This window comes from Myxococcus sp. AB036A, assembly GCF_006547355.1.
In the GTDB taxonomy this organism is placed as follows: Bacteria; Myxococcota; Myxococcia; order Myxococcales; family Myxococcaceae; genus Myxococcus; species Myxococcus virescens.
Genome location: NZ_VHLC01000025.1, coordinates 1 through 57,434, shown reverse-complemented (window position 1 = coordinate 57,434; position 57,434 = coordinate 1). Strand labels below are relative to the sequence as shown.

The following is a 57,434-nucleotide window of genomic DNA, read 5'->3' as shown; positions in this document are numbered from 1 at the left end:
CACGCCGGATAACCGCCACAACAATGAACGCACGAATTCCATTTTCAGCTTTAAAGGCACGCATTTCGAATCCAGAACGCGTGTGCCATTGGACAGCTTTTTCTCCAGGTATCGCCGCGTCGACCGCAAGGCGACACCCACCCTGGACACGAAGGCTGCGACTCCTGTCCTAGCACGAGGCAGCCTTCTCGATTCTCGGGAGTGAAGAGAAAAGAAAGCAGCGGCGCGCCCCCTCAATCTCAGCCACGAAGTTGCACGCGCCTGCCCACGACGCCTCCGCGCCCATGCCTGTGGGGCGTTGATGGCCCGCACCATTCGCCTATCGTATACTTGGGGAAACGCATCACCCTTTCCCGAGGCCCCATGCGACTGTCACTGATGAGCCTGCTCTGCCTTCTGGTCTCCGCTGGCTGCGGAGACGATACGTCCCATCTACCGAATTCCTCGCTCGCGGCCTGCTCCTTCACCGACGCGTGCGCGAACGCCGACGAGGAGTGCTACGTCAGCCAGGTCTGTGGCCCGCCCGCCCCTGACGAAGAGCTCTACTGCCAGGCGGAGAAGGGCGACCGCCAGTGTCACCGCCGCTGCCAGGACGATGGCGCCTGCGGGCCCGGAGAGACCTGCAGGGCAGTCGAATCGGTCAAGCGAACAGACATGCTGACCACGACCACCCTGTGCTTCAAGTAGGCGGCGCAAGCACCCCAGGGCCAACGTCGGTGACGCTCCCCGCTCCCCACCGGCGTAGGGTCCGCAGCGAGCCCGGGGCTTGGGCCGCCACCTGCGCGCTCAATCCCAACCGCGAAGCTGGACGCGGACCCGCCGCACGAGCAGTTCCCACTCCTGACGCTTCAACGTCGTCAGGACGCGCCCGCCAATGAGTGTGAGCCCGGTGAGCGTCATCACCAGGAAGCCGATGCGGTGGTCCCTCAGCCCGGCGTCGAGCAGCGTGGCCGCGACGTCCAGCGTGAGGAACAGGGTCCCCAACGCCAGGTAGGCGCGAATCTGGAACACCATGCCCGCCACCACGCCGAGCAGACACACCCCGCCGAAGACGAGCGCATACGTGCCGTCGGGAGACTGGCCCACCTGGACCGCGATGCGCGCCGCCGCGGGCACATACAGCAACAAGCCCCCGAGGATTCGCACCGTGTTGCGCGCGGCGTGCGGCAGGCTCTCCGCGAAGAGCTGGCCCAGCATCAACAACAGCAAACCCATGGGCGCCAGGTAGATTTCCAAACCCTCCAGGCCAAAGGCCAGCGCGGAGATGAGCAGCGCGAAGTTGCACGCGGCCGCGGCGAACGCACCGAACAGCCGGCTGCGCTCCACCGCGCCCAGCGTCGCGTACAGGAGTCCGGAGCCCCCCGCGAGCAGCGCCGCCTCCTGCGTCGCCTCGCCTGGCAGCACCAGCGCCATGCCCACGGGCAGCAGTGCCGCGAAGCGCCGGGTGGCCGCCTCCACGGGCTGCACGCCCGCCCTCCGGGCCAGCACCGTCACGCCCACCAGGATGAAGCCCAGAGCCAGTGCGAAGAATGCGTCGTGCTCGGCGCGCAGGCCCGGTGCATACAGATTGCGCACCAGGGCGTAGACGCCGACCACCGCTGTCTGCACGAAGTAGACGTGCCGACCCGTGTGCTGGCTCCAGGCGCAGTGCAGCGCCACCAACACCAGGATGCCAATGGAGGCGATGGCCAGCGAAAGAGCGCCATCGGAGGCGGCGCCCCCCACCGCCAGGGCCGCGAGCATCAGCCCACTCACCACGAGCCCTGTGTCGCGCCCCCATGACAGGCCGCCCGCGACGTCCGGCCGGCGCCTCCGCACCCACGCCTGGGCGGCATGGAGGGCCAGCACGCCCACGGAGGCGGCCAGGGACAGGGCCGCGCCATGGAGGATGAAGAGTTCGCCGTAACGCAGCCACGGGCCGACCAGACTCGCGCGAATCGAAAGGAAGGCCATGAGTGAGGCGACGAACGTGCCCCCCACCACCCAGGCCCCCAGCGTCGCGACGAGCGAGGCGAGCGTGCCCTTCCACTGGAAAGCCGCCACGAGCACCGACGCGGCGACGAGCGCCAGTGTCACAGGCAACGCGGGAGAGACCATCCAGCTCCCGCCCATGCTCAGCAGCATCTCCCCCAGGAGGTTGAGCGCGGCGAGCGTCGACGACGGCGTTCCATTCGTCGCCAACACGTACACGAGCGCTGCCAACAGATAGATGGCGCTGGCCTGATGGATGCGCATGCGAGCGGCGCTCTCGGACAAGCCCCTGCGCCGGACGATCCACGGCCCCAGCGTCACCACCGTCAGCCCCACCAGGGCGAGCACCGGGCCGGGCCACACCTCGAAGACGTCCCCACGGTGCGCCAACGCGTGGACCAGCAGGAGGATGCTCGCGCCAAGCACACCGCGCCCCTGCGCCCTGGCCCCGCCGAGGAACAACACCAGACCGGCGATGCAGACCAGGCCTGCCGCCGTGAGCCCAGGCTGGAAGAGGGCCGCGACGAAGACCACGCCCACACTGATGACCGAATGGCGCTGCAACAGGCGCTGGAAGGAATCGGGCAGCCCCCGGAGCGAGGCAACGGCATAGACGAGCCCCACGGCGGCGATGCCCGCGAAAGCCCGCTGCCACAGCAGGAACACCGTGTCTCCTGGTGCGAGCCACGCGTCCTTATCGAGCCAGTGCAGGGACTCGGCGCCGATGCGCACCCACCTGCCCTCGGACGACCACGAGTGCGCGAGCCTGGGCCCGAGCAACGACTGCCTCGCGGCCCAGAGCGCCGCACCGGGCAGCCCGAGCCAGAGCCCCACGCTCGCGAGCCGCACCGAGGGCGCGGACACGGCGAGCAGCAACATCAACGTCGCGGGCCCCAGCAACATCAGGGGCGGAATGAGAGCCAGCGCACGGGACGGCCGGGGCAGGCCGACGAGGAGCGCGCCTTTCAGGAGCACACATGCCAGGGCCGCCACGCCGAGATGGAGAACCCAGTGGTAGAGCTTACCGTGACGAGGCTTCTCCAGAAGCCCGGCGACCCAGGGCCCGAAGCGCCGTGTCGCCAGCGCGACGCCCCAGAGCGCGATGCCGATGAGCGAGGTCCGCAGAGCCGCGACGTCCGGCGGCGACGGCCGGCCCGCGCGGTTGAGCAGAGCGGTGAGCGCGATGAGCGCGCCCAGCGACGCGAGCGTCACCACCGAGCCGCGCAGGTGCCAGGCCTCGAATCCGCGCGACACGAAGGCCACCAGCACGACCACGAGGAGCAGACCGGCCGCGAGCAGGCACGTGGCGCGCTCGGCATCCGTGGGCCTGGCCAGCCACCCAGCCAGCGTGAGCGTAGCGATGACCGTCTGCACCAGCGCCGCCGTGGCAAAGCCATCCGTGAAGAGCGGCAGCCCCCGCGCACCGAGCGGCAGCCTGAAGAGGTCGAACATCCTCCGGCCCTCGCTCCCGGTAGCGGTGTCCGCGGCACCCAGCGGAGTGCGGCCGCGCAGCGCGGAGAAGGCCGCGAAGCCGAGCGCCAATGACGCGGCGACCAGGGCAGCTCGCGGGGATGCGAAGTCGGAGACGGTGCCCATCACCTGGGAGACCGCAAGCGCGAGCCCCGAGGCCGCGAGGAACCCGACGAGCCTGCTGCCATCCCGCCGGACACGGAGCAGCAACCAGGCCGTGACCACGGCCGTGGGAAGCGCGGAGAGCACACTGGCTGACAGCCCCGTGGCTGACACGAGCAGATCCGGAGCGCTCGGAGCGGCATCCACGGCCAGGAGGACTCCCGCCGCGGCCAGGCTGAGGGCGAGGTCATCCAGGGGCAGCAGCCCGTCCCTTCGTGACGCGGGCTGCGCCCACGCCCCCTGCACGAGCCCCGCGACACCGTAGAATCCACTCACGAGCGCGAAGACCGCCAGCCGGCCCCAGCTTCCCTCCAACGCCGGGGTCCCCTCGGCGAAGGCGAGCACACCGAAGACAAGGCCCACGCCGCCCAGGTAGTGCAGGCCCCGCCAGCGCCAGCCGCCAGCAACGTGCGCGGCCCCAGCGATGACCAGCCCCGTCAGCACCTGGGGCCACGGCGAGGCGGCGCTGCCCACCTGCCGCACCAGGGGCATTGCCACCAACGACCCAAGGATGGTCCAGGCGAGCAGGCGGATACGCAGTCCCGGAAAGGCACTCCAACGCGCCAGGAGCATCAAGCCCGCGGTCGCCACCGTGCCGCCGAATACCCACCAGCCCGGCTCGGTCGGCGCCTGCGTGCGAGCGAACAAGGCTCCGGCGAGGAGCGCCGTCATCACCATGAGGTGGACCAGGGCCCGCCGCCGAGGCTCCAGCAGGAAGAAGACACCCGCCGCGATGAGTGGCGCGAGCGCCGAGGCCAAGTCGACCTGGAAGTCCCCTCCGGGCGCGCTGGAGAACGCGCCCAGCGCGCCCACGACCGCGCCACTGGCGAACACCGCGTAGGCCACAATCTCCAGCACCGGACTCACACGCGGATGGGCCTCGCGCGCGGCGTCGGTGGTCACGGCCACGGCGATGACGGTGGCCAATGCCTGAGCCCACAGCGTGAGGCCCGCGAACAGGGCGCTACCTGGCTCCAGGGCGTCGAACCCTGACGGTGAACTCACCACACAGAAGACGGCGAGCCACAGCGCGCCATAGAGCGCGGCGCTCGCGCTGACGAGCGCCGTGTTTCCCTCCGTCGCCTTCCGTGCGCGCCATACCGTGGCGGTCAGAGCCATGACACCCACGGAGGCACAGAGCGTGCGCAGCCAGGGCGCGTCCTCGAGCGCCATCAGCGGAAGCCCCGCGAACAGGGAGGGCAGGAGCGCCAATCCCAGGGCCGCGGCGGAGGTGCCATGCAGCAGACGTCCCGCCGACCTCAGCGGCACCATGCCCAGCGCGGCGGCGCCAAGCGCCACCGCGGCACCGAACCCAGGTGACAGGGCGAACAGCGACGACAGCGCGATGAAGGCGACGGGGAGCAACGCGAGGCCAATGCCCGAGAGCACGCGCCCCACCGGCATGGAGCGCCGGGACAGGAACACACCGAGCCCGATGAAGCCCGCGTGGTATCCCCACAGAGCGCCCGTGACGAGGAGCTGACGTGGAACGCCGCCGAGTGCCTGCCAGGCCTCGCGCACGCCCATGAGCGAGCCGCCCAGCACCAGCATCGCGCCAAGGAACCACCAGATGAACTCCTGGAACCGGGGCGCGCTCTCCGGCCGTGCATCGAGCGCCACGACGGCCTCGAGTCCTCCGCTGAGCGGACCTGATGCACCCCGGTCGAAGAACGTCTGCCCGGAATCCAGCGCCGCGCCCAGGTCGTCATCCCCCGTCTCCGAGTCAGGCCGGAGCCCTCGACGCTTGCGCGCGCTCTGCTCCCGCTCCGCCTTCGCGGCTTCGTCCAACGAGCGCGCCAGCGCGGCGCCCCAGCCCCAGAGCCGCCATTCTCCCCCGTCGCGAAGCGAGGTCGCGACACCATCGGCCCAGGCTTCCGCGCGGGTCGCTGCATCCGCGGGAGGGACAGCGACCGCTTCGAAGAGGTCCTGGGCGGGGGCCTGCGCACCCTCCTCTGCCTTCGGCGTTTCGGGGTGACGCTCGTCCGCGCCAGGCGCGAGGGACTCGGCGAGCCGGGTCGCGGTGACGACGTCGATGAGCGCGCTGGCCTGCCAGCCTTCGATGTGACGGCGCAGTGTCTCCCTGACGAGTGCGTCGAGATTCGGCTCGGTGGCGGGCACGAGCGGGGCACCGCACTCCTGACACATGGCCCCCAAGGCCACGTCACGGAGCCGAGCGCAGGCTTGGCAGATCATGATGCGGCAGCATAGCCCCAGTCCCGCGAGGCCTGCTTGACGCACGTCGATACCGTGGCTGTCTCACTTCCGCGGAAAGTAACCCATCACCTCGTCCCTCGCGGCGACAGGTGGTGCCGCGAGGGACGAGGTCCCATCAGCACATGACGCCCTCTACGGACCACCGGGGTACGTGAAGGACACGACGTGCGTCGGGTGCTCCGGGGAGCATTCGGCCCCCAGGTCGGCGCTGGTGGCGGCGCTCCAGACAATCAGGTCCGGCCGCCCGAGCCACCTCACCGTGACGGTGTACGAGACGGGATTCTCAGCGCTGGGCGGCGGAGAAAAACCCGCCGCCTTGAAGCAGACGTCGTACTGGCCAGCCGGCGGGGGCGCACCAGCGTTCCAGATGACCCGCTCCGGCCCCCACCCGGCTGACGCAATCCGGTCCAGCGTCCCATAGTCCGTTTCAATGCCGGGCCCCCGGTTGCCGCCGTAGATGAGCTTCCCCGAGGGAGTCCGGACGACGAGGTCTCCATCACCCGCGCGCGCCCACGACGTGGCGATTTGCAGCTTGATGCCATCCGCCACACAAGCGCTTTCCAAGCAGGTCTGCCCAGCGTCACAAACATTTCCACAGGCGCCGCAGTTGGACGCATCCGACGACACATCCACACACTGCGAGCCGCACTGCACCGTGGGCGACTGACAGGCACCAGCCACGCAGGTGTAGGCACCGGGCGTGTTCACGCACAGCTCGCCCACCTGGCACACGGCCGTCCCATTCGCGCACTCGTCGATGTCGTCGCACGTCCAGCCATTGCCCGAGTAGCCCGGCTTGCACGTGCAGTTGTAGCTCCCCGGCGTGTTCGTACAGGTTGCATTCACCGAGCACTGGGAGGTGCCATTCGTACATTCGTTGACGTCGGTGCAGACACTGGGCTGCGTGCCGGAGCAGGAGTAGCCCGGCGCCACCTGGCAACCAGCACCGCAGCCATCTCCCGATACCAGATTGCCATCATCACACTGCTCCTCCGTATCCACCTGGCCATTGCCGCAGAAGACACCCCCTCCAAAGCCCATGTCCTCCACGGCATCCACGCTGTACAGGGCGGCCAGCCCACCGCGCAGCCGCACGTACCGGTAGGGCGTCGCGCTGCTGAAAGGCACCAGCGCGGAGTGCGTCCCAATGCCCAGGTCCACGAGGGCCGCCTGCCCCGTGCTGATGAGGCTCAGGTCCTCCCGAAGGAAGTCCACCTGGGCAATCACCGACAGCGACAGCCCCCGGTAGTAGATGCGCAGGGGGCCCGTGCCCGCCTCCCCCTCGCCCATGTCCAGCAGCAGTGAGCCCCCCAGAAGGCCCAAGAAGCTGGCGACATTCCCATCAGGCGCACCCACCGCATTTCCTGGATTGATGACGGCGATGACACCACTCTGGACGACCAGGTTGGCGTAGGGGTCAGGCGCCAACGCCGACACCTTCGAGGACGAGCCGACCTCCGTCAAAGCCTCTCCGGCAACAAGGGACTCCTCCTCCACCTGAGGCCCACAGGCGGCCAACATTCCGAACGCCAAGGCCATGCGCATCCATCGCCACTCGCGGGCCAGTCGACGAACATCCATTATCTGCTCCATTCCACGTGAATTGGGGGATGGCGGCACGGCACGAGGACAATCACAACGAAGCGCCGCCAATCCATAGCTAGGTACGAAGCGCCGGCGTGGCCTCAAACACATGCGCGCTGACCTTGAGACACGCATTCCATTGGACAGCATTTTCGCCCGACGGCTCCGCGGCGAACACCATGCGACATCCCCCCTGGACATGGGGGCCGGCACCTTCATGCCAGCGGGAGAGAATCCTCTCAATTCTCGAAAGTGAAGAAGCCAATCCATGGAGCGATTCCATGGATGCCATCCTTGATGAACACACCGCGACGATGCGTGTTTCAATGCGTGTCCGTCATGAGCAACCTCACCCGTCGTTCACGCTGACACATGCCTCGAGAACCTCCCGTCGTCCTACCCGTCTCTCTGTCGTTGCTCCGGCATGCGAACCCGTGGGCGCTGCTTCTCGTGAAGGAGGAAGGCTATCCGCTCGCCACCGCCGCCCTCCTCTCCGAACGCTACGCCTTGAAGAGCGATGAGAAGCCCTTCGTGCGAAAGCTCCTCGGCCGCAAACGGAACCTGTGGATCTTCCGCTGTGACCAGCGTCGCTTCGCGGGAGACTTCGTCATCGTGGACATGGCGGAGCCCCGGCCCGCTCGACGCCGGGTAGTGGTGCTCGACCTGAAAATGGGGGCGCCCCTCGTCCTCGGCGAAGGAGGAGCCGGCATGCAGCTCACCCACGCGCAGGACGCGGTGGACGGTGTCGCGGCGCGCAAGGGGCTCATCGCACCAGGCACGCCCTACGTACTGGCCACGGGCGGAAAGGACGCCATGCTCGCGTACCTGGGCGCGTAAGAATTTCAGACGCGACTGAGAGTCGCCGCTTCCATAGGCGGACCCGAGCCCGAAACAAGTGTGCTATGTCGAGCTTTTCAACGGACTCAAGGCGCCATGCAGTGACGCTTCGGGACAGGGCCTCAAGTGAACGCCTCCAGCGAGAGACGGTTCGTGCTGGTGAGCCGCGAATCCCAGATGGCCTTGTTGGCGGAAGAGCGTCTTGCTCGACTCAAGCAGTGGCTCCCTGGCCACCTTCGTCAGCACTTCGAGGAGAAGCTCGCTGGCAAGGATGCGCGCGCTCTTCGGGGACGGCTTCGAAGCGCTGCTTCCCTGGACGCGTGACGCCCATGTCGCTCCCGCTTGCGTCGAGGTCTGTAAAGCGAGTCGACCAGCCAACCGCCCTACCGAGGAAGAGGACAGCTGGAGTTCTCTGCGTCATTCCGCTGGCCTCGAACGCTTTCGCGACGCGCACCCACTCCGGCTTCTCCACCTGCATCGACATGCACAGCAGCGCCCCCTGTGCTCCGCTACCTCGACAATCCTTCACGGCATGTCGTTGGCCGGACGGTTACGGCGCGACGGCACACCCTCAAAAATGAACAAGCCAGGGGCGAAGGTTTGTAGAACAGTCCCGAGGAGAAGAAGCGCGTCGTCCTCAACACATCGGCGAATCTTGAATTTTCGCCACCTGCTGACGGCAATCCTCGGCGGGGGCGTATGGGTCATAGTCTGACATGACTCGTGCCCGCTCCGGAAACAAGAGCTGGAGATTCTGAAACCCAATGCACCTGCGGGAGACCGAATCAGACCGCATCATCTGAAACACTTCCCCTTCCAGCGACGCCCAATCCTCCCCCCGCCTGTTCAACTCATCCAGGATTATGCCCGAAATATAGTATTCATCGACCAGCCGCTGCTTCAAGGCGACCGAATCGGCCCCGCTGAGGTCTTTCCTCAAGGCTCGCAGGGAGAGAGTGTACGGGAGAACGCCCAGCCACCATCCAAGCGCCATCCCCGCCAATGCCCCTCCCACTCCACCTCCCATGCCTGCGAGATGGAAACCGGCCAGCCCGACCAGCAGGGCACCAGCGACTAATGACACCCACCGTATCAGTCCAAAGAGGGTGAACACCTGCGGTCTCCTTCCTGAAACACACCGACATGAGTGCCGCCCAACGAACTCGCATTGAGCAGCACTCAAAACACCTCAAGGACGCTGCTGATTCGGCACGGGAGCAGTTTCCCTTCCCAACAAGGAGCCTGCCAAACCGCCTCCTCCCAGGGCAAGGCCATGGTGGATGACATGCCGATTCCGCAGGCGCGAAGCACATGCCGCCGCAGTGGAGTACGTAAGGGCGTTGCTGGGTCGCGCGCAGCGGAAGAATGCGTGGGGCCTTTCAGAGGACGCGGAGCACCCCACCCCGTATGCCTTCCAGCACCTGCTGCTACGCGCGAAGTGGGACGCGGACTCGGTGCGCGACGTCTTGGAGTACGCCCGAAGGAGCCTGGGGAAGGCGGCGTGTTGGCGGTGGACGAGACGGGCTTCTTGAAGAAGGGAGACAAGTCCGTCGGAGTCGCGCGCCAGTACACCGCCACGGCGGGCAAAATCGAGAATGCACGGGGAGGCGTCTTTCTCTCGTATGCCACGCCCCGCGGGCACGCGCTGGTGGACAGGGAGTTGTGCCTGCCAGTAGCCTGGACACAGGACGCGGCGCACCGTGACGCAGGCGGCATCCCAGACGATGCCGACTTCGAGTCCAAGCCAGCCCTTGCTCAAGGCCTGCTGCAACGGGCATTGGCCTCAGGACTGAAGCAGGCATGGGTGGTGGGCGACGAAGTCTACAGGCGTGACAGCACGTTGCGACACTTCCTGGAGGGATTGCGCCAACGCAGCGTCCTCAGACGGAACATCGGCGTCTGCTGCTGCGGCGTCCCTCGCATCGCATCCTCCGATGCGATTGATGCCTGGTGCGCGCCCAGTCCCGGTTTCCTCGCGCCATTGTAACGGCCAGGCGCGAAGCAAATCTGGCACTCACCTGAAGGGCTGGGTCAGCTCTCGCCGCCATCGCAACGCGTCATCCAACGATGCAATCCGTTTCACCCCACCGGGTGTCAAAAACACACCATTTACATTAAGTGAAAACCCCCATACACACCGCGCGTTCCCAATTCGGGAACAACTCGCAATGAGGGGGAAGTCATGAAGAAGTTCAATACGCTGGGAGTTGTGAGTCTGCTGTCTCTGGCTGCCGTTGGCTGCGGTGGGGAGTACACGCCGGAGGAAGAGCAGGCCATGCAGCAGCCTGAGCTGAGCGAAGTGGAGCAGGCCATGGAGTCCGCGTGGATTGACGCTGGTCAGACGCGCGATTTCTCGACCTGGCTGTTCGGCGTGACGCCGTTCTCCATCCAGAACGTCGGTACCGCCCCCACGTCGTATTACGCGTACTGCGGGAGCAACAACATCTCCGGTACCGTCAACGTCGGCCAGACGCACAGCAACCTGAACCTCAACTGCGCGTGGCCCGGGGCGCGGCTCTACGTGAGCAACACGAGCGGCACCGTCGGCACCCACAAGCTCTACGTCTGGACCTGGTAGCGCGCTGTTTCAGCAGCCCACCATCCGGATGGCGCACTGGGGGAACTCTCTGCAGGGGGTTCCCTCTTTTCAGGGTCGCTCGCCCCTTGACTGAACGTGCTTTCAGGCCCACGGTGGGCGCATGAAGGCGCGTCCCATCGACAATCCGCCCAACCCCTGGGCGAGCACCGCGGTGGAGTACCTGGACGAAATCCCGCCGTCCAAGCTGGAGGTCTTCGAGGACCACAGCCGGCAGGTGCTGTCGCACAACGACAGCCCGGACGTGGGGTTCAGCTGGAGCGTCAACCCGTACCGGGGCTGCCTCCACGCCTGCGCGTACTGCTACGCGCGGCCCACGCACCAGTACCTGGACATGGGCGCGGGCACCGACTTCGAGACGAAGCTGGTGGTGAAGCCCCGGGCGCCGGAGCTGCTCCGCGAGTCCTTCGAGAAACCCTCCTGGAAGGGTGAGACCGTCGTCTTCAGCGGCGTCACCGACTGCTACCAGCCGCTGGAGGCCTCCTTACGGCTGACGCGACGCTGCCTGGAGGTCTGCGCCGAGTACCGCAACCCGGTGGGCATCATCACCAAGGGCGTGCTCGTCGAACGGGACTTGGACGTCCTCCAACGGCTGGCCCGGGACGCCCGCCTGTGGGTCAGCATCAGCCTCCCCTTCCACAACGCGGAGCTGGCCCGGGCCATGGAGCCCTATGCCGCCTCCCCCATGCGCCGGCTGCTGACCATCCGCCGGCTCACCGAGGCGGGCATCGACGTGGCGGTGTCGGTGGCACCCATCATCCCGGGCCTCAATGACGAGGACATCCACCGCGTGCTGGCCGCGGCACGTGAAGCTGGCGCCACCCGCGCGCACCACATCCTGGTGCGGCTGCCCGGCCCGGTGAAGGACGTCTTCGCGGAGCGGCTGCGCGCGAAGCTGCCCCTGCGCGCGGAACGAGTGCTCCACCGCATCCGGGAAACCCGCGGCGGGGAGCTCAACGACAGCCGCTTCAAGCACCGCATGCGCGGTGACGGCCTCTACGCGGAGACCATCCACCGCCTCTTCCACACGGCGGCGCGCAAGGTGGGCATCCGCGCCTCTTACATCACCGAGGACGCCCCGGACACCTTCCGGCGCCCGGAGCGCAAGCCGCCGCCCACGCCGCAGCTCAGTCTCTTCTGAGCGCGCACGCGGGCGGCGGGCGTCATTTCCGGATGGCTTGGACGATGGTGATGAGGATGACGGAGCCCACCGTCGCCACCAGCAGTGACCAGAGGTTGAAGCCCGTCACCCCGGTGCCGCCCATCAGACTGAAAATCCAGCCGCCAATCATGGCCCCGACGATGCCGGTGGCGATGTTGGCGAACATGCCCATGCGGGCGTTGGTGCCCTTGATGATGCTGGCCAGCCAGCCCGCGATGCCACCCAGCACCAACCACGTACAGATTCCCATGACGACCTCCTTCGTGCCCTCCGGTTGCTATCAGACCTCCCGCCCTCGCGCAGCGGCCGGCCGTCCTCATCTTGTACGCGCGGGCCACGGAGGCATTGCATCCGGCCCCTGAAACGACGACGCCCCGTGCCTCGCTCGGAGACACGGGGCATCCACGCCGCACGTGGCGCGCACCGGAGTCACTCAGTCCTTGCCGAGCATCCCGTCACGCAGGCTGCCATCCACCGGGCTCTTGCCCACGAAGACGGAGAAGAGCGCGTCGGAGAAGTCCTTGCCCTCGACGGAGATCTCCTTGCCCGTCTTGCTGGACACCTGCGTGCCCTGGCCGGGGATGTACGTGAGGATGAGCTCGTCACCCTTCTTCACGTCCGGGATGGCCGCGTTGAAGGTGTCCAGCTTGGGCTGGAGCTCCGGCAGCTTGGAGCCCGCGTTCTTCTTGAAGCCGTCGCCAATGGCATCGACGATGGTCTTCTTGTCCAGGTCCCGCAGCATGTACATGCGCACGCGCTTGATCTGGTCCGAGCTGATGATGGCGGCGCCATCCTTGGACGGCGTCTCCAGGTAGAGCCCCGCCGTGTAGACCTTGAACACCAGCTTGCTGCGCAGGCCCACGCCGTTGAGCTTCAGCTCCTTGCCGGCAACGGACGCGGTCTCCGGGTACTTCACCCCCGCGACCTCCTTGGCGAAGGCCGGAGCGGCGAACATCAGGGACAGCACGACGGCGGTCAGCGTGGCTTTCATGAATCCTCCGGGTGTGGGTAATCCGTGCGGTTGGACGCAGCCTACCCGCGCGTCTTCACGAAGTGGTCCATGAAGGCGGCCAGCGTGCGCACATTCTCCACGCTCACCGCGTTGTACATCGAAACGCGGATTCCTCCGGCCGTCCGGTGCCCCTTGAGGCCCACCATTCCTTGCTGCTTCGCGTCAGCGACGAAGGCCGCCTCCAACGCTTCCGTGGGCAACTGGAAGACAGCGTTCATCACTGAACGGGACTCGCGCTCCACCGGCGCGAGGTAGAATTCCGGGTGCCGGTCCACGGCCCCGTAGAGCAACGCCGCTTTCTCCCGGTTCCACTGCTCCAGTTGCACGAGCCCCCCCACCGACTGAATCCAGGCCAGGACGTTGCGCACCAGGTAGATGGCCAGGGTAGGCGGCGTGTTGTAGAGCGAGTTGTTCTCCGCGTGGGTGGTGTAGCGGAAGATCTTCGGAATGTCCGTCCGCCCCCGCGCGATGAACGCCTTGTCGGCCACCACCAGCGTCACGCCGGAGGGCCCCAGGTTCTTCTGCGCGCCCGCGTAGATGAGGCCGAAGCGGCTGACATCGAAGCCCTTCCACAGGAAGTCCGAGCTCATGTCCGCCACCAAGGGCACGTTCCCCACGTCCGGGAAGGTGTGCCACTGGGTGCCGAAGATGGTGTTGTTGCTCGTCAGGTGGACATACGCCGCGTTCGACTCGAAGCGCAGCTCATCCTGGCGGGGCACCCGCGTGTAGCGCTTGTCCGGCTGCGCCGTGCTCACCGCGACGCGCGGCGTGCCGTAGTACTTCGCCTCGTCGAAGGCCTTCTCGCTCCACACGCCCGTCATGAGGTAGTCCGCGCTGGCGCCGGGCCGCAGGAAGTTCATCGGCACCTGGGCGAACTGCTGCGAGGCGCCGCCGGTGAGGAACAGGACCTGGTGGGTGTCGGGAATCCCCAGCAGCCGGGTCAACAGGGAGATGGCTTCGTCGTGGACCCCCTCGTATTCCCGCCCCCGGTGGCTGTGCTCCATCACCGACATGCCGGAGCCCTGGAAGTCAATCAGTTCGTCCCGAGCCCGCTCGAGGGCCGGTAGTGGCAATCCGGCCGGGCCGGCATTGAAGTTGATGACGCGCATGTCAGTGTCCCTTCTTGAAATGAACGGCCGCGGCGACATTCTTCCCCCCAGCGCCCCCCCGGGTGCCAGCGAGAAGAAGGTTGCCCGCTTGCTTCCATGGAGACGGTAGCGTCCACCGGCCCTGTGGCCGGCGGGCCTTTAAGAGGGTCTGGAGGACAGGTGGGTGCGTCGGAGGGACTGACGGATTGGGTGCGGCGGGCAGCGCATGGGGAGGCGTCTGCCTATAGCGAAATCTACCGGCGCACACGCCCCCTGGTGGCGCGGCTGGTGGGAGGCTTCGCCCAACTGGACTCGGATGAGGTGGAGGACGTCATCCAGGAGACCTTCGTCCGGGCGTTCCGGGCGCTCCCGCGGCTGAAGGAGCCCGGGGCCTTCGAGTCATGGCTGCTGTCCATTGCCCGAAACCGGGCCCGGACGCGGCTGGAGCGGAAGTCCAGTACCCGGCGGCTGGAGGAGGACGTGGCGGACCCGGAACCGGAACCGGTCCCCCACATTCCCGAGGCGCTGCAACTGGAGCGTGACATCGAGGTGGTGCGGCGACTCATCGCGGAGCTGCCCGAGGGCGAGGAGAAACGGACGGTGCACCTCTTCTACGTGGAGGGTGAGCTGTCCGCGCGGGAGATTGCGGAGAAGCTGGGCGTGGGAAAAAGCGCGGTGACGATGCGGCTGGAGCGGTTCCGGTCTCGAATCAAGCGCGAGCTGCTGCGGCGAGTCCTCGCCGGCCGGTGGGAGTGAGTGTTCATGAAACACCTGAACGATGGCGCACTGGGCGCCCTTTCCCGCCGAGAGCCCGAGGCCGTGGCCTACTTCGCCACGCACCTGGCGCACCCGTGTGAGACGTGCGAGGCGTTCCTCGCCACGCACCCGGGCCCGGGCCTGCTCGACGGCCAGGTGGACTCGCTGCTGCTGGGGCTCGCTCCGACGGGCGCGTCCGCCCCGCCCCTGGATGACGTGGGTCTGGCGCGCGTGCGGCGCGCGCTGCGAGCCCATCGGCCCGCGGCCGGGCACTGGGGCCTGGTCGCCGGAGGACTTGCCGCGTGCCTGCTGGCGGTGGTGTTGCTGCCCCGCATGCGGGCGGCGAACCCGGCCGGCCAGGAAGGCTCCGCGGTGGAATGGACGGGTGAGAAGGGACGCCTGGCACGCATCGCCCTGGAGCTGTCGGTGGTGGCACGCGACAGCGCGGGAGTCCTGCGGCGTCTGGACCCGGGCAGCCTGGTGGAGGATTCGGATGTGTTGCTCCTGCGCTACCACGCCACCGAGGCGGGCACCGCCCTGCTCTTCGAGCAACGGCAGGGCGCGGCGCCGGAGCTGCTGGGCCACTTTCCCCTGGTCGCGGGCACCCACGACCTGCAGGGGCCGCAGGGGCTCGCGGGCGTGAGCCTCGCGGGAGAGGAAGGCCCGGTGACGCTGTGGCTGGTGGGCTCCACCGGTGAGCCGCCTGAGGCCGAGACGGTCAGTGAAATGTTGGAGGGACGAAACGGGGCAGGCCCCGAGGGTCAGGACCCACTGGCCATCATCCGGTTCGACGTGAGCGTGCGAAGCAGCCAGAATCGTCCTTGAACGGTTCCACGTGAGGCGACTCCTTCCCATCCTGCTGGCCTGCCTGGCCGCGTGCGCGACGCCCTCCTCCTCCGGGGAGAAGGGCGGACTCGTCCCGCTGAAGCTCGATGAAGCGTCGCTGTCCAGCGCCTACAAGCCGCGCCGGATGGCCCTGCTGGTGGGCATCGCCTCGTTCGACGACCCGCGCTGGAAGGGGCTGCGCTACACCGTCAAGGATGCCCATGACCTGGGCGCCGCGCTGAAGGACCCCGCGCGCGGCGGGTTCGACCAGGTGCGCATGCTCACCCGCCGCGAGGAGACGACGCGCGAGGCCATCCTCGCGGCGCTCCGGCAGCTCAAAAAGGAGGCGAGCCGGCCCGACGACGTGGTGGTCGTCTACTTCTCCGCGCACGGCACGCTGGCGCGCGACGCGAAGGGCGAGCTGCGGCGCTACCTCGTCACCCGCGACGCGGCCTACCGGGACATTCCCCAGACGGCGCTGAGCATGGACACGCTGAAGGAGGAGTTCGACGGGCTGGCCAGCCGGCGCCGCATGCTGGTGCTGGCCACCTGCCACAGCGGCAGCGGCAAGTCGTTGCTGCCCAAGGAATTGAAGGCGGAGCTGGAGGGCATCAAGTCCGGCTTCTACGCCCGGCCGCTGGAGGAGTCGTCGCGCGCGTCCATGGTCTTCGCCGCCTGCGACTGGGGCGAGACGGCGCGCGAGGACGAGAGCCTGCGCAACGACATCTACACCCACTTCCTCATCGACGGCTTGAGCGGCGCGGCGGACCGCAATGGTGATGGCGCCGTCACTGCCACTGAAGCCCACGACCACGCACGCCGCCGCACCTTCGCCTTCACCGAGGGGCGGCAGCGGCCGTCGGCGGAAATCATGGAAGTGGGCGCGGACCCCGTGGTGCTCTCCGGCAGCATCACCCGGACGGGCCGCCCCGAGCTGTTCTCCTACAACCCGCGCCTGGACGGCTTCACGCTCAAGGTGGACGGCGAGGAGCGCACGGACCTGCCCGGCGGCGCGGCGGTGGCGCCCGGCAAGCGGACGGTGGAGCTGACCAAGGGCGACGCCGTCCTCATGCGCCGCGACGTGGAGGTGGGCCAGGGGGACCGTCTCCCCCTGGAGCGACTGATGGCGGAGGCCTTCCCGCGGCGCTCGCTGTCGCTGCTGGGCGGCCTGTTCAGCTTCGCGGATGCCCGCAGCCGCGCGGAGCTGCTGCCCATGTCCCCCGAAGTCGCCCTGTCATTGCGGCTGGAGGACCAGCCGCTTCAGGATTTCGGACTGCTCTTCGACGTGGCCTTCAGCACCGGCGACCGGGCCCTGCAGCTGACGCCGGGCAGCGAGGTGCCCTTCCGCTACACCACCATCTCCGCGGGCGTGGCCCTTCCCTACCTGTGGCGCTGGGAGCGGCTGACGTTGTTCGCGGGGCCGCGTGTGGCCGGCCTGCACCTCAGGCGGTCCTTTGACGTAGAGGCCGCCGTCAACGGGCAGCGGTTCTTTACCGTCAGCCCCGGCGTCGTGGGCGGCATCGTGTGGCGGGTGGGTGAGCGGCTGGAGCTGATGACACAGGCCCAGTTCATGCTGACGTATGTCGTTGTGGATGGGCAGGGGCAGGCCGTGGGTTTCACGGGTGGCTGGGCCGGCGCGGGATATCGATTCTGATGCGCTCGACGATTCACATCGCGGTAGCCACCCTCGTGGCCTGCTGCGCCGCGGGCTGCGGCAACCTGGAGAACGCCCCCTTCCGGGTGGGCACCGTGCATGGGCAGCTCACGGAGAGCGACCCCGCGGTGGCCATGGTGTCGCTGGTGGGCCAACCCGGCGTGAGCAGCCCTGTCGACGCGGACGGGCGCTTCACCCTGGAAGACGTGCCCACGGGGATGGCGGAGCTCTTCATCATCGCCACGACCGAAAAGGCCGCCCGCGTCCAGGTGAGGGTATTGGGAGGCCAGTCCGTCCAGGTGCAACCGGTGGCGCCCACGCCCGCGGGCTTCCTCGACTTGCACGTGAAGACGACCAACGGCTTCCGGCTGTCCGCGGCGGAGGCGTCCGTGGAGGGCACGCCCTTCCAGCGGCTGCTGCTGGACGCGAGGGGGCGGCTGCGCGTGGGGCCCCTTCCGGACGGCTGCTACACGGTGACGGTGACGGCCCTGGGATTTCCAGCCACCCAGGCCCAGGACTGCGCGGGCCCGGGAGAGAAGAAGGAGCTCAAGGTCGACCTGGTGGTGGACGAGTCGCTCCTCGACCTGGGCTGCCAGGAGATTGGCTGCGAGGACGGCCTGGTGTGCGCGCCGAACAAGAAGTGCCTGGAGTGCTTCGGCAACTCGCACTGCGGCGAGGGATTGACCTGCAAGGGCAACCGCTGCGAGGGCCCGGGTCCCCTGTGCGCGCCCTGCACGGGTGACTGGCAATGCGCCGCAGGGGCGCACTGCGAGGCGCTGCCCGAAGGAAGCGCCGCGTGCGCCACCCGGTGTGGCGGCGACGATGACGTCCCCCCCTCCGTCGAGGCCCCGCCGGACGACGTTGGGTCGGCACAGTGCGCGCCGGGCTTCACCTGCCAGTCCGGGCGGTGCCTGCCGGATGCCGCGAACTTCGCGGGCTGCCATGCCCTGCGGCGCATGGACGCGCCCTGCACCGACGACGCGAGCTGCCACGAGCTGGGACTGCTCGAAGGGCGCTGTGTCAGCGGGGCCTGCACGGCGCCCTGCGCAACGGACCTCGATTGCCCGGGCAGCCGGCGGTGCGTGGATTCATCGGCGGGCCGCGTCTGCCAGGCCGGGACGTGACCCCGTGGCGAGCCAAGGCCCTCCTCGGCTCCGCCTCGTGCTGGTCCCGCTGTACGCCGCCACGTTGTGGGGCTGTGGGCCAGTCCCCCGCCCTCCGTCAACGCCGGACAACACGCCTCCCCGGCTCGAAGTCAGCCCCACCCTGGACATCATCCCGGTGCGCGTGGGCCAGGCCGTGGAGTTCGCGGCCACCGTCGAGGATGCGGAGGAAGGCGCAGCGTTGGGCGCCAACGTGCTGTGGGTGTCCTCCGTCGAAGGGCAACTGGCCCGCGGCGAGCGCGCCACCCTCGCCTTCCGCGAACCCGGAGCGCAGCGGCTGACCGCCTCGGTGGTGGACGCCGGTGGACTGGCCGCGAGCGCGTCACTCCACCTGAACGTCCTCGCGCGGGGGGCTCCCGTGGCCACCGTGCTGCACCCCGCGCCGGGCAGCACCTTCAACCTCGGCGAGGTGCTGGGCCTGGAGTGCATGGCGATGACGGAGCGTGGCGTGCGGCTCCAGGGGCGCGCGGTGCAGTGGACGTCCGCGCTGTCCGGACCGCTGCCTGCCGGCGACGTGGTGCGGGCGACCTTGTCCGTGGCCGGCGAGGACACCCTCCGCTGCACCGCGGTGGACTCCGCCACGAAGGTCTCCGCCACCGCCGAAGTGCGCGTCACCGTCCGCGCCACGCGCGCCCCCAGCGTGCGCATCCTCCGGCCCGAGCCCACGGAAATCTTCGTGAAGCAAGGCGAGGCCCCGCCCCACGGCGCCTCCGTCCGCTTCGCGGCCACCGCCCAGGACTTCCACGCCGAGGGAGGCGCGGGCAACCTGGACGGCGCGGTGGAGTGGAGCCTCGCGCCCTCGGGGCAACCGCTGGGCCGAGGCCCGGCCCTGACACACGCCTTCACCACGCCCGGCGTCTACACGGTGAGGGCGCGAGTGGTGGATGGGCGCGGCAACACCGCCTCGGACAGCGTGCGGGTGCGGCTGGTCACCAACCTCCCGCCCCGGTGCGAGCTGGAGCTCCCCACGACCGAGAATCCACGCGTGCTCGTGGGCGTCCCCAGCCGGCTGCGGGCCCACTGCGTGGACCCGGAGACGGAGCAACCGGTGGAGCCCATCTGGACCACCAGCGCCGAGCCCACGCCCCTGGGCACGGGTGAAGCCGTGAGCGCCGTGCTGTCCCTGGCCGGTGCGCAGGTGTTGTCCGCGTGCGCCGTGGACCCGGAGGACACCGCGTTGCGCGGCTGCGTGGAACGGCCGGTGCGCGCCATCATCAACACGCCGCCCACGGGCTGCTCCATCCAGGCACCGCTTCCGAACGCGGTGGTGAACGCGGGTGTGCCGCTGACGCTCACGGGTTCGGCGTCGGACGCGGAGGATGCGCGGACCGGCCTGCGCTACACGTGGGTGTCCTCGCGGGACGGAGCACTGGCCCAGGGTCCGAGCACGCACACCGTCCGCCTGTCCACGCCCGGCCACCACGTGCTGACGCTCACCGCGACGGACCCGTGGGGACTGGCCTGCGCGGCGGCCGTGGCCGTCACCGTGAACGGCGCGCCCGACGTGCGGGTGGAGAGCGTGATGCAAGGACTGCTGGATTGCAGCAGAGGCCCATGCATGGAGGGGCAACCCGTGGTCCTCACCGGCTTCGCGAGGCCCGCCGCCCCCCAGGGCCACATCGCGGAGCTGGCGTGGCTGGACAACCTGGCGGGGAGCCTCTTGCCGGTCGCGCAGCCGGTGCCCACCGCCACCCTCACCTTCCCCCTCGCCGGTCGCCATACGACGGTGCTGGCGGCCACCGACCACGACGGCGCGATGAGCCGCGCGGCGACGTCCTTCACGGTGCTGCCGCTGGGACGCGCGCGGTTGATGGAGGACGTCCCGGACGCGCAGCGGCCCGTGGTGGCTCTGGCACTCACCCCGGACGGGCTCCGCTACGCGGATGGCACTTCTTCCCGCGTGTATGCGGAGCGTGCGTCCACGACGGTGCTGGACGTGAATGCCCCGGCCCTGTCGCTCCATGCGTTTCAAGGTGGCAACGTGCTCTTCGTGGGCACCGACGGCGGCGGCGTGCTCCGGTGCGTCCAGCGCACCTGCACCCGGCACGCGGGCGCCATGCTGGGGGCCACGGGCGCGGCGGTGACCGCGGTGGCCGCATGGGAATCCCCGGACGTGCTGCTGCTGGGCACCCGCCGGGGCCTGGTCCTCACACGCGCGAGCGACCCCGCATCCGGAGGACGCGCGGGCACCGTGGGAGGCCGCCGCCTGCTGGAGGGACGCGAGGTGCGCCAGCTCGCCATCTCCCCGGACTCCAGCCCGGAACGCGTGACGGCCTGGGCGGCCACGTCGGACGGCCTGGCGGAAATCACCATCTGGGCGGACGACGACTTCGAGCCCGGGCTCGCCGACGTCTCGGTGCGGCTTCACGCTCCGCCCGCCATCCCCGATGACGACGTCCTCTCCGTGGCCGTGGGGCCGGAGGGCCAGGTGTTCGCCGGCACGAGGAAGGGCTTCAGCGCGCTGGGGCAACCCGGTCCCGCGCTGCGCGACGCCCCCTGGAGACTGCAGGACGAGGAGATTCGCACGCTCCACTTCGAACGGCAGGCCGTGGACGCGCGCACCCGGGACATCCTCTGGGCCGGCACGAAGAACGGGCTGGTGCGTTATGACGTGTCAGCAGACATCGCCACCCACTTCGGAACGGAAGAGGGCTTGCCGGACCCGGACGTGAGCGCCCTGCTGGTGGCTCCGGGAGGACCGCGCTACGTGGGCACGGCGAGAGGTCTGGTGACGTACCCGTGGCACTGAGCGCCCAGACAGCGCGGGCCCTTCATTCCCCGTCGCTGTCGTCCGGGAGGAACACCAGTCCGTCGCGGCCGAAGCGCGCCACCGTCGCGCGCAGGTCGGCTTCCGCCATGCCCGTGGCCGCCACCACGTCCGCCAGGGCCAGCCCTTCCACCGCCATCTTCAACACCAGCAGCGCCGGTGGCGTGGCGGCCATGTAGAGCGTCTTCAACTGCTCCGGGTGGCGCCACAGCAGCGCCAGCTCCGCGCCTGCCTTCGGTGACGTCGCGGCGCCTCGGGCCCGCACGTACGCGCAGAGGTGGAAGTCGTGCTCCAGCACCACCAGGGTGGGATTGGCCGTCAGCCGCGCCACGCGCTCGGGCGAAGGCTCCAGGGACGCGAACACCGCGAAGTCGGTCCACTCGAAGCGGGCCAGTGCGGGCACGAAGGGCGCCAACCCCCGCGAGGCCGCCGCGTCCGCGAGGAACGCGGGAAAGCCTTCGCACAGGTGGTTGAGCTCATGGTGCCGAGAGGGCCGCGTCCGCGTGAAGGCCACCACCAGGTCGTCCCAGGCGTCCTGCCCCAGGGCCTGGCGCGTCAGCGGAAAGACCTTGTCCAGCGCGGAGCGCACATGGCCGAGCACGAAGCCGCCGTAGAGCGACACCCGCTCGCGCGGCGCCTCCCACCCCGGGTGCCTCGCGTACAGCGCGGCCAGCGACTCCGGGCCGGGCTCGGCGAGGTAGTCCCCCATGCTGTCGAAGAAGTCGCGCAGGGACGGCTTCATGGGCCGGCGACCTCCCGCAGCGATGCTCGCGCAATGTCCGCCTCGTCCAGCACCGCGTCCAGGGAAGGAAGGTCCTGGTCCCACTCGATGAGCGTCGCCACCGGCCCGGTGCGCGCCAGCACGTAGCGGTAGAGCGACCACACGTCGTCACAGACGCGGTCGCCATGCGTGTCGACGATGACGTCCGGGTAGCAGGTGTGGCCGGCCAGGTGAATCTGCACCACGCGCTCCAGCGGCAGGGCATCCACGAAGGCCCGCGCGTCGTAGCCATGGTTGCGCGCGTTGACGTAGACGTTGTTCACGTCCAGCAGCAGCCCACAGTCCGCCTGCTCCACGACGCGGCGGAGGAAGTCCGCTTCCCGCAACGTGCCTCCGGGCATCCGCGCGTAGTAGCTGGGATTCTCCAGCAGGAAGGGACGGCCCACCCGGTCCATCACCTCGCGCACGCGAGGCACCACGTGCTCGACAGCGGCCTCGCTGAACGGCAGCGGCAGCAAGTCGTGCAGGTACACACCGTCCAACCGCGAAAAGCAGAGGTGGTCGGAGAAGAAGGGCGCGTCCACCCGCTTCACCAGTGTCGCCAGTCCCCGGACATAGTCGTCGTCCAGCGCGTCCGGGCCGCCGATGTTCAACCCCACGCCGTGGGCCAACACGGGCCACCGCTCCGCGCATGCGTCCAGCGCGCGCTGCGAGCGCCCACCCAGCGACAGGAAGTTCTCCGGGATGATCTCCACCCAGTCGAGCGTCCGTTCGGTGCGCGGCAGCTCCGCATAGAAGCTCCTGCGCAGCCCGATGCCCGCGCCCAGCGGCTTCAGCCCATGTCGCTGTGCGTACGTCACCACGGCAGAAGCCCTCTCGAAACATGGGAAACAACCCGGGCGGCGGTGGCGCTGCTCAACCGCCCGGCAACGAGGGCCCGGCCTTCACCAGGCCCTCGGAACTTCCGTCCGGCGGAACTACTCCTTCTTCTGGCCGCTGCAGGAGCCGGAGCCGCACGAGCCGGCGCCACAGCTACCCTCGGCGCCCTTCTCCTCGGTCGCGGCCGGAGCGGCCTCCTGCGACTCCGTGGCGCCGCTGCTCTCCGCGCCAGTCTCCTCGGCCGTGGCGGGCTCCATCTCCGCCGACTTCTTGGTCGCACAACCCGTGGCCAGCGCGGCCAGGGACAGGGTGCCGACAACCGCTGCAAGCGCCTTGACGTTCATGGATGAGACTTCCTTTCGGTACTGCGTGGGGGGTGTTGTGTGGAGGTCGCGGTTGCATTCAGGGTGTTTCGCCGTGGCTGCGCCGACCGACCACCGAATCACGCAACAGACTGTCTCGAGCAGGTACCAGCGAGACGCCGTTGGGTCCTTCCTGGACACCCAGCGCTTCTAGCAGACCGGCCTGCTCCGCAAAAGCAGGCTGCGGCAAGTGCCGCTCCAGCAGAGCATTGAACAGCGGCTGTCCCGCGACGGCATCCACCGCGGCACCGAATGCCCCGAAGGTCGAGGAACTGCCGCGAGCCGCGAGCAACTCCAGCACGTCATCCAGCCCGCGCGTGTTTCCAGTGATACGGCGCAATTCCACATCCAGATGCAACGCGAAGAGCGCTCCCGTCCAATAGACAGCGAGCGAAAAGCTGTCTTGAGACACGGCCTCCTGCATGGTTCGCGTGTCATTGCCCTCGAGCCCCCGAGCGAAGCCGCCCAGCAGCTCCTCCCAGGCGCGCCGCGAGTCCTGCCGTCCGGAGCGCGCACGCGCGACCTCCGTGTAGTAGGTGGCCAGCCCCTCCGACAGCCACGGCACGCGGGGCACGAAGACAGGATGGGTCAGGTGCAGCATCTCGTGGACGGCCACCCAGTCCCGCGCGAAGTCCTCCGGCCGCGCCTCCTGCCCCACGCTGATGGAGATGCTGGGCGGCGAACTCCAGCGCACCATGCCGAAGACGCTGGGCCCGTCGTGCCCGGGCGCGGGGATGACCCGCACGGTGATGCGCGGATGCGGGAAGGCGCGCCGCACGGTGCGGACCTCCTCCGCGGCCTTGCCCAACCAGGTGCAGACGGCCGTGTCGCTCAGGTGCGTGAAGTGTCCCAGGATGGCCACGTCCAGCACCGCGTCCGGCAGGCGCACCTGGCACCGGCGGCCGCCGAAGCCGTGGAAGCCCGAGTCCACCAGGTCCTCGCCGCGCAGCCGGTACACGCCATTCTCCCCGGGCTGCCACGGCAGCAATGCGTCGGTGCCCACCAGCGACAGCTCCACGCGAAGGCCCGGCTTCACCACCCGCGGCCGGATGAGGTACGCGCGGCCCGCGACGTGGCGCGCATCGCCGTCTCCGGAGCCCTGGAAGAAGTCCGGGCCGCGCTCGCGAATGGAGGCGTCCAGCGCGTAGCGGTAGCGCAAGAAGCGCGTCCCCCGTGGCAGCAAGACGCGGCCCTCCTGGACGGGCAACGTCTGGACGCCCCCATCCTCCCGGTGCGCGGACACCGTCGTCACGGCGCCCGGCTGGCTGAAGAGGAACTCGCGTGGCGTGCCTCGCACCAGCACCACCTCCACGTCCACCGCGTGCTCCGGCTCGCGCACGTAGGTGAGGTTGTAGCGCAGCGCCGCCGCATCCTCCCTGGGGTGGTGGCGCAGCGGCGCCTGACACGACATCAGCGACAGGCCGAGCAGGATGACGGCGGCGGCTCGGCCACGCATGCGCAGCGGTGCCCTGCTCCACCTTCGCGGCCCTCCATGCCCACCGTCCATAAGCGGCGAAGGTTCGCCCATGACACGCCGAAGGTGAATCGTCCCCTGGCAGCGTGCGCCCCGCTCAGCCCCCACCTTCGATCGCACCCGAGCCCCGGACTGTTCTTGTAAACCGGCGTTTTTCCCTTTACCGAAACGCGTTTCGCCTATGCCGCAGTGCAGCAGTAAATTCTTGACAAGGCGCTGTAGCGAGCGTGACGACAGGTTCCCCACACGCCCCAAAGGGCAGTGATTTCAAGAGGTTCAATGTAGCAGGCACCCCGGCTCCGACCGCGGTCCAGCCGGTCCGTCGCAGGGCCGACAGGGGTCCTCGTGGATGAAAAGGATCATTGCAAATCGGTAAATCGATTTGCAGAGTGGGTAAAGAGCCCGAGGCGCGCGCGGCCATTCGCGATCGCCGAAGGCGTCAACGCACCCGGCCATGAACGACAACGCACTGAACGCCAACGTGGGCCTGAAGCTTCGGGGACTGCGCCTTGCACGGAACATCAAGCAGGCGGACGCAGCCAAGGACCTGGGCGTTTCCCCCGCGTACCTGAACCTCATCGAGAAGGGGAAGCGGGTGATGCCCTTCCCCCTGCTCTGGAAGGCCCTGCGCTATTTCGACCAGGACCCCGAGCAGTTCATGTCCACGCTGGGCGAAGGCCGCGTGGACGAAGCGCTCGCGAAGCTGCTGGACGAGCCGCTCCTCAAGAGCCTCGACATCGACCCGGAGTCGCTCCAGTCCCTCTCCGCGGAGCCGAAGCTCGCGGGCACGGTGGCGGCGCTCTTCAACCTCTACAAGAACACCCGCACGCAGCTGGAGAACGTGCTCGCACAGCTCAACGTCGAGGAGCGCACGCGCGCCCAGGGCGGCCCGGGCAACGGCACCTCGCCCGGCGTGCGCTTCGACTACTCGCCCTTCGACGAGGTCAGCGACTTCCTGGAGAAGCACCGCAACTACTTCCCGGAGCTGGAAGAGCAGGCGGACGCGCTGCGCCGCGACGTGCGGCTGGAGCGGCAGATCACCAGCGGCCAGCTCATCCGGCTCCTGGAGGAGCGCTTCGGCTACCGCGTCCTCTTCGACGACCCATCCCCCTCCGGCTCATCCGTGGTGCGGCGGTTGGACCCGGAGGAGCGGACGCTGACGCTGTCGCCCTTCCTCACCGAACAGCCGCTGAAGTTCCAGATTGCCGCGTCCATTGGCCTGCTGGTGATGGACCGCGAGAAGCTGCTGGAGCGCGTGCTGGACTCGGGCCGCATGCGCCACGGCGAGACGCAGCGGCTCATCAAGGTGAACCTGGCCAACTACTTCGCCGGCGCGCTGATGCTGCCCTACGGGGACTTCTTCAAGGAGGTCCAGCGCACCCGCTACGACGTGGAGCTGCTGTCGAGCATCTTCGGCTCCACCTACGAGACGGTGGCCCACCGCCTGTGCAACCTGTCGGACCCGAAGCGCCCCGGGCTTCCGTTCCACTTCCTGCGCGCGGACATCGCCGGCAACATCTCCAAGCGCTACAGCGGCACCGGCATCCGCTTCGCCTCCGGCGGCGGCAGCTGCGCCAAGTGGGCCGTGCACCTGGCCTTCCTCAACCCGTCCCAACTGACGCGGCAGTACTCCATCATGCCGGACGGCACCGCCTATTTCTGCTTCGCCAAGGTGCAGCTCCAGCCGATTGAGGGCTCCATCGTCAAGGGCACCGCGTACTCCATCGGCCTGGGCACCCACGCGGAGAACGCCAAGTACCTGGCATACGGCCTGCCCACGACGGACCTGCGCAAGGACGCCATTCCGTCCGGCATCTCCTGCCGCTTCTGCGAGCGCACCGACTGCAACCAGCGCGCGGCGGCCAGCTACCGTTTCGCCTTCGCCTTCGACGAGTACACGAAGAAGGACTGCTTCTTCTCCCCCATCCTCGTCCACGAAAAGGCCGACAAGGTGGAGAAGGACCGGCACCCCAGCGCCCATTCCCTGGCCGTGGCCGCCAACGGGACTCACGGGAGCGAGAAGGACGATTCGTTGGACAAGACCTCCCGCCGCCGCAAGGGTGGCGACGCCTGAGGCCCCCATGCACCACCCGCCCGAAGACACCCAACGCACCCACATCCTCGACGCCATCCAGAAGCAGAAGAACGCGCTGGCGCCGCTGCGCATCACCGGCTCGCCCACCGAGGTGGGACAGGGGCTGGTGAACCTGGCCGAGCTGCACGGTCTGCTGGAGGACCACGCCGCCAGCCGGCAATTCTACGAAGAGGCGCTCGAGAAGTTCCAAGAGGCCCAGTACAAGCCCGGCCAGGCGCAGGCCCTGATGGGACTGGGCGTGGTGAAGGCGAACTTCGAGGATCACCGCGGCGCCATCGAGCAGATTGCCCGCGCCGCCATGCTCTTCAACGAGTCCAAGGACCGTGAGGGCGAGGCCCTGGCCCGCGCCTGCATCGGCGAGTCCCTGCGCTCGCTGGGCCAGCCAGAGGCCGCCGAGGAGAAATACCAGGAGGCGCTCATCCTCCTGCGCCAGACGCGAAACACGGAGCGGGTGGCGCGGCTGCTCATCGACATCGGCGACATCCGCATGGAGAAGGGCGACTACGAGCCCGCGCGCAAGCGCTTCCTGGAGGCGGTGCCCCTGCTGGAGCAGGGCGAGGACCCGGAGGCGCTCGCGCTGGGCCACCTGCTGCTGGGCGAGTCCGAGGGGCTCCTCGGCAACCACGAAGGTGCGCGCCCGCACCTGCTCCGCGCGGTGGAGCTGTACCAGGAGGTGCACGACCACGCGTACGAGGCCCGCGCCCGCTGGGACTTGGGCCTGTCCTGCTACTACCAGCAGGACTTCGCGGCGGCCCGCAAGCAGTTCGAGACGCTGATTCCCCTCTACGGGGATCTGGGTCAGACGGGCGAAGTGGCCAAGGTCCAAAACATCCTGGCCCACTTCACCGCGCGCGGCGTGTGAGCGCTCCTCCCTGACACCGGGGAGAGCGCCGTCACACGCGCTCTTCCTAGGCTTGGATGCCGGTGCCCACCGCGATGGCGAGCAGCCCCAGCACGCCCGCGGCCATCACCATGTAGCGCCACTCCCCGCGCAGGCCCAGCAACGTGCCCGCCACCGCGAGCCGCGCCACGGGCGTCACCAATAGCAGGGACGCGGCGCCCTTTCGCAATAAGTCGATGGCGACATGCACGCGCTCGGATTGGGGCATGGCCTCCAGCCCCAGCGACAGGACGAACATTCCGCCGCTGACCACCGCGCCGACGCGCAGCACCCGTGCGATCCACCGGTCCCCCACCACCGCGCGCTCACGGTGATGATGCCGCACCTGCTCCGCCGCCCCCGCGTCCGGTTGCGCCATGGGCGCCCCGTCCATGGGGGGCGTCAGCGACGCGGCCCCTCCCGTCACTGCCACGTTGCGCGCGACGGCGGGATGCTCCGCTGTCACCGCCGACACGGAAGCACATGCCGCGCGTGCCTCCTCGGGTTCACTCACTTCAGGATGCTCGGCCACAATCCCTCCCCTCCCTTCCACAGCATCTGTCCCGCGACCACCAGCAACACCACCGCGAACAAACGCTTGAGCACCGCCGTGGGCACCCTCGGCATCAGCCGACTGCCCACATATGCGCCTCCCAGGACACCCACCACCAACGGTGACACCAGCGCCAGTTTCAGATGGCCCCTCAACGCGTATGCGGCAACGCTCGCGGCGCCCGTGACGCCAATCATCAGGTTGCTCGTCGCGCTGGCCACCTTGAACGGCACGTGCATGCCGTACGCCATCAGCGGCACCTTGAGCGGTCCTCCGCCCACCCCCAACAGCGAGGACAGGCCACCGGCCACGAAGGAACCGGAGATGCCCAGCGGGTAGTTGGCGGGCACGTAGTCGTCCATCGCGGCGGGCTCCTGGCGCGGCGAACGCAGCAGCAACATCTGCAGCGACACGTAGAGCGTGAAGAGCCCGAACACCACCGCCACCATCGCCGGCGCCACCATGGCGGCCACCATGCCACCAGCGATGGCGCCCAGCACCGTCGCCAGTTCCAGCGACAGGCCCAGGCGGATGTCACTCAGGTGTTTGTGCACATAGCCCGCGGCGGCGGAGCACGAGCTGGCCACCACGCACATGAGGCTCGCGGGGATGGCCTGCTCCAAGGGAATGTCGAACCCCAGCACCAGCGCGGGCACCAGGACGATTCCGCCTCCGATGCCGAGCATCGCACCCAAGGTACCCGCGAGTGCACCGACCGCGATGAGGAGTAGGACCGTCATTCCTCTTCGAGGATAGGAGCGGCCTCGTGCTTCGGACAGCGCCATTCCCCGAGGGGAATCGGGCTCGCCAGGACGCCTGCTCTGCAGGTGTCACGCCGCCCGTGCGCCCAGCGTCCCTTCGGGGAAGGCCTCCAGGAAGCGGGCTCGCGTACGGGGCGTGAAGGTGCCCCTCGCCATGTAGCCGTGCAACCGACGCAGGACGCCACGCGCCGTCTCCAGCGTGCCTTCCACCTCCGCGGCGAAGTCGAACGTGTCGTTGCGGTAGAGCTCCTGGAACGACAGCCGCGCATAGGCCGGCAACGCGCGCGCGCGGCCCATGGGACTTGAAAGGAAGAGACCGGAGACGTACAGGCCGCGCACCCAGCCATCGACCTCCGACTTGCTGGGCGCCTGGCCCACACGCTCCTGTGAGGACAAACGGACCAGCTCGTAGAGGCCGCCGCCAATGCCCCGCCATGGGAAGCCCAGGCTCTTCACCACCTGACACTTCTCCCGCACCCGCGGCGTGCCGAGCAGCTCCATGCCGTGCAGCTCACGCAGATAGAAGAGCGTCTGCGCCCATTCGATGTCGCGGTGCGCCTCCAGGGCACGCTCACCGCGGCGGCGGTGTCGCACCACCAACCTGTCCACCACCGGATACAGACGGCGGTCCAGGCACAGGTGCGTAAAGTACCCCGCGAGCACCGCGAGGCCAGGCTCGGTGCCCACCAACGCGCCGGAGGCCACCAGCTCCGCCATCTTCAGCCCGAAGCCCACCGGGGCGCGCTCATGGTACAGCCGCGCGAAGTGCGGCAGCTCCCGTTCGGGCAGGAAGGCGGCGAGCCCGCCCCGGATGCCTTCACACAACGGGAGGTCTGGCAGCGCGGCGCCGAAGCGCGCATACGGCAGGTCCTCCGACAGCGCACGCACCCAATCCGCCGGCAGCTCGCCCGGGTTGGCGGCCATCCGTTCAATGGCGGTCAGATGCATCAGCAGCGTGGGCATTCCCCACACTGCTACCCAGTGCAACGAAGCAATGCAATGCTCGAATGAAATCCAACGCTTTGCGTGTAACAGGGCGGGCGTTACAGTCCGCGCCCTTTCCACCAGCCCAAGCCTTTTCACTGTTCAGGAGTTCCACGGCCCATGAACTTCAGCTTCGTCTCCGGCGATGCCACACGGACGAGCGGCGACCTGCTCGTCATTCCCCTCTTCGAGGGCGAGCTGGGAGACAGCGCCCCGTCCTCCCTCTCCTCGGCGGACGGCGCCCTGGAAGGACGCCTGCGCGGCGCCGCCACCCAGGAGGGCTTCAAGGGACGCGCGGACCAGAGCCTGGTGATGCACACCCTGGGGCGCACGTCTCCCGAGCGCGTGCTGCTGCTGGGCCTGGGAAACCGCGCCCGCTTCCACCCGGAAGTGCTGCGGCTGGCCGCCGGCCGCGCCGCGAAGACGGCGCAGCGGCTCAAGGTCACCTCGGTGGCGTTCGCCCTGCCGGCCACCGAGTCCGCGCAGGACGCGGTGCGCGCCGTGGTGGAAGGCGTGGCGCTGGGCGTCTACCGCTTCGACAAGTACAAGTCCTCCGCGCGCGAGGAGAAGAAGGGCGCCGCGAAGCTGGGCAAGGTGTTCCTGGTGCTCCCCGAGGCCACGGAGCGCACGCGCGAGCTCGATGACGCGCTGACGCTGGCGCAGCGCGTCGCGGAGGCGACCAACTGGGCCCGCGACCTCGTCAACGAGCCGCCCAACGCGGTGACGCCCACGGTGCTGGCCGAGGCCGCGCGTCAGGCCGCGAAGGAAGGCGGGCTGAAGGCCACCATCGGCGGCCGCCGCGACATCGAGAAGCTCGACATGGGCATGTTCCTCGGCGTCACCGCGGGGAGCACCGAGGAGCCTCGCCTCATCCACCTGACGTACACGCCCAAGAACGCGCGCGACGCCAAGCAGCCGCCGCTGGCGCTGGTGGGCAAGGCCGTCACCTTCGACTCGGGCGGCCTGTCGCTCAAGCCGACGGACGGCATGGTGGACATGAAGACGGACATGGCGGGCTCGGCCGCGGTGCTGGGCGCCATGAAGGTCATCGCCGCGCTCAAGCCGCCCTTCCCCGTGCACGCCTTCATCGGCGCGTGCGAGAACATGCCGGCCGGCAATGCCTACAAGCCGGGTGACATCCTCACCTCGCGCCTGGGCAAGACGGTGGAGATCACCAACACGGACGCGGAAGGCCGCCTGGTGCTGGGCGACATCCTGACGTGGGCCACCGAGCACAAGCCGGCCGCCATCATCGACCTGGCCACGCTCACGGGCGCCTGCGTCGTCGCGCTGGGCAACTACATCGTCGGCGCCTTCGGCGACCACGAGGAGACGGTGACGCAGGTGCTCCAGGCCGCGCGCACCGCGGGCGAGGAGATGTGGCGCATGCCCATCAGCGACATGCAGAAGGACGCCCTGCGCTCCGAGGTCGCCGACATGAAGAACTCCGGCGAGCGCTGGGGTGGCTCCATCAACGCCGCCATCTTCCTCCGCGAGTTCGTGGGCGAGACGCCGTGGGTGCACCTGGACATCGCGGGTCCGGCGAGCAGCCCCAAGGAGCGTGGCTACCTGGGCAAGGGCGGCACCGGCGTGGGCGTGCGCACCCTGGTGGAGTACGTCCGCATGCGCGCGCAGACGCAGGACACCGCGCCCGTAGAAGCGGCGCCCGAGCCCAAGGCCAGCAAGGCCAGGCCGGCCCGGAAGCGCGCGAAGTAGCGCGGCCTTCCAGCCAGAGGGCGTCCCGGATGAAGGGGCGCCCTCAGCGCTGGGGCACCTTCCACGCCGTCACTGGCCCCGCGAGCGGGCGGACGCCCTGGATGAGCGCATCCACGCTCTGGGGCACGTCCGCCGCGGCCTGCGCCGGCCAGGTGGCCAGCATCATCAACACGCGCCCGGGGATGCCTTCACGCACGGCCACCTTGCCGTGCACGCCATCCCCCACCTGGAAATCGAAGCCCACCGCGGTGTCCGACAGCGGAATGGGCGCCGGGTCCGTGGTGGTGAAGCCCGGGTGCTGGCGGAGCCCTTCGGTGAGCCGCTCCGCGAACTGCGTGGGAGAGGCCACCGCGGGCGCCACCTGCAACACCACCTGCGCCCCGGAGACGTTGTGACGGAGGATGACGGGAATGGCGAGCCCCTCCGGCGTGCGCTCATTCGTCTCGTCCAGCTGCCAGTCCGCCGTGGGCCGGATGATTTCGAAGCCCAGGTCCTCGTCCACGTAGCGGCGCGTCGTCGAGCGGCTGTCCTCACTCGCGGCCTCCGCTGATGGGGCGGCCCCGGAGCCGCCGGTCCCGCCGTGCTTCATCGCCTGGCGAGCGCCACCGCAAGCCGTCGTCAGCGCCAGGAGTCCCCACACCCACTTCCGCATCGCGACCATGCCCGCTCCCCGCCCCGAACGCCGTGACGGCGAACGTGGGCACGGGCGAACCCCTAGGCCAGTCCTCCTTGGAGGGTGCGGTAGGTGTTGGACAGCCGCTCCGCCACGTCTACGGGCAGGACGTTGCGCGCTGAAAACAGCGCATAGGACACGATGGCGTCCAGGGCCTCCAACGTGAGGGCCCGGCCCACCGCCTCGCCTCCCGTGGAGAGGTTGGCCCTCAGCCGCGCCACGTCCACGCGCCCGTCCGCCGCCAGCGTCACCCCGGCGTACGCGTCCTCCAGGCCCTGCGGCGGCGCGTCGAGGAAGCCGCGCAGCAGGTCCGTGTCCTTTCCGGCCTCGCGCAGGGCCCGGTGCACCAGGGACAACAGCAGGTTGTAGCGCTCCTCCGCGGACAGCAGCTCCCAGGCCATGCCCTCCACGGCGGGCGCCTGCGCCGGAGGCGGCGCTGCGGGGTGGACGGCCACGTTGCCGCCGCGCACGGCTTCCTCCAGCCACGTGTAGAAGGCGTGCGGGCCGCCTTCATAGGACGCGCGCAGGCTGGCCAGCGGCAGCCCGTCCGCCAGCCTGGCGAACAACCGCGACTCACCAGGCAGCGGTCCTTCAGGCCCCAGCGTGACGCGCGTGTCGTCCGGGAAGCGCCGACGCAGGCGCGACACCAGCTCCGCCCGTTTGATGCCGGTGAGGACCAGGTCCCGCGTGCGCTCGGGCAGCTTCACCACGTCCGCCATCGGCGCGGGGCCTTCGACGAAGACGAAGCTGCCGTCCTCCAGTTCGAAGAGGCTGAGCACCACCTCACGCACCACGTACGTCATGGCGCTGTACAGGTTGGCCTCGGAGACGAGCCCTTCCGACGTCAGCACCTGGCCAATGCGGCGCGACGGCGTCACGCGCGACAGGGCCTGCGTCAGCTGCGCCTGCGTCAGCAAGCCCAGGCGGAGCAGCGCCGCGCCCAGCCGCTCCCAGCGCTCCGTGGAGGTGGCGAACACCACCTGCCCGTCCCGGAAGGACACCGTGCGGCGCCCCGTGGCGTGCTGCACCGCCAGCAGGCCGCTGCGGATGCCGGACAGGACGTGGGCGAAGACTTCCTCCACCGACAGGGTGCGCAGGCTGCCGGCGAGGAAGCCAGCGAAGCCGGGCGGCTCCTGGAGGAGGACCATCCCCTCCGGCCCGTGGAACCAGGCCTGGAGGGGACGGGAGGGGGACAACCCCTGGGAGAGCGGCCGCTCCAGGTCGAGCGATGCCGCATCACCCATGAGGCGGGGCGTGGCTTTGGGTCGTGTCGCCACTGCCCACCTCTCCAACTGCCGGGGACTACTTCTTCGGCGCGTTCAGCTCCGCGTCGATGATGCTCTTGAACTCTTCGAAGGGCTGCGCGCCGGACAGCAGGATGCCGTTGATGAAGAAGGCCGGGGTGCCAGACACGCCCGCCTGCTTGCCCTCGGCCAGGTCCTTCTGAACGATGGCACCCTTCTCACCCGAGTCCAGGCAGGCGTTGAACTTCGCCGTGTCCAGCTTGAGGTCAGCGGCGTACTTCTTCAGGGAGTCCACGCCCAGCGCCTGCTGGTTGGCGAAGAGCAGGTCGTGCATCTCCCAGAACTTGCCCTGATCGCCCGCGCACAGCGAGGCCTCGGAGGCCTTCGGCGCCTCCTTGTGGAAGTCGAGCGGGAAGTGGCGGAACACGATGCGGACCTTGTCGCCGTACTCCTGCTGCACCTGCGCCAGCGCCGGGTTGGCGCGGCTGCAGAACGGGCACTGGAAGTCGCTGAACTCGACGATGGTGACGGGCGCGCCCTCAGGTCCACCCTTGGCGGCGCCCGTGGCGGCCACCTGCTTGCGGACGACCGGGGGACGCGGCGGCTCCGGCAGCGTCAGCTTGACATTGGCGGACTTGCGCAGCTCCTCGAAGAGGGCCTGCGCGCGCTCCTGCTTCGGCTGCTGCGTCAGGAACTCCACGATCTGCGGCTTCATCTGCTCGTAGGTGGAACCCTCGGGCAGTTGGCCAGCGGCACCGTCGTAGACTTCCTTGATGCGCTCCTCGGTGGGCGCGGGGACCTTGTCGTCGATCTCCGCCTTCAGGTACGCCTCTTGGGAGAGGCCACGCTTCTTGGCCTCGGCATCCACGAGCTTCTCCGTCACCATGCCGTCCAGGCCACGCTTCAGGAGCTGCGACTTCTGCTTCTCCAGGTTGGCCAGCGGCTCCTGGAGGCGCTCGTTGAGTTCCTTGTAGGTGATCTTCTGCCCGTCGCCGAACGTCGCGACGACAGTGTCCGGCGAGGGCTCACCTGCGGCCTGCTGCGCCGCGGGAGCGGTGGCCGGCGCCTTCTCCTTGTTACAGCCGGCGGTGAAGGTGGCCGCCAGGAGCGCGGCGAGGATGACGCGGGTGGGACGGTTGAGCATATCCCGCCCACTTAGCCGAGCCTTACCGGACCTGCAAGTTAATGACGTCAGGCGACAAGCGGCTCGAAGTCCAGCGCGCCGGCGAGTCCAGAGAAGCCCAATCCCATGCCCTCCAGCTCGCGGCGGCGGGCGGGAACGATTTCGTAGCAGCTCGGGTCGGACATCACCTTGCGCACCAACTTGTGATTGAGCGCGTGGCCCGTCTTGTACGCCGTCATGTGGCCAATGACGGGCCGGCCGAACAGCGACACGTCGCCGATGGCGTCCAGGATCTTGTGGCGAACGAACTCGTCCGGGAAGCGCAGCCCGTCCGGGTTGAGGATGGAGACCTCGTCCACGACGATGGCGTTCTCCAGCGAACCGCCCCGGGCCAGGCCCATCTGCTTCAGCTTCTCCACGTCCCGCAGGAAGCCGAAGGTGCGCGCGCGGGAAATCTCACGGGCGAAGTCCCGGTCACCGAAGTCCAGGTCGAAGGACTGGCCCTGGATGACGGGGTGCTCGAAGTCGATGGTGCAGCTGATGCGGAAGTGCCGGGCCGGCGTGAGCGAGGCCTGCTTGTCGCCGTCCACCACCGACACCGCCTTGCGGATGACCAGCAGCTCCTTGGGCGCCTCCTGCTCCCGCACGCCCGCGCTCTGGATGAGCGCCGCGAAGGGCGCCGCGCTGCCGTCCATGATGGGGACTTCCGGACCGTCCAGCTCCACCCGGAGGTTGTCGATGCCCATGCCGGCCAGCGCCGCCATCAGGTGCTCCACCGTGCCCACGCGGACACCGTCACGGCCCAGCGTCGTGGCCAGCGACGTGTCCACCACGTACTCCGCCAGCGCGGGGATGCTCACCGGGCGGGCGAGGTCCGTGCGCACGAAGACGATGCCATGCCCCGGGGGCGCCGGGCGCAGGGTGAGGGTCACCCGGGCACCCGAGTGGAGTCCCACGCCCTGCAGGGAGGCGATCTTCGAGAGAGTGCGCTGGTTGTAGGAGGACGGTCGCATTGTGGGTGTCGCCTCGTGGCTTCTCGGTGCTGCGGAGCTTCCGCTCCAGACCCGCCGGAGGGCTGGAAACGTTCATCAGTGGTCTGATGTGACGCGCGAGTCCAGCAATCAGCATGCCACTTCCCTGTGACATGCCTGGCAGCGCCACGGGTTTGAAATTCAGCTCCAACCCCTTGGAGTTGCTTGGCTTTTTCGTGCGTCATCAGGGGCACCGGTTCCGGCCTGGCGCCCCTCCCCCCGTGGCGGATTGCTGATTCCCTCCTGAACCGCGACACCGATGTCGGGGATTTGTCATCCCCGTCCTTGGCATCCCCTCGCCCTCCCCCTCCTCACCAACCCCTGTCTTCCATGCAACACGGGCGCGTCCATAGCGCAAGGAACTCAACGACGCAAACACCCGCCGTGACAACACCTCCCACACAGGGGCTGTCATGCGGGGTGGGCAGTAGCACCGCGACGGGGCTGTATCAGCGTGCGGGGGTGGTGAGGAACCTGTCCCGCAGGGCTTCTGCGTCCTGGCGATCAAAGCCACGGCCCTGGAGGTGCGTGCGGCGGCTGACGGAGTGGAAGGTGGACTCCAGCGTCTGGATGAAGCGCCGCAGGTCCTCGCCAAGGCGGGCGCGGATGCCAGGCCCTTCTGGAGGCCAGGGCAGCTCCACCAGCAGCGAGGTGAAGCGGTCGAAGGCGTCGTAGTCGCCGTAGCGCAGCAGCTGGTAGCTGCCGTCGTGGAAGTAGCCCAGGAAGCCCTTGAGGGCGTCCAGCGCGCGCTCGGCGGCGGGGACGTCCTCGGCGCGCAAGTGGGACTCCGCGGCCCGACACAGCTGGGCGTATACCCACAGGTCCTTGCGCAGGCGCAGCGCCGCCTCCTGCGGGCTCATCAGTTCGTCGAAGACGCCGTCGGCCAGCCCCCCGTTGGGCGCCAGCGCCTCCACCAGCGCCACCACCTGCGTGCGCAGCACCGCCGTGAAGGCGGACGCGGCGCGCAGGGGGGCTTCCGCGTCGCGGTCCAGGTTGACCAGCACCTCGCGGGCCACGCGCTCCGTCTCCCGGGCGATGTCGCGCGCGGCGCGCAGCGTGGCGGCCTGCAGGGACTTGGAGCCGGCCTTCGGAGACAGCTCCGAGTGCATCCACGACGCCAGCGCGGTGGCCTCACTGCGCACCAGCGCCAGCAGCACGCGCACACGGCGGGAGAAGGGCGGCTGCTCCTCTGCGTCCACGTAGGCCAGGTAATGCAGCAGCCGGAAGAGGCCCAGGAAGGCGGTGGTGAAGGCGGTGCGCTGCTCCTCCTGGAGGGTGACCAGCGTGTCCAGCAGCCGCACTGAACGGAGCCGGTCGTATTCGACGCGGAACTCCAACGGGCGGAAGGGACGGAAGTAGCGGTTGAGGACGATTTCCCGCAGGGACAGCTTGCCCACGTCCTGGAACAGGCCGAGGTTCGCCGCCGGCAGCTTGAGCAAGTGGTCCAGCAGGTTCTTCAGCGCGTCGAAGGCCTCGCGCAGCACGAAGAGGCTTTCGGGCGGCGTCTCCTGATCCAGTTGCTCTTCGATGAGCGCGCGCCGGACGCGGTCGTCCGCGAGCTGGGTCTCCACGTACTTGCGGAAGACCATCTTCTGGTCGCTGTCCGGGTCCTGCAGGTGGCGCGCGACGCGGATGGCGCGGTCCATGGCGTCGCGCACGTCCGCCAGTTCCTCGCGGAAGTCACGCGTGACGAGCGGCCTGTCGCGCGCGTCCACCACCGTGTTGAGGTTGAGGTAGCGCTCCACCGCGCGCAGCAGCATCTCGAACTCGAACAGCAGCTCCTCCCGCCCCTCCACGGGCACGCCGCGCAGCCAGCGCTCGCGTTCGGCGAGGAAGCCGGCGCGCGACGTCTGGGAAGCGCGCATCAGGTCGGCGTAGAAGTCGCGGGGGACGCGGGGCGGTGAGGAAGGCGTGTCCTGGCTCATGGCATCTCAGAAGAGGCTGCCCTGGGGCGTGGGCGGTGGTTGCTTCTTGAAATATTGGTACGTGCGGTGCGTGGCCATCCGGCCCCGCGGCGTACGCTGGAGGAAACCTTCCTGCATCAGGAAGGGCTCGTACACGTCCTCGATGGTATCGCGCTGCTCGCCCACGCTGGCGGCGATGGTCTCCACGCCCACCGGGCCGCCGCCGAACTTGTCGAGGATGGTCAGCAGAATCTTGCGGTCCATGGAGTCCAGGCCGCTGGCGTCCACCCCGAGCCTGTCCAGCGACTTCTGCGCCAGCTCCAGGGTGATTCTGCCATTGCCTTCCACCTCCGCGAAATCACGCAGCCGGCGCAGCAGCCGGTTGGTGATGCGCGGCGTGCCTCGCGAGCGGCTGGCCACCTCGCGCGCGGCGTCCTTGTCCAGGGGAATGCCCAGGATGCGCGCGGAGCGGTGGAGGATGCTCTCCAGGGCCTTGGCGTCGTAGTACTCCAGCCGTTCCTGAATCTGGAACCGGTCGCGCAGCGGCGAGGTGAGCAGGCCGGTGCGCGTGGTGGCGCCAATCAACGTGAAGGGCGGCAAATCAATCTTCATCGCCCGGGCGGCGGGCCCGGTGTCGATGGTAATGTCCAGCCGGAAGTCCTCCATGGCCGGGTAGAGGTATTCCTCCACGGCGGCGTTGAGGCGGTGGATTTCGTCGATGAAGAGCACGTCGCGCGCGTCGAGGTTGGTGAGCAGGCCCGCGAGGTCCCCCTTGCGCTCCAGGGCCGGGCCGCTCGTGACGTGGATTCCCACGCCCAGCTCGTTCGCGATGATGTGCGCCAGCGACGTCTTGCCCAGGCCCGGCGGGCCGGAGAACAGGCAGTGGTCCAGGGCTTCGCCCCGGCTGCGCGCGGCCTGCACGTAGACCTTGAGCTTTTCGACGACGGGCCCCTGGCCCACGTACTCGTCGAACGAGCGCGGACGCAGGGAAGCCTCGAGCCGGACGTCCTCGGGCAGGACCTCTTCCGAGAGTGTGTCGGACTTCCTCGCCATGACCATCCGGACCCTATACAGGAAGGCCGCGCGTGTCGCCGCACATCTGGCGGCGATACATTCAGTGGGCCGCCGGGCCCGCCAGCCAGGCGGGCGCAGGCAGGGGAAGGTGGGGCCCTCTCCCAGCGTTCCAGGCACAGCCCCCCGCCGATACTCCGAGGCGATTGAAGTGCGCCTGCCGTGTGCGAAAGTCGAGCCTGGAGACCGCATGAACACGAGCCCTGCGTTTCGTCCCCTCCCCTCCCTGGCCGGCGCGCGCGCCGAACCCGTGCCCGGGCTCCGGCTCCAGAAGCTCCGCCGGGCCGCGTTGGATGCGAGGGAGGCCTTTGTGAGGGAAGGCCCGGTGGCGGCGGTGGCCACCTGCGACCTCGTCACCTTCCCCTACCCCGCCCAGTTCGCCTTCAGCGGCGCGGCGTTGTCTCCGGCGCCCTACGTCATGCTGACGAACCGGATGCAGGTGGTGCAGTTCGTGGACCGGGAGGGCGCGCGGCGCACGCTGCTGTTCAACCCCTCCGACTACGAGCGCGGCGTCTCCGCCCCCTTCTACCGCGCGCTGCGCGAGCGCTACGGCGCCTTCGTCTCGGACAAGGTGATGTCCACGCGACACGGCTCGGTGCAGAGCCACCTGGCCGCGCTGGGCCTCATCCCGGCGGATGTGGACTACCTGGCCTTCGACCACCTCCACATCCAGGACCTGCGCGGCTGGCTGGGCGGTGACGGCATGCCCGCGTACTTCCCTCGGGCCCGGCTGCTGGTGCAGCGCGCCGAATGGGAAGTGGCCCTGGAGCCACACCCCATGCAGGCGGTGTGGCTCGTCCCGGGCGGCGCCGACATCCCCCGTGAGCGCGTGGTGCTGCTGGACGGTGACGTGTGGCTGGGCCAGGGCGCGGCGCTGCTGAGCACGCCCGGCCACACGCGCGGCAACATGTCGCTGGCGGTGGCCACCTCGCGCGAGGTGTTCGTCACCAGCGAGAATGGCGTGGCCACGGAGAGCTACACGCCGCTCCAGTCCGCCATCCCCGGCGTGCGCCGCTTCGCCGAGCACATGGGCTGGGAGGTCGTCCTCAACGGCAACACACGCGAGGACTCCCTGGACCAGTACTCCTCCATGGTGGTGGAGAAGCTGTTCGCGGGCACATCCTCCGTGGACGGCGCGTTCATCAACTTCCACCCGTCCTCGCAGCTCACCGCGCACGTCATGGCGCCCGGGTTGACGCCCACCATCGTCCTGCCCGCGCCCAACTTCGGCGACGTGCGGCCCACCCCCGCGTCACGGCGGGCCGCCTAGCGCTCAGCAGTCCCGGCTGAAGCAGAGCCACCAGGGGCGGAAGGGCACCGCGTACAGCTCCTGGTCCCTGTCTCCGTCCGACGCGGCGAAGAAGATGTTGAAGCCGGCGCGCACGAAGTTGAACGGGTTCGACGACGCGGCCCCCGGCGCGATGTCCAGCAGCCGGCTCGTCACCCAGGGGCGGCCGGCGCTGTACCAGACCTCGCGCCCGTGCCCCGCCGTCTCCGCCGAGAAGAACAACCAGCCGGACTCGGCCTTGAGCCCCGTGGGCACGCTGCCCACCGGCCCTGGCGCGATGTCGCGCACCATCATCGTGCCCTGCGCCGTGCCGTCGGTGCGCCACAGCTCGCGGCCGTGCACGCCGTCGTCCGCAGTGAAGTACAGCTCGCCGCCCAGCGCGACCAGCTCCTTGGGCATCGAACCCTGGGGGCCTGGCCAGAGGTCCCCGACGAGCCCCGTGCCCTCCGCCGAGCCATCACTGCGCCACAGCTCGCCGCCATGCACCGCGTCGCCTGGGTTGCCGTACCAGTCGCTCGCGCCCGCCAGGAAGTACAGCGTGTCATCCAGCGCGGCGAGGTACGCCGGGTAGTCACCTGGAAAGGTCCGCACCCGCTCAGCGGACGGCGGCGCCGTGCGCGCCACCCACAGTTCGCCCTGCTCCGTGCCCGGGTCCAACAGGAAGAACAGGTGCCGGCCCGCCGGCGTCAGCCCGAAAATCACCCCGGCGCCCTGCTGGGAGAACAGCCGCGTCGGCCGGCCCTGGCGGTCCACCCACCAGAGCACCGTCTCCGCGGCGTTGGCGGACACCAGCGCCAGGCCCTTGCCCCATGCCGTCAACTGGCTCAGGGCGAGCGAACCCGCGCCGGGCAGGAAATCGTGCACCCGCTCCGTGCCCTTTTCCGTGCCGTCGGTGCGCCACAGCTCGCGGCCGGACAACCCGTCATCCGCCGTGAAGTAGAGGGCGCCGTCCACCTCGGTGAGGAACTCCGGCGCCGCGCCCACCGTCCCACGCCGCACGTCCCGCACCAGCACCGTGCCGTCCGCCGTGCCGTCCGTGCGCCACAGCTCCGCGCCATGCACGCCGTCGTCCGCGACGAAGAAGACCCAGGGCCCCACCCGCGTCAGGTTCCGAGGCTGCGAACCCGCCGGCCCCGGCCGCAGGTCCTTCAGCCGGAGCGTCTGCCGCGCCCCGTCGATGCTGGCCCACAGCTCGCGGCCACTCACGCCGTCATCCGCGCTGAAGACGAGCACCTCGCCCGCCCGCGCCAGCTCCTGCGGCTGCGAACCTGTCAGTCCCGGTCGGATGTCACGCAGCCGCTGGGCCGTGTCGCTGCACACCGCCCAAGGCTGCGGAAACAGGACGGGCGCCTTGCGCCCCGACGACTCCGTCGACATGTCGACAGGTGCCTGCGACCCGGGAACGGCCCGCGCCCATTCCTCCCCCGCATCACCTTCCACCAGCGGCTCACACCCTGCAGTTCCCCCGCAAAGCAGCAACAGCCCCACAGGAATGGCACGCCATGACGTCATGTATGCAACCCTCATCCTCGGCGCCGTGCCGGCCCTCGCCGCTGGAACTGGAAAGTGTCACCCATGTCGGATGCTCCTACTCGGACTCGGGTAGGAAATCGCGTCTGCTGTCCGTCATCACGCGACGCCGGACGACTTCTGAAGACAGGGCAACACTGGGGCGTTCTGGCCCCAGCATCTTTCAAGCTCTCAACGGGAGAGAGGACGGTACGGCCCAGCCGTTCTCCCGGATTTGCCGTCACAGCGCCGTCACACCCGATGTGTCGTAGCGATCAGCCGCCGGAGCGGAGCGCCTTGAGGGCCTCGCGGAACAGCGCCTGGAAGGTGGCCTCTGCCCCCAGCCGTTCGCTGGCCAGGTCTGCGGCCTTCTCCGCCTGGGGCTGCTTGTAGCCAAGGTTGAGCAGCGCGGAGACCAGGTCCGCGTGGGCTCCGCTGACGGCGGCCGGCGCGGTCCCACGCGACACCGCTTCCAGGTGAATCGTCTTCACCTTGTCCTTGAGCTCCAGCACCAGCCGCTCGGCGGTCTTCTTGCCCACGCCGTGAATCTTCGCCAGCCGCGCCACCTCGCCCCGCGACAGCGCCGCCACCAGCTCCGGCACTTCCATGCCGGACAGCACCATCAACGACAGCCGGGGTCCCACCCGCGACACGCTGTTGAGCAGCAGGAACACCTCTTCCTCGCTCTTCGTCAGGAAGCCAAAGAGGTCGAAGGCGTCCTCGCGCACCACGGTGCGCACGCGCACGTCCACCGGCTGTCCCTCCGCCGGCAGCTTCCCCAGCGCCAGTGAGGAGAAGTTCACCCGGTAGCCCACGCCGCCCACGTCGATGGTGGCGTCCTCCAGGTCCTTCTCCAACACCGTCCCACGCAACCGCGAAATCATCTCGCCTCCGGACGCCGGTACGCGGGCGCCAGCCGGTCCGCCAGCAGCGCCGCCGCGCCCTTGCGCTTCTTGCCCGACGCGGACGCCGCCGGTACCGCGGCCCGCCCATGGTTGAGGTGGCACAGCGCCACCGCCAGCGCATCACTCGCGTCCGCGCGCTCCAGCACCGACGCATCCAGCTCCAGGAAGGTCCGCACCATCCGCGCCACCGCGTCCTTCCCGTCCGCGCCGCCCGCCCCCACCGCCTTCTTCACCTTCGCCGGCGCGTATTCGAAGACGGGCAGCCCCGCCTGCGCCGCCGCCAGCAGTGCGACACCGCGCGCATGCCCCAGCACCAGCGCGCTGCGTGCGTTGCGGAAGGTGAACACGCCTTCCACCGCCACCGCGGCCGGGCGGTATTTCACCAGGGCCGCCGTCAGCGCGCCGTGCAAGTCCCGCAGGCGGTCCGACAGCGGCAGCGCCGGATCGCCCTTGATGACGCCGTGGCCCACGTGCACCAGCCGGCCCCGCTTCTCCTCCACCACCCCGAAGCCCATGAACCGGCTTCCCGGGTCAACGCCTAGCACGCGCACGTTCCACTCCGTTCCAGCACTCCGCTACTGCAACAACGAATCCAGCATCGCGTCTTCGATTTCGTAGTTCCCGTGCACGTTCTGCACGTCGTCGTTCTCCTCGAGCGCGTCCAGCAGCTTCAGGAGCTTCTTCGCCGTGTCCACGTCCAGCGCGACGGTGTTCTGGGGGAGGAACACCCACCGCTGCTGCCCCAGCGGCAGGCCCGACTCCTGGAGCCGTCCCGCCACCGTGTGCAGGTCCGCCGCCGCGGTGCGCACCTCGGCGCCTTCGTCCCCCAGCATGATGACGTCCTCGGCGCCCGCGTCGATGGCCTGCTCCATCAACTGGTCCTCGGAGGGGCCGTACTTCACGCTGATGACGCCCTTCTTCTGGAACATCCAGGCCACCGCGCCCTCGGCGCCCAGGTTGCCCCCATACGCGCTGAAGGTGGAGCGCATGTCGGCCGCGGTCCGGTTGCGGTTGTCGGTGAGGCATTCCACCAGGATGGCGACACCGCCGGGGCCGTAGCCCTCGTACGTCACCTCCTCGTAGTTCTCGCCCTCCAGTTCGCCCGTGCCCTTCTTGATGGCGCGCTCGATGGTGTCCTTCGGGATGTTGGCCTCGCGGGCCGCGGCCAGCGCGACGCGCAGGCGGGCATTGCCGGAGGGCTCACCGCCACCGAGCCGCGCCGCGACGGTGATTTCCTTGACGACCTTGGAGTACAGCTTCCCCTTGGTCGCGCCCATCGCGGCCTTCTGGCGCTTGATCTTCGACCACCGATTGTGACCGGACATGGTGGGTGTGCCTCAACGGGCGCCCAGCGGATGGAGCACCCCGCGCCGGGCCTTGTCCCCTACCGAGGGCCGCCGAGTCAAACCCTTCAAACGCCCGCGTCGTCGGACCGGACAGCCCCCTCCAGGCCCTCCGCGCCACTCGGCGCGCCGGGGACCTTCTTGGGGAAGTCCAGGATGACGGGAGGCTGCGAGCCTCCGACCAGGGTGAAGGGCGCGGAGGCCCCGTCCCCACCGCAGGCAGCGGGGGCCGGCTCCCGCGCATCCACCGGCACGGCGTCCACGGAGGGCTCGGGCTCGAAGAAGCCGGGCACCGTGGCGCCACAGCGCGCCCGCTCGCGTTCCTCCAGCAGGCACGCGGGCACCAGGATGCCCAGCGCGAACAGCCGCGTGGACGCCTCGTACGCCACCGCCTCCGGGAACTGGCATTCCAGCAACATGGCGCGCAGCGTGCGGCGCCCGTCGAAGAGGCGCACCACTTCGCCCACGTCCTCCGGCAACGACGCCAGCATCTCCGCCAGCCGGGCGAAGTCCACCGTCAGCCGCGATGCCAGCGGCAGGCCCCGGGCACGCAGCGCGTCGAAGCGCTCCAGGCCCTGCAGCACCGTCTCGCACAGATACGGGCGGTCCATGGTGAACGAGCCCTTGTGCAGCTCGGGCCCCAGCGTCACCGCGTAGTCCCCCGCGCCAAAGCAGAGCATCCGCCGGAAGGCCAGGCTGCCGCGCTCGCCATTGAAGACGGCGTCCACCACCAGTCCGTGCCGGAAGGCGAACCAGCCCTGGCCCTCCGCCAACACCACGCGGCCAGAGCGGACGCCCGCCAGCAGCGCTCGCGCCACGTCCGTCAGCGGCAGGCGCTGCGTGTCCGACGCGAAGGCCGCGTCACCGCTGCACTGGCCCGCCTTGAGCCGGGCCAGCGCCACCACGTCTCGTGCGTCCACGGGATGGGCCAGATAGTCGTCCGCGCCCACGCCGCCCGCCAGGTCCCGGTGGAACTCCTCTTCACGCCGAGCCAGCAGCAACACCGGCAGGTGCGCCGTGCGCGCGTCCGCGCGAACCTGACCACACAGGCTGAAGCCGTCTCCGTCCTGGAGCTCCACCTCGGTGACGACCAACTGCGGCGCCGTGCCGCCTTCCGCCAACGACGCCAACGCGGCCTGCGCGCCCGCGACCAGCAGGACTTCGAAGCCCGCTTCCGCCAGCGCAGCAGCCAGCACGGCCTGCGCGCCCGGCGCCGAATCCACCAGCAACACCCGGGGCCGGCCTCGTGACGCATGGCGACGCGCCCCCGCCTCGGCCAGGGCTTCCGGTCCGGCATACGTGGAAGGTTGTGGGAGCGCGGTAGCCATGAATTACTAAATCTTCGCGCCAAGCCGGACAAATACGCAAGGTGCCGACAAGCCCCTGGAATCGTTGGGGTTTCCGCCCGCCGCTCTGCGGGGTAGGGTGCATGCATGATGCGTCCTGGCTGCTTCGGCCCACTCGTGTCCGCGCTGTTGCTCGTTTCCCTGGAGTCCGCCGCTCAGGCGCCAGCCCCTGCTCCGGCCGACGAAACGCCGCGCGTCACGACGTCTGACACGGCGCTCCTTCGCGGCACGAGCGAGGACCCGCTGGGCGCGGTGCTGGCGCCCGTGACGCTGCCGGACGGAGCCACGGCGCTCTATGGCTTCGTGGGCGCACCGGAGCTCGGCGTGGGCTTCCGGCAAGGCATCTCTGGCTTCGAGCTGGAGGCACGCGCGCGGCTCCAGTGGTTCCAGCTCTCCGCCGCGCTGGAGCTCGCGGTGCGGCGCAAGGTGCTGGAGCAAGGCATCCTGTCCCTGGCGCCCACGGTGGGCCTGGGCGTGGTGCTCAACTCGGGCGCCACGTACATGGATGACCGGAACTACTCCGGCGTGCTGTTCCGCGTATCGCCCGGGCTGGTGGCGGGCTGGCGCGTCGCGGACACGGTGTCCGTGCTGGGGCTGTTGGACGTGCCGGTGGACATCGGCCTGTCCAATGGCCAGTCGCGGCGCATCCAGGCGCTCGGCGGAGGCGGCGTGGAGGTGTACCTGGGCAGCAACCTGTCGGCGCTGGCGGCGGGCCAGCTCGGCGTGGAGTCCTTCCAGGAGCGCTCGGGCGAAAGCCACACGCGCCTGGGCTACAGCGTACGACTGGGCCTGGGCGCCCGGCTCTTCTGACTCACGTCAGTCCAAAGCGCTCCAGCTTCTTGAGCAGTCCCTGGCGCGACAGGCCCAGCGCCTCCGCCGTGTGCGTGCGGTTGCCATTCAGGCGCCGCAGGGCCTCCTCGATTTCGCGCCGCTCCAACGCTTCCACCTTCTGAGCCAGCGTCGTGGAGCCCGGCGCGCGGGTGGCGTGCAGCCGCTCGCTGCCGGTGAAGGACAAATCCTCGGGCTGGATTTCACGCCGCTCCCCCGCCAGCACGGTGGCGCGCTGCATCTCATGGCGCAGCTCGCGCAGATTCCCCGGCCATGCGTGGGCCAGCAGGGCCTCCGCCGCGGCGTCCGACAACAGCCGGGCGCGCCCGTCCGGGCACAGGTGGGCGCACTGATTGAGGAAGTGCTTGGCCAGCAGCGGCAGGTCCGCGGGGCGCTCGCGCAGCGGCGGCAGGCGGATTTCAACGCCCTTCACGCGCCAGTAGAGGTCCTCGCGGAAGGCGCCTTCCTGAAGCATGCGCCCCAGGTCCTGGTGGGTGGCGGAGATGAGCCGCACGTCCACCTGGACGGGCCGGTCCGCGCCCACCGGAAGGATGTCACCCGTCTCCAACGCACGGAGCACCTTCACCTGGAGGGACGGCGACATGTCGCCCAGTTCGTCCAGGAAGAGCGTGCCTCCGTCCGCCTCCGCGAAGAGGCCACGGTGGTCCTTGGTCGCCCCGGTGAAGCTGCCCTTCACGTGGCCGAACAGGGCGCTCTCCAGCAGCGACTCCGGCAGTGCGCCACAGTTGATGGGGACGAAGGGCCCGTCGTGGCGGCGGCTCTTGAGGTGGACGGTGCGCGCGAGCAGCTCCTTCCCCGTCCCATTCTCGCCCGTGACGAGCACCGGCAGCTCACTGGCCGCCACGCGCTCCGCCAGGGACGTGGCCGCCAGGAAGGACGCGCTCTGCCCCACCAGGGAGACACCGCCCGCCGCGCGCGTGAGCGAGCTGCGCAGCGCCTCCACCTGCCGCTCCAGCGTCACCCGCGCGAGCGCCCGTTGCACCACCACCAGCAGCACGTCCGGGTCCACTGGCTTGGTGAGGAAGTCGTACGCGCCCAGGCGCACCGCTTCCAGCGTGTGCCGCGTGTCCCCTGCCCCGGACACGACGATGACCTTCGTCCCGGGCTTCGCGCTCAGCAACGCCGCGAGCCCCTCCAGCCCCGCGGAGACACTCCCGTCGGGAGGCAGCATCAGGTCGAGCAGCACCAGGGGGAAGTCGCGTGCGTCGAAGGCCGCGCGAGCGGAAGGCCGGTCCGCGGCTTCCACGACCTCGTAACCCGCATCGCGCAGCAGCCCGCCATAGACTTTGCGGAACGCGGCGTCGTCATCCACGAGCAGCAACGGGTGTGGTGCGGACATACGTGTCGCCTCCGCCTCAGTCCGGAAGCGGCGCCTGGCGTGGCGTCCCCATCAACTCCAGGGTGCGCAGGGCCACCTGGATGAGCGTCTGAGCGCACGGCTCACACCCGCCGCCACAGCACCGCGGCCAACGGCCTTCCGGGTTGCGCAGCAACGGGCGCACACAGGACTGGTAGTAGCTGGGGAAGCCGAGCTCCTCGCTGGCGCGGACCAGCGCGGCTTCGAACGGAGGTGGCGCGGGGGGAGTGACGTCGGACACGGGGCTGTCATAACAGCCACCGTGTCCGCTGCCCACTCGCCCGCGCCCCCTCTGAATCAGGGTGTCACGACCATCCGGGCGCCCACTTGAGCATTGTTGGCGGGCACCAGGTCCGGGAGGCTGCCCATACTCACGTCCGCGGCCACGTACCAAACGTCCCCGCTGCTGACGGTGGCCCGCGACGACACCGACACTGTCCGGCACTGCCCCCGGGCAAGCGTCACGCTCATCTGCCCGACCCGCACATCCACCGCCGGGTCCAGGTGCTCGTCACGAGACAAGTAGGCCCTCACGGAGGCCGACCCCTGACCAAAGCCTCGATTGCAGACGGAGACCTCCGTCGGATACGCGTCACCTGCTTGGACGCCCACCGGGGCACTCACGGCCGTCACGGCGAAATCGCTCCGGCCCCCCACGGCGATGGGCACGGAGAACAAGAGGGCGCGCCACTGCTCGGGGGCATACACGTCCCATGGGTCCCCGAGATAGGCCACCAGCCTGTAGGCGCCCTCCTGCGGCACGTTGGACCAGCCCCGCAGCGTCGCCTGCGCGCACGCGCCCGGAACGAGCGCCGGAACCACGACATACTCGGAGAGCGCGGAGACGGGAAAGTCATCCTCCGTGCGCAGCGCGAGCCCGACCGCAGTGCCAGGCTGAGCCACCGGGCTCCGGTTGCACACCGTCGCGGTAGCATTGATGGTGGCGTTCGTGTCGATCGCCGTCGGCGCTTGAAGGTCCGTGACGACCAATCCACTGAGCTGGGTCACCTGGATGATATCCCCCACGGCGCCGTTGTTGGACTCCACCAACTCCGTGATGGCGTTGTCGAAGTCGACCCGCGCCGCCAATCGAAACGCCCCCGTGTAGTAGGGCGCCATCGCCTCCGCGTCCAACGTGATGCAGGCCCCTGGCGCCAACGACTCGACAGACAGCTTCGCCCCCTGGATGCCCGCCGAGATCTCCGGGAGCACCTCCGGCACGAAGAGCGTCTGGACGGCCGCTCGCGGCGTCCGCACATTGCCCTGATTACAGACCGTCACCGAGACAGGCAGCTTCCCTTCGGGCCACGCCGCCCGCCCCTGGGCGGCGATCCGCGTCACGACCAGGTCAGGCCCGGTCCCCAGCCCCACCACGGGGCCTGTCAGCGCGTTGTTCTCCAGATGTGCCTCTCCCCCGACAGGCGCAACGAGTTCCACCGAGGCCTTCACATGGACAGTGGCGGGCAACCCCTGCGTGGGAACCGTCCCCACCACGGGAAGCACCGCGCAACCCTTGCCTAGCGCTCCAAAGGCCCGGGTCCCCACGCGAATGCCCGCCCGAGGGTCCGGGCCGTCCGACAGCGCCACATGAACCGCCAGCGCCGACGCGGAGAGCGTTCCCGTATTGCAGACCGTGACTTCCGTGGTGAAGGAGGCCCCCGGAACGAGCGCGTGCGTCAGCGGCTCGATGCGTGTGACGGAGAGGTCCGCCGAGGAGCCCAGCAGGACGTCCACGGACCTGTCGTTGTTGCCTAAATGAGCCTCTGTCTGCGCGCCAACCGGATTCACCGTGGCCACCAGCCGCCAGCTTCGCGCCGCGTTCGCCATGGAGCCCAGCGACTCCTCCCACTCGATGCACTGGTTGGCCTCCAAGGCCGGGATGTTCCGCGATGAGACACGCAACACGCCTTCAGCGGAGGGCTCACTGGCACGAAGCTGGAATTGCACCTGCGTGGCGAACGCGGGAGCCGTGCCCTGGTTGCACACCGTCGCGCGCACAGGAAGGCTCCCGTTGCTCGACTCCATGGCCGGTGCCCTCAGCGCCGCGACGACGTAGTCGGGAATCGAGCCCACCTCGAGAGGACTGACGACACTGAGGTTGTTGGTCTCGTCATCCTCGGGCCGCTCATTCAGCGGATCCACCATGAACGCGAGGTACGAAGTGCCCGGTTCGCTGAGCGCCCCGACGAACACGACGCGTTCGCATCGTCCGGCATCGAGAAAGAGCCACGACTGGTCGCGCATGACGACGTCGTCGGTGTCGATATGTGCGTCGGACGACCGATAGAGATATACCGTCGCCCACTCATACCCCTGGCCTCTGTTGCACACACGGGCAGCCACATGAAAAGGCCACTCCGGGCGAACGACCGAGGGCACCGCCACCGACTCCACGGTGAAGTCGGGAAGCGCGTCGAACGTCACGGAGTCGCCAGCGTGCGCGTTGTTCTCCTCCGAGACCTCGTCTACACGCGCGTGCGGATCCACCAAGGCCCCGACGAACCACATCCCCGACTGGGACGCCTCCTTGTTGGCGACGATTGAACGTGACGCGCACTTCCCGGCCCCCACCCATCCCGAGGAGACGGCCCCGAGCAACGCGTCCTCCTTGGCGATGCACACGTCCCGGGACACGTACACCTCGACGTCCGCGCTCCCCGCGCCGCGGCCGATGTTGCAGACCGTGACGACAACCTCGAAGGGGTCCCGCCCGTAGACGCGCGATGGCGCACGAACATCGGTGATGACGAAGTCGGGCAGCTCATCCCCACGCACCGCACGCGTCGTCGTTCGCGCCGCCGGAGGCGGACCCTTGCAGTCTTCGAATCTCACGGGAAGGTCGTGGGTGGCATCCCCGGAAACGCGCGGCGACGCGGCGAGCGCCATCGGCATTCCCAACACACACGGCGCCAGTTGCAACACAAGCCCTAGAAGCCCACCTGCAATTCTTGACGGCATCGTTCCCCCTCATGCTCCGGGGCTGGCCTTGAGTTCAGGCGGCAGCAACCCGGGGCATCGGGACGTGATCTAACATGCGGGCCTGACCGGAACGAATGCACGGGCGCGAGGAAGCCTCGCGGGGATCCTGGCATCAACGGGTCCACGCGACGCGATTCAGAGCAGCGAGGATTGCGCGGGGACTTCGGGCGCGCTCGCCAGGGGCTGGCACGAGGAACACCAGTACGTGTTCCGCCCACCGATGCGTTGATGGGAGACCGGCGTGGCACAGCGAGGACACGGCGCCCCGGCGCGGCCAAACACGTTGCGCCGGTGCTTCGCCTGGCCTTGAACGCCGAAGAGGTCTCGCTGGGTTCCCCGCATACGGAGCCCTTCATCGAGAACCGCCTGGATGGCGCCGTCCAGCCGCACCACCTCATCGGTCGTGAGAGACGACGCCAGCCTGCGTGGGTCAATCCCTGCCTGCCACAGGCTCTCGTCCGCGTCCCGGTTGCCGAGCCCCGCCACCACCCGCTGGTTGAGGAGCACCGTCTTGAGGGGACTCTTCCGGCGCCGGAGCTGCCTTGCCAGCACTTCCGGAGTGAAGCCCTCGCCCAGCGCCTCCGGCCCGAGTTCATCCAACTTCAGGCGCGCGGCCAGCTCAGCGGAAGGCGCCAGGGCGATGCGCGCGTAGCCCAGCGAGTCCGTGAACTGCAACTCCTCGCCCCCCTCCAGCTCGAGCACCACCAGTGTCGAAGACGGGCGCTCACTCCCCTTGGGGCGCAGCGCCAACTCTCCGAAGAGCATGAAGTGCAGCGCGAGCGTCGTCCTGTCATCGAGCGCGAGCAAGATGAACTTGGCCCTTCGGTTCGCGGCGGTGACCTGCCGCCCCTTCAAGGCCTCGATGAAGTCTGGCGGCGACGGGAAGCGAACGACAGAGGGAACCAGGACCTCTGCCCCCGCGAAGCGGCGGCCCACGACGGCATGCCGCAAGTCCCGGGTGATGATTTCGACTTCAGGCACCTCTGCCACGCGGACGTCTCCTCCGCACATGCATGGTGCCGGCGCCTGACCGCGCGCCACGAAGATGCCCACCCGCCATGGGGCCTGGCCGCCCTCCGAGCGGAGCGCGCGACGCTCAGCCCCAGGGCCGCCCGCAAGCGGACGCGCCCCTGGGACTCAGGCGCGGACCTCCACCTCGCGAACCTCGCGAGACACCTCCCGCACCTCGACCTTCACATCCAGGAACTGGGCGATGGTTTGAAGCTGCGTCTCGGCATGCCCATCCAACGGCAGCGTGCGGAACACGCCACCCTTCGCCAGCGCCACGAGGAGCAGCAGTTGGTCACACAGGTGCTCGCCCACCGGCACATCCGCGTCGAGGTAGCGCTTCACCTCTTCAGCGACCTGTCCGGCCACGGCCTCCGCCCGCTTCCCCCGCTCACCAAAGCCGGTGAAGACCTCTGTCACGTGCTCGCTCTCCACTTCGGCGACCAGCACGTTGCCGGGCCCCAGCGGACGCTTCAGCTCCTCCGTCCGGAGTTCATCGGGCCGCCACTTCAACATCGCCCCCGCCGTGCCCAGCTCGCGCTGCGCCACGTCGAACGGAATCATCGCAATCACGGCCTTCAGGTCGCGACGGACCACGCGCCCCCGCTCCAGCAGGTGCAGTGGCTTCAGCGGCGCGGGTCGCACGTCGACCCGGAACCGCCCGCCTCCCGCCGGGAAGAAACCGGCACGCTCCAGGGTCGCCTCCACGGACGGCCCCATGCGACGGACCAGCGGCAGATACGCCCGCTGGAGGAAGTCGAACGGTGGCGCCATGGGGTTGTGCGTTCCCCCCTCCAACATCAGCGTGGAAGGCCCCTCCGCCAGGAGCAGCGCCGGAAGCACCGTCTGGAGCACCAGCGTCGCGCTGCCCGCGGTACCCACCGCGAAGTGATAGTTCCCCGCGGCCAGGGCACTCGGCCGGAAGGTCAGCTCTCGCGAGCCGAGCTCCGCGCCCGACACCTCCGCGGCCCCCACGGCTTCTGCGGCCTTCACCGACGTCAGGTGCTGGCGCAGCAGGCCCGGCTTCTTCCGGCCCGCGCGGATATTCTGGATGGTGAAGGGCTTGCCCGTCACCAGCGACAGCGCCAGCGAGGTGCGCAGCACCTGCCCCCCGCCCTCCCCCTGTGAACCATCGATGCGCACCATGACGACTTCCTCCTTGCTGCTCGCGACTCACGAACCACCCGGCACGCACTGACACCCCCGTGAAAATAGCGGCGCCCACGCCCCCATCCTGGCGGCCTTTCGGCCTCTTGGGGAGCGCGGGCGCCTCGGTGTCTTCATCCCGGCATGTTCACCTCTCGGTTTCTAGCCCTTCACGCACACGACCTGCTTCAGGGTGTGGACCACTTCCACCAGGTCCGCCTGCGCCGCCATCACCGCATCGATGGGCTTGTACGCAGCCGGCGTCTCGTCGATGACGTCCACGTCCTTGCGGCACTCCACGCCGGCGGTCGCCTTCACGTGGTCCTCCACCGTGAAGCGCCGCTTCGCCGCCTCACGCGACATCACCCGGCCCGCGCCGTGGCTGCAGGAATGGAAGCTGTCCGCGTTCCCCTTCCCGCGGACGATGAACGAACGCGCCCCCATGCTTCCGGGGATGATGCCGAGGTCGCCCTCGCGCGCCCGCACCGCGCCCTTGCGGGTCACGAAGCAGTTCTTTCCGAAGTGGTGCTCACGGGCGATGTAGTTGTGGTGGCAGTTCACCGCCGCGTCCTTCAGCTCGAACGGAGGCAGCTCACCGCTCAACTGCAGCGCCTCCACCGCCTCATGCAGCATCAGGGCCCGGTTCGTCGCGGCGAAGTCCTGCGCCCAGCTCACCGCGAAGACGTAGTCCTCGAAGTGCTCCGTCCCTTCCGCCAGGTACGCCAGGTCCCCATCCGGCAGGTTGATGAACCAGCGGCGCATGTCCTGCTTCGCCAGTTCGATGAAGTAGCTCCCGATGCGGTTCCCCACGCCGCGCGAACCGGAGTGCAACATCAGCCACACGCCATCCGACTCATCGAGGCACAGCTCGATGAAGTGGTTCCCCGTTCCCAGCGTCCCCAGGTGCGACAGCTCCGGCCCACGGCCGATGCGCGGATGCTTCCCGACGATGCGGTCGTACCCCTCCACCAACCGCGCCCACTCCTTCTGGTGCCGTGCGGGCGCCACACGCCACGCCCCCACGTCGTTGCGGCCACCGTTGTCGGAGCGGCCATGCGGCACCGCGCGCTCAATCGCCGAGCGAACCCCACGCAGCGAGTCCGGGAGCTGGTCCGCCCGCAGCGTCGTGCGAACGGCGATCATCCCGCAACCGATGTCCACCCCCACCGCCGCCGGCACCACCGCCCCCACCGTGGGGACCACGCTTCCCACCGTCGCGCCGTAGCCGCGGTGCACGTCCGGCATCACCGAGACCCACTTGTGGATGAAGGGGAGGCCACGCAGGTTGCGGAGCTGCTTCTTCGCCTCGTCCTCGAACGGAACCCCCACCGTCCACGCCTTGATGGGGCGGCCCGCCTCGTCCGACAGCACCTCGTAGTTCCCGTTGATGCGGCTCATCGTCTCCACCTTTCAGTCGTCCGCCGGGCGCTGTGTCCCGGTCACGGAGGAGGCCTAGAGCAGCCGGCGTGCCAACACCGCTTCCGAGGGGAGCCCTCCAAGCGATCTGGCATTCTCTATCTCCGCAGATAAAGTCCTATCTCGATGGCGAAATCGCGCGCGCGCAAGACGGTGGTCCTGGGGATGCTCGGGACGACGCTGGACAACGGGCAGGGGCCGCAGCGCTGGGCGCGGTGGCGGCCCACGGTGGCGCTGTGCCAGCAGGAGGACCTGTTGGTGCACCGGCTGGAGCTGTTGCATCCGCCGAACGCGACCTCGCTCGCGGCCACACTGGCGGGGGACATCCGCCAGGTGTCTCCGGAGACGGAGGTGCGGGGCAGGCCCCTGGACATCCAGAACCCGTGGGACCTGGAGGAGACCTACGGCGCGCTGCTCGACTACGTGCGCGGCTATGCCTTCAACCCCGAGGCGGAGGACTACCTGGTCCACATCACCACGGGCACGCACATCGCGCAGATCTGCATGTTCCTTCTGGTGGAGAGCCGGCTCATCCCCGGCAAGCTGGTCCAGGTGTCACCCGACCCCAGGGACCGCGCGGGCGCGGGTACACACACCCTCATCGACCTGGACCTGTCCCAGTACGACACCCTGGCCGCGCGCTTCCGGCAGGAGCAGCGAGAAGGCCTGGCCTTCCTCAAGTCCGGCATCGACACCCGCAACGCGGCGTTCAACCGCCTCATCGAGCGCATCGAACAGGTGGCCGTCCAGTCCCGCGCGCCCCTACTCATCACGGGCCCCACCGGCGCGGGCAAGTCGCAGCTCGCGCGGCGCATCTACGCGCTGAAGAAGGCGCGGCGCGGCGTGGCAGGCCCCTTCGTGGACCTCAACTGCGCCACGCTCCGGGGCGACGGCGCCATGTCCGCGCTCTTCGGGCACGTGAAGGGCGCCTTCACGGGCGCGCTGAGCGACAGGCCCGGTCTGCTGCGGCAGGCAAACGGCGGCGTGCTCTTCCTGGACGAAATCGGCGAGCTGGGCGCGGACGAGCAGGCCATGTTGCTCCGCGCGCTGGAAGACAAGCGCTTCTTGCCCGTGGGCGCGGACCGCGAGGTGGAGAGCGACTTCCAGCTCATCGCCGGCACCAACCGGGACCTCCAAGTCGAGGTCGAGCGCGGGCGCTTCCGGGAGGACCTGCTCGCGCGCATCAACCTGTGGACGTTCCGGCTGCCCGCGCTGCGCGAGCGCCCGGAGGACATCCCTCCCAATCTGCTCTTCGAACTGGACCAGTCCTCCGAGGCCGTGGGCACGCGCGTCACCATGAACAAGGAGGCGCAGAAGCGCTTTCTGGACTTCGCCACGTCCACCGAGGCGAGGTGGGCAGGCAACTTCCGGGACCTCAACGCGGCGGTGCTGCGCATGGCCACGCTGGCGGCGGGTGGACGGATTACTCGGGACGTGGTGGACGAGGAGCTCGAACGGCTGCGCGAGCAGTGGCGGCCCTCCGGAGAGAAGGCTGCGGTCGTCGCTGGGGACCTGGTCGCGGAGGTGCTGGGGGAGAACCTCGCCAGCGAGCTGGACCGCTTCGACCGGGTCCAGCTCGCGGACGTACTCAGCGTCTGCCGGGCATCGCGCTCGTTGTCGGACGCAGGGCGCGTGCTGTTCGCTCAGTCACGCGCCCAGAAGAAGAGCGTCAACGACGCGGACCGGTTGAAGAAGTACCTGGCCCGCTTCGGGCTCACGTGGGCGGACGTCAGCGGGCGAGGCGCGTAGGCCGGGCTCAGAGCATGGGCATGCCACGCGTCGTCACGCCCTTGCCTCCCTTGGCGCCCTGACTTCGCTGCCCGCCCTGCCCATCGCGGCCCAGGAGGTAGAACGACTCCTGTCTGGACACGAAGAACTTCCATCCCTCCTCGGTGAGGTAGGCCGGGTCCTCCTGCATCACGAAGACCTTCTGCCCATCCCACTCCGGCACCGAGGTGGCGGTGTTCAGCTCGATGGCGATGTACGAGCCCAGGCGCAACGTCTTGGACTCCTCCTGCCGGCTGGCCGAACGGAAGTCGATGCTCGCGCCCAGCGCGTGGCCCTGGTTGCCCAGCGGGTGGCTGTACACCATGGCCTCGATGCCCTTCTCCTTCATCTCCGCCATCGTCTGCGTGTACACCTGCGCGGACGTGCGGCCCGGACGGGAGGCGCGCAGCATCAGCGCGTCCTGGAGTTCGATGGTGTTGGCCAGCGCCCGCTTGAGGCCCTCCGGCGCGTCCGTCTCTCCCTCGTTCAGCACGTAGGCCATCTTCTGCCAGTCGGAGTTCAGCCCCATGTAGGTGATGCCGAAGTCCACGTGCAGCAGGTCGCCGCGGAGGATGACGACGTCCTCCTTCGCGGGCGCCAGGAAGCCTCGCGAGCTGGCGCCGTCCGCGCCCTTGCGCTGCACGCGCAAGTCCGGCTGGAACCAGGTGTCCACGCCCAGCGCCCAGAGCCTGTCATAGAGGAAGCGGCGCACGTCACCGACGGTCGTCTTCCCCGGCACCACCACCTCCGGAGAGAAGGCCTCCTTCACCACGGCCTCCGTCAGCATCACCAGCCGCTGGTAGTGCAGCCACTCCTCGGGGATGCGCGTGTCCAGGTACTCCTCGATGAGCGGCGCGGCGCTCACGAAGCGGGCCTCCGCCTCCGCGCCCAGTGCCTCCACCAGGAAGGCGTAGCTGTCCTTCGTCAGGCTGCGCGTCACCCCGCGCTTGCCGCCAATGCCCAGGGCAATCGTCCGGGGCTGATAGCGCGTGTTCAGGTCCGCCAGGATCTCCTGCGGCTTGCGCCCTTCCTCGGGCAGCTCGAAGAAGCGCGCGAGCGTGGCCTCCGAGTAGCCGGAGAGCGCGACGCGCTTGAGCCCCTCGGGCCCGGCGTCGACGAACACGAAGATGTCCCGGTTGCCCGCATAGGGCCGCGGCGGCGCGATGAACTGGGTGAGCGGGTCGTCGTGGAACTCCTCGTTGACGACCACCCACATGCCCACGCCATGGCGGCGCATCATGTCCAGCAGCATGCCGTGGCGCTTCTCCAGCCAGGCTTCGCGCTCGGCGATCTGCTCCGACCAGGACATGAGGCGCGGCGGCGAGTCGTCAGCAGCGCCCTGGCGCCCCGTGGTGGCACAGGCGGCCAGCAGCAACAGCGGCAGGGCCGCCCACTTCGCGGACTTCATGTGAGGACTCCCATCGAGAAGGAGCCCGCACCGTATCGCATGAAAGCCAGGGGGCCTCCGCCTCCAGAGCCCTTGGATTCTCTGGAGACGGAGGGCCTGGGGTGCGCCCCCTCCCTCACTCCCTGGAAGTCCGCACTCCAGCGCCTCTCCGGATGAGCGCGTCCTCGACGCCCGCATCATGTGGTCGTCGGCCCCCCGGTCCCGACGCGACCACCCTTCGAGATGACGGCTGTCCCCCGACGCCGTCTGCTGGAGCGGGGCCTCATCCCCCGCGCGCCGAACTCAGAAGCTGGCGATCCGGAACTCGAAGTCGCTCTCGTCGAACGACTCCAGTTCCTGCCCCCCCAGGTCCTCCGCGTTCCCCCCCGCTTTCACGACACT

General features: G+C 69.1%; 46 protein-coding genes and 1 pseudogene. 16 read left to right on the top strand and 31 right to left on the bottom strand.

Annotation, left to right across the window (positions count from 1 at the left end):
• Positions 1-363 precede the first annotated feature (363 nt).
• Entirely contained in the window at positions 364-687 is a 324-nt protein-coding gene (locus FL344_RS13165; RefSeq protein ID WP_141592027.1) for a hypothetical protein, read from the top strand.
• Between the two features lie 99 nt (positions 688-786).
• Here the strand turns inward: FL344_RS13165 and FL344_RS13160 are convergent, their stop codons facing one another.
• Positions 787-5,796, bottom strand: a complete 5,010-nt coding sequence (locus tag FL344_RS13160) for a hypothetical protein (RefSeq protein WP_368667427.1) — start codon at positions 5,794-5,796, stop codon at positions 787-789.
• Between the two features lie 153 nt (positions 5,797-5,949).
• Positions 5,950-7,398 (bottom strand): EGF domain-containing protein, encoded by a 1,449-nt coding sequence (locus FL344_RS13155; RefSeq protein WP_194863092.1) that lies wholly within the window; start codon positions 7,396-7,398, stop codon positions 5,950-5,952.
• 453 nt (positions 7,399-7,851) lie between these two features.
• Here FL344_RS13155 and FL344_RS13150 point away from each other — a divergent pair, with 453 nt between their 5' ends.
• Positions 7,852-8,238 carry a hypothetical protein gene (locus FL344_RS13150; RefSeq protein ID WP_228564996.1) on the top strand — a complete coding sequence of 129 codons (387 nt, stop codon included), beginning with the start codon at positions 7,852-7,854 and terminating at the stop codon, positions 8,236-8,238.
• 637 nt (positions 8,239-8,875) lie between these two features.
• On the opposite strand, the gene FL344_RS13145 is transcribed toward FL344_RS13150, so the two are convergent.
• Positions 8,876-9,352: a hypothetical protein gene (locus FL344_RS13145; RefSeq protein ID WP_141618766.1), complete on the bottom strand. Its 477-nt coding sequence runs from the start codon at positions 9,350-9,352 to the stop codon at positions 8,876-8,878.
• Positions 9,353-9,518: 166 nt separating this feature from the next.
• Here FL344_RS13145 and FL344_RS13140 point away from each other — a divergent pair.
• From FL344_RS13140 to FL344_RS13130, 3 genes and pseudogenes are all read left to right on the top strand, one after another.
• Positions 9,519-10,225 (top strand): annotated as a pseudogene (locus FL344_RS13140) (IS701 family transposase).
• Positions 10,226-10,420: 195 nt separating this feature from the next.
• The gene (locus FL344_RS13135) at positions 10,421-10,816 is read left to right on the top strand and encodes a hypothetical protein (protein WP_141618764.1); all 396 of its coding nucleotides are present in this window, start codon (positions 10,421-10,423) and stop codon (positions 10,814-10,816) included.
• Between the two features lie 121 nt (positions 10,817-10,937).
• On the top strand, positions 10,938-11,975 hold the full coding sequence (locus tag FL344_RS13130; protein ID WP_141592033.1) for a PA0069 family radical SAM protein: 1,038 nt from the start codon (positions 10,938-10,940) through the stop codon (positions 11,973-11,975).
• Between the two features lie 22 nt (positions 11,976-11,997).
• Here FL344_RS13130 and FL344_RS13125 read toward each other — a convergent pair whose 3' ends face one another.
• From FL344_RS13125 to serC, 3 genes are all read right to left on the bottom strand, one after another.
• Positions 11,998-12,246 (bottom strand): GlsB/YeaQ/YmgE family stress response membrane protein, encoded by a 249-nt coding sequence (locus tag FL344_RS13125; RefSeq protein WP_011554924.1) that lies wholly within the window; start codon positions 12,244-12,246, stop codon positions 11,998-12,000.
• 183 nt (positions 12,247-12,429) lie between these two features.
• The gene (locus FL344_RS13120; protein ID WP_011554925.1) at positions 12,430-12,987 is read right to left on the bottom strand and encodes a chalcone isomerase family protein; all 558 of its coding nucleotides are present in this window, start codon (positions 12,985-12,987) and stop codon (positions 12,430-12,432) included.
• A gap of 41 nt (positions 12,988-13,028) precedes the next feature.
• On the bottom strand, positions 13,029-14,117 hold the full coding sequence (gene serC / locus FL344_RS13115) for a 3-phosphoserine/phosphohydroxythreonine transaminase (RefSeq protein WP_141618763.1): 1,089 nt from the start codon (positions 14,115-14,117) through the stop codon (positions 13,029-13,031).
• Positions 14,118-14,276: 159 nt separating this feature from the next.
• Between serC and FL344_RS13110 the strand changes: the two genes are divergently transcribed.
• From FL344_RS13110 to FL344_RS13090, 5 genes are read left to right on the top strand one after another with little or no spacing between them, the layout of a single operon-like run.
• The gene (locus tag FL344_RS13110) at positions 14,277-14,852 is read left to right on the top strand and encodes an RNA polymerase sigma factor (protein ID WP_141592035.1); all 576 of its coding nucleotides are present in this window, start codon (positions 14,277-14,279) and stop codon (positions 14,850-14,852) included.
• A gap of 6 nt (positions 14,853-14,858) precedes the next feature.
• Positions 14,859-15,677 (top strand): hypothetical protein, encoded by an 819-nt coding sequence (locus FL344_RS13105; protein WP_228564995.1) that lies wholly within the window; start codon positions 14,859-14,861, stop codon positions 15,675-15,677.
• Positions 15,678-15,687: 10 nt separating this feature from the next.
• A complete protein-coding gene (locus FL344_RS13100) occupies positions 15,688-17,331 on the top strand; it encodes a caspase family protein (protein ID WP_141618761.1) in 1,644 nt (547 codons plus the stop codon).
• The gene (locus FL344_RS13095) at positions 17,331-18,455 is read left to right on the top strand and encodes a carboxypeptidase-like regulatory domain-containing protein (protein ID WP_141618760.1); all 1,125 of its coding nucleotides are present in this window, start codon (positions 17,331-17,333) and stop codon (positions 18,453-18,455) included. Before FL344_RS13100 ends, FL344_RS13095 begins: the two co-directional genes overlap by 1 nt.
• A gap of 37 nt (positions 18,456-18,492) precedes the next feature.
• Positions 18,493-21,243 (top strand): PKD domain-containing protein, encoded by a 2,751-nt coding sequence (locus FL344_RS13090; RefSeq protein ID WP_228564994.1) that lies wholly within the window; start codon positions 18,493-18,495, stop codon positions 21,241-21,243.
• A gap of 22 nt (positions 21,244-21,265) precedes the next feature.
• On the opposite strand, the gene FL344_RS13085 is transcribed toward FL344_RS13090, so the two are convergent.
• The 4 genes from FL344_RS13085 to FL344_RS13070 form a co-directional block, all read right to left on the bottom strand.
• Complete coding sequence (locus FL344_RS13085) at positions 21,266-22,003, bottom strand: DUF2063 domain-containing protein (RefSeq protein WP_141618758.1); 738 nt, start codon at positions 22,001-22,003, stop codon at positions 21,266-21,268.
• Positions 22,000-22,845: a DUF692 domain-containing protein gene (locus FL344_RS13080; RefSeq protein ID WP_141618757.1), complete on the bottom strand. Its 846-nt coding sequence runs from the start codon at positions 22,843-22,845 to the stop codon at positions 22,000-22,002. The genes FL344_RS13085 and FL344_RS13080 overlap by 4 nt, the downstream gene beginning before the upstream one ends.
• A 114-nt stretch (positions 22,846-22,959) precedes the next feature.
• Positions 22,960-23,205 (bottom strand): hypothetical protein, encoded by a 246-nt coding sequence (locus tag FL344_RS13075; protein ID WP_141592042.1) that lies wholly within the window; start codon positions 23,203-23,205, stop codon positions 22,960-22,962.
• A gap of 58 nt (positions 23,206-23,263) precedes the next feature.
• Positions 23,264-24,943 carry a hypothetical protein gene (locus FL344_RS13070; protein ID WP_141618756.1) on the bottom strand — a complete coding sequence of 560 codons (1,680 nt, stop codon included), beginning with the start codon at positions 24,941-24,943 and terminating at the stop codon, positions 23,264-23,266.
• A 208-nt stretch (positions 24,944-25,151) separates the two neighbouring features.
• Here FL344_RS13070 and FL344_RS13065 point away from each other — a divergent pair, with 208 nt between their 5' ends.
• Together FL344_RS13065 and FL344_RS13060 are read left to right on the top strand one after the other, a co-directional pair.
• Positions 25,152-26,771 carry a short-chain fatty acyl-CoA regulator family protein gene (locus FL344_RS13065; protein WP_141618755.1) on the top strand — a complete coding sequence of 540 codons (1,620 nt, stop codon included), beginning with the start codon at positions 25,152-25,154 and terminating at the stop codon, positions 26,769-26,771.
• A gap of 7 nt (positions 26,772-26,778) precedes the next feature.
• Entirely contained in the window at positions 26,779-27,654 is an 876-nt protein-coding gene (locus FL344_RS13060) for a tetratricopeptide repeat protein (protein ID WP_141618754.1), read from the top strand.
• A gap of 46 nt (positions 27,655-27,700) precedes the next feature.
• Here the strand turns inward: FL344_RS13060 and FL344_RS13055 are convergent, their stop codons facing one another.
• The 3 genes from FL344_RS13055 to FL344_RS13045 form a co-directional block, all read right to left on the bottom strand.
• Positions 27,701-28,186: a hypothetical protein gene (locus FL344_RS13055; protein ID WP_141592055.1), complete on the bottom strand. Its 486-nt coding sequence runs from the start codon at positions 28,184-28,186 to the stop codon at positions 27,701-27,703.
• Positions 28,183-28,965, bottom strand: coding sequence for a sulfite exporter TauE/SafE family protein (locus FL344_RS13050; protein WP_141592046.1), 783 nt, complete (start codon positions 28,963-28,965; stop codon positions 28,183-28,185). The genes FL344_RS13055 and FL344_RS13050 overlap by 4 nt, the downstream gene beginning before the upstream one ends.
• Positions 28,966-29,055: 90 nt before the next feature.
• A complete protein-coding gene (locus FL344_RS13045) occupies positions 29,056-29,949 on the bottom strand; it encodes a hypothetical protein (RefSeq protein WP_090493211.1) in 894 nt (297 codons plus the stop codon).
• 141 nt (positions 29,950-30,090) lie between these two features.
• Here FL344_RS13045 and FL344_RS13040 point away from each other — a divergent pair, with 141 nt between their 5' ends.
• Positions 30,091-31,686: a leucyl aminopeptidase gene (locus FL344_RS13040; RefSeq protein ID WP_141618753.1), complete on the top strand. Its 1,596-nt coding sequence runs from the start codon at positions 30,091-30,093 to the stop codon at positions 31,684-31,686.
• Positions 31,687-31,729: 43 nt separating this feature from the next.
• Here FL344_RS13040 and FL344_RS13035 read toward each other — a convergent pair whose 3' ends face one another.
• The 6 genes from FL344_RS13035 to ruvB all read right to left on the bottom strand — a co-directional run bounded on the left by FL344_RS13035 (position 31,730) and on the right by ruvB (position 38,720).
• Complete coding sequence (locus FL344_RS13035; protein WP_141618752.1) at positions 31,730-32,347, bottom strand: hypothetical protein; 618 nt, start codon at positions 32,345-32,347, stop codon at positions 31,730-31,732.
• A 53-nt stretch (positions 32,348-32,400) separates the two neighbouring features.
• Positions 32,401-33,636, bottom strand: a complete 1,236-nt coding sequence (locus FL344_RS13030; protein ID WP_141618751.1) for a DUF4388 domain-containing protein — start codon at positions 33,634-33,636, stop codon at positions 32,401-32,403.
• A 25-nt stretch (positions 33,637-33,661) separates the two neighbouring features.
• Positions 33,662-34,747, bottom strand: coding sequence for a thioredoxin domain-containing protein (locus tag FL344_RS13025; protein WP_141618750.1), 1,086 nt, complete (start codon positions 34,745-34,747; stop codon positions 33,662-33,664).
• A gap of 47 nt (positions 34,748-34,794) precedes the next feature.
• Positions 34,795-35,739 (bottom strand): UDP-3-O-acyl-N-acetylglucosamine deacetylase, encoded by a 945-nt coding sequence (lpxC, locus tag FL344_RS13020; RefSeq protein ID WP_011554945.1) that lies wholly within the window; start codon positions 35,737-35,739, stop codon positions 34,795-34,797.
• 467 nt (positions 35,740-36,206) lie between these two features.
• The gene (locus tag FL344_RS13015) at positions 36,207-37,682 is read right to left on the bottom strand and encodes a hypothetical protein (RefSeq protein ID WP_090493223.1); all 1,476 of its coding nucleotides are present in this window, start codon (positions 37,680-37,682) and stop codon (positions 36,207-36,209) included.
• Positions 37,683-37,688: 6 nt separating this feature from the next.
• On the bottom strand, positions 37,689-38,720 hold the full coding sequence (gene ruvB, locus FL344_RS13010) for a Holliday junction branch migration DNA helicase RuvB (protein WP_141594042.1): 1,032 nt from the start codon (positions 38,718-38,720) through the stop codon (positions 37,689-37,691).
• A gap of 202 nt (positions 38,721-38,922) precedes the next feature.
• Here ruvB and FL344_RS13005 point away from each other — a divergent pair, with 202 nt between their 5' ends.
• A complete protein-coding gene (locus FL344_RS13005; RefSeq protein WP_141618749.1) occupies positions 38,923-40,002 on the top strand; it encodes a hypothetical protein in 1,080 nt (359 codons plus the stop codon).
• A 3-nt stretch (positions 40,003-40,005) separates the two neighbouring features.
• Here the strand turns inward: FL344_RS13005 and FL344_RS13000 are convergent, their stop codons facing one another.
• From FL344_RS13000 to FL344_RS12980, 5 genes are all read right to left on the bottom strand, one after another.
• The gene (locus FL344_RS13000; protein WP_228564993.1) at positions 40,006-41,397 is read right to left on the bottom strand and encodes an ELWxxDGT repeat protein; all 1,392 of its coding nucleotides are present in this window, start codon (positions 41,395-41,397) and stop codon (positions 40,006-40,008) included.
• 407 nt (positions 41,398-41,804) lie between these two features.
• The gene (gene ruvA, locus FL344_RS12995; protein ID WP_141594045.1) at positions 41,805-42,413 is read right to left on the bottom strand and encodes a Holliday junction branch migration protein RuvA; all 609 of its coding nucleotides are present in this window, start codon (positions 42,411-42,413) and stop codon (positions 41,805-41,807) included.
• Complete coding sequence (gene ruvC, locus FL344_RS12990; protein ID WP_011554951.1) at positions 42,410-42,985, bottom strand: crossover junction endodeoxyribonuclease RuvC; 576 nt, start codon at positions 42,983-42,985, stop codon at positions 42,410-42,412. Before ruvC ends, ruvA begins: the two co-directional genes overlap by 4 nt.
• A 24-nt stretch (positions 42,986-43,009) precedes the next feature.
• Positions 43,010-43,759 carry a YebC/PmpR family DNA-binding transcriptional regulator gene (locus tag FL344_RS12985; RefSeq protein ID WP_141594046.1) on the bottom strand — a complete coding sequence of 250 codons (750 nt, stop codon included), beginning with the start codon at positions 43,757-43,759 and terminating at the stop codon, positions 43,010-43,012.
• An 86-nt stretch (positions 43,760-43,845) separates the two neighbouring features.
• Entirely contained in the window at positions 43,846-45,105 is a 1,260-nt protein-coding gene (locus tag FL344_RS12980; RefSeq protein ID WP_141618747.1) for a PleD family two-component system response regulator, read from the bottom strand.
• A gap of 105 nt (positions 45,106-45,210) precedes the next feature.
• Between FL344_RS12980 and FL344_RS12975 the strand changes: the two genes are divergently transcribed.
• Positions 45,211-45,933 carry a hypothetical protein gene (locus tag FL344_RS12975; RefSeq protein WP_141594048.1) on the top strand — a complete coding sequence of 241 codons (723 nt, stop codon included), beginning with the start codon at positions 45,211-45,213 and terminating at the stop codon, positions 45,931-45,933.
• A 1-nt stretch (position 45,934) separates the two neighbouring features.
• On the opposite strand, the gene FL344_RS12970 is transcribed toward FL344_RS12975, so the two are convergent.
• The 6 genes from FL344_RS12970 to FL344_RS12945 all read right to left on the bottom strand — a co-directional run bounded on the left by FL344_RS12970 (position 45,935) and on the right by FL344_RS12945 (position 53,860).
• A complete protein-coding gene (locus FL344_RS12970; RefSeq protein ID WP_141618746.1) occupies positions 45,935-47,311 on the bottom strand; it encodes a sigma-54 dependent transcriptional regulator in 1,377 nt (458 codons plus the stop codon).
• Between the two features lie 16 nt (positions 47,312-47,327).
• A complete protein-coding gene (locus FL344_RS12965; protein ID WP_090493237.1) occupies positions 47,328-47,570 on the bottom strand; it encodes a hypothetical protein in 243 nt (80 codons plus the stop codon).
• A gap of 56 nt (positions 47,571-47,626) precedes the next feature.
• A complete protein-coding gene (locus FL344_RS12960) occupies positions 47,627-50,161 on the bottom strand; it encodes a CARDB domain-containing protein (protein WP_228564992.1) in 2,535 nt (844 codons plus the stop codon).
• A gap of 282 nt (positions 50,162-50,443) precedes the next feature.
• Positions 50,444-51,298: a bifunctional DNA-formamidopyrimidine glycosylase/DNA-(apurinic or apyrimidinic site) lyase gene (gene mutM, locus FL344_RS12955; RefSeq protein WP_228564991.1), complete on the bottom strand. Its 855-nt coding sequence runs from the start codon at positions 51,296-51,298 to the stop codon at positions 50,444-50,446.
• 147 nt (positions 51,299-51,445) lie between these two features.
• A complete protein-coding gene (gene rtcA, locus FL344_RS12950) occupies positions 51,446-52,462 on the bottom strand; it encodes an RNA 3'-terminal phosphate cyclase (protein WP_141618743.1) in 1,017 nt (338 codons plus the stop codon).
• Between the two features lie 162 nt (positions 52,463-52,624).
• Entirely contained in the window at positions 52,625-53,860 is a 1,236-nt protein-coding gene (locus FL344_RS12945; RefSeq protein WP_141618742.1) for an RtcB family protein, read from the bottom strand.
• A 144-nt stretch (positions 53,861-54,004) separates the two neighbouring features.
• Here FL344_RS12945 and rtcR point away from each other — a divergent pair, with 144 nt between their 5' ends.
• The gene (gene rtcR, locus FL344_RS12940; RefSeq protein ID WP_141618741.1) at positions 54,005-55,627 is read left to right on the top strand and encodes an RNA repair transcriptional activator RtcR; all 1,623 of its coding nucleotides are present in this window, start codon (positions 54,005-54,007) and stop codon (positions 55,625-55,627) included.
• Positions 55,628-55,634: 7 nt separating this feature from the next.
• Here rtcR and FL344_RS12935 read toward each other — a convergent pair whose 3' ends face one another.
• The gene (locus FL344_RS12935) at positions 55,635-57,053 is read right to left on the bottom strand and encodes a M24 family metallopeptidase (protein WP_141618740.1); all 1,419 of its coding nucleotides are present in this window, start codon (positions 57,051-57,053) and stop codon (positions 55,635-55,637) included.
• Positions 57,054-57,434: the final 381 nt, after the last annotated feature.

Excerpts from the sequence above, each read along its gene's own strand:
- FL344_RS13105 (WP_228564995.1), top strand. The coding sequence starts at position 14,859 with ATGAAACACCTGAACGATGGCGCACTGGGCGCCCTTTCCCGCCGAGAG.
- FL344_RS13025 (WP_141618750.1), bottom strand. The coding sequence starts at position 34,747 with ATGCTCAACCGTCCCACCCGCGTCATCCTCGCCGCGCTCCTGGCGGCC.
- FL344_RS12970 (WP_141618746.1), bottom strand. The coding sequence starts at position 47,311 with ATGTCCGCACCACACCCGTTGCTGCTCGTGGATGACGACGCCGCGTTC.
- FL344_RS12975 (WP_141594048.1), top strand. The coding sequence starts at position 45,211 with ATGATGCGTCCTGGCTGCTTCGGCCCACTCGTGTCCGCGCTGTTGCTC.
- FL344_RS13040 (WP_141618753.1), top strand. The coding sequence starts at position 30,091 with ATGAACTTCAGCTTCGTCTCCGGCGATGCCACACGGACGAGCGGCGAC.
- serC (WP_141618763.1), bottom strand. The coding sequence starts at position 14,117 with ATGCGCGTCATCAACTTCAATGCCGGCCCGGCCGGATTGCCACTACCG.
- FL344_RS13045 (WP_090493211.1), bottom strand. The coding sequence starts at position 29,949 with ATGCCCACGCTGCTGATGCATCTGACCGCCATTGAACGGATGGCCGCC.
- FL344_RS13005 (WP_141618749.1), top strand. The coding sequence starts at position 38,923 with ATGAACACGAGCCCTGCGTTTCGTCCCCTCCCCTCCCTGGCCGGCGCG.
- FL344_RS13130 (WP_141592033.1), top strand. The coding sequence starts at position 10,938 with ATGAAGGCGCGTCCCATCGACAATCCGCCCAACCCCTGGGCGAGCACC.
- FL344_RS13035 (WP_141618752.1), bottom strand. The coding sequence starts at position 32,347 with ATGGTCGCGATGCGGAAGTGGGTGTGGGGACTCCTGGCGCTGACGACG.
- FL344_RS12945 (WP_141618742.1), bottom strand. The coding sequence starts at position 53,860 with ATGAGCCGCATCAACGGGAACTACGAGGTGCTGTCGGACGAGGCGGGC.
- FL344_RS12980 (WP_141618747.1), bottom strand. The coding sequence starts at position 45,105 with ATGGCTACCGCGCTCCCACAACCTTCCACGTATGCCGGACCGGAAGCC.
- rtcR (WP_141618741.1), top strand. The coding sequence starts at position 54,005 with ATGGCGAAATCGCGCGCGCGCAAGACGGTGGTCCTGGGGATGCTCGGG.
- FL344_RS13165 (WP_141592027.1), top strand. The coding sequence starts at position 364 with ATGCGACTGTCACTGATGAGCCTGCTCTGCCTTCTGGTCTCCGCTGGC.
- FL344_RS13060 (WP_141618754.1), top strand. The coding sequence starts at position 26,779 with ATGCACCACCCGCCCGAAGACACCCAACGCACCCACATCCTCGACGCC.
- FL344_RS12985 (WP_141594046.1), bottom strand. The coding sequence starts at position 43,759 with ATGTCCGGTCACAATCGGTGGTCGAAGATCAAGCGCCAGAAGGCCGCG.
- FL344_RS13065 (WP_141618755.1), top strand. The coding sequence starts at position 25,152 with ATGAACGACAACGCACTGAACGCCAACGTGGGCCTGAAGCTTCGGGGA.
- FL344_RS13155 (WP_194863092.1), bottom strand. The coding sequence starts at position 7,398 with ATGGATGTTCGTCGACTGGCCCGCGAGTGGCGATGGATGCGCATGGCC.
- FL344_RS13160 (WP_368667427.1), bottom strand. The coding sequence starts at position 5,796 with ATGATCTGCCAAGCCTGCGCTCGGCTCCGTGACGTGGCCTTGGGGGCC.
- ruvB (WP_141594042.1), bottom strand. The coding sequence starts at position 38,720 with ATGGTCATGGCGAGGAAGTCCGACACACTCTCGGAAGAGGTCCTGCCC.
- FL344_RS13015 (WP_090493223.1), bottom strand. The coding sequence starts at position 37,682 with ATGAGCCAGGACACGCCTTCCTCACCGCCCCGCGTCCCCCGCGACTTC.
- FL344_RS13050 (WP_141592046.1), bottom strand. The coding sequence starts at position 28,965 with ATGACGGTCCTACTCCTCATCGCGGTCGGTGCACTCGCGGGTACCTTG.
- FL344_RS13075 (WP_141592042.1), bottom strand. The coding sequence starts at position 23,205 with ATGAACGTCAAGGCGCTTGCAGCGGTTGTCGGCACCCTGTCCCTGGCC.
- FL344_RS13095 (WP_141618760.1), top strand. The coding sequence starts at position 17,331 with ATGCGCTCGACGATTCACATCGCGGTAGCCACCCTCGTGGCCTGCTGC.
- ruvA (WP_141594045.1), bottom strand. The coding sequence starts at position 42,413 with ATGATTTCGCGGTTGCGTGGGACGGTGTTGGAGAAGGACCTGGAGGAC.
- FL344_RS13135 (WP_141618764.1), top strand. The coding sequence starts at position 10,421 with ATGAAGAAGTTCAATACGCTGGGAGTTGTGAGTCTGCTGTCTCTGGCT.
- FL344_RS13120 (WP_011554925.1), bottom strand. The coding sequence starts at position 12,987 with ATGAAAGCCACGCTGACCGCCGTCGTGCTGTCCCTGATGTTCGCCGCT.
- FL344_RS12935 (WP_141618740.1), bottom strand. The coding sequence starts at position 57,053 with ATGAAGTCCGCGAAGTGGGCGGCCCTGCCGCTGTTGCTGCTGGCCGCC.
- lpxC (WP_011554945.1), bottom strand. The coding sequence starts at position 35,739 with ATGCGACCGTCCTCCTACAACCAGCGCACTCTCTCGAAGATCGCCTCC.
- FL344_RS13125 (WP_011554924.1), bottom strand. The coding sequence starts at position 12,246 with ATGGGAATCTGTACGTGGTTGGTGCTGGGTGGCATCGCGGGCTGGCTG.
- rtcA (WP_141618743.1), bottom strand. The coding sequence starts at position 52,462 with ATGGTGCGCATCGATGGTTCACAGGGGGAGGGCGGGGGGCAGGTGCTG.
- FL344_RS13000 (WP_228564993.1), bottom strand. The coding sequence starts at position 41,397 with ATGTCGACGGAGTCGTCGGGGCGCAAGGCGCCCGTCCTGTTTCCGCAG.
- FL344_RS13085 (WP_141618758.1), bottom strand. The coding sequence starts at position 22,003 with ATGAAGCCGTCCCTGCGCGACTTCTTCGACAGCATGGGGGACTACCTC.